This window comes from Nocardia sp. NPDC003999, from assembly GCF_053604885.1.
Genome location: NZ_JBSGIB010000030.1, coordinates 1 through 57015, shown reverse-complemented (window position 1 = coordinate 57015; position 57015 = coordinate 1). Strand labels below are relative to the sequence as shown.

Annotated in this window: 53 protein-coding genes; 18 read left to right on the top strand and 35 right to left on the bottom strand. The window is 68.9% G+C overall.

Translation table 11 applies throughout. From position 1 onward, the window contains the following. Positions 1-55 precede the first annotated feature (55 nt). The 9 genes from nirD to ACWESM_RS34030 all read left to right on the top strand — a co-directional run bounded on the left by nirD (position 56) and on the right by ACWESM_RS34030 (position 8089). On the top strand, positions 56-457 hold the full coding sequence (nirD, locus tag ACWESM_RS34070) for a nitrite reductase small subunit NirD (RefSeq protein WP_355079807.1): 402 nt from the start codon (positions 56-58) through the stop codon (positions 455-457). Between the two features lie 5 nt (positions 458-462). Next, the gene (locus ACWESM_RS34065; RefSeq protein WP_452495272.1) at positions 463-1704 is read left to right on the top strand and encodes a uroporphyrinogen-III synthase; all 1242 of its coding nucleotides are present in this window, start codon (positions 463-465) and stop codon (positions 1702-1704) included. Further along, positions 1701-2450: a sirohydrochlorin chelatase gene (locus tag ACWESM_RS34060; protein WP_364437637.1), complete on the top strand. Its 750-nt coding sequence runs from the start codon at positions 1701-1703 to the stop codon at positions 2448-2450. The genes ACWESM_RS34065 and ACWESM_RS34060 overlap by 4 nt, the downstream gene beginning before the upstream one ends. Positions 2451-3040: 590 nt before the next feature. Beyond that, positions 3041-3538, top strand: coding sequence for a pyridoxamine 5'-phosphate oxidase family protein (locus ACWESM_RS34055; RefSeq protein ID WP_452495270.1), 498 nt, complete (start codon positions 3041-3043; stop codon positions 3536-3538). A 45-nt stretch (positions 3539-3583) separates the two neighbouring features. After that, positions 3584-3991: a YciI family protein gene (locus tag ACWESM_RS34050; protein WP_355079800.1), complete on the top strand. Its 408-nt coding sequence runs from the start codon at positions 3584-3586 to the stop codon at positions 3989-3991. After that, positions 3988-5133, top strand: a complete 1146-nt coding sequence (locus ACWESM_RS34045) for an RNA polymerase sigma factor (RefSeq protein WP_364437630.1) — start codon at positions 3988-3990, stop codon at positions 5131-5133. The genes ACWESM_RS34050 and ACWESM_RS34045 overlap by 4 nt, the downstream gene beginning before the upstream one ends. Before the next feature lie 198 nt (positions 5134-5331). After that, positions 5332-7524 (top strand): MMPL family transporter, encoded by a 2193-nt coding sequence (locus tag ACWESM_RS34040; RefSeq protein ID WP_452495288.1) that lies wholly within the window; start codon positions 5332-5334, stop codon positions 7522-7524. A 16-nt stretch (positions 7525-7540) separates the two neighbouring features. Beyond that, positions 7541-7810, top strand: a complete 270-nt coding sequence (locus ACWESM_RS34035) for a metal-sensitive transcriptional regulator (RefSeq protein WP_355079796.1) — start codon at positions 7541-7543, stop codon at positions 7808-7810. A gap of 42 nt (positions 7811-7852) precedes the next feature. After that, complete coding sequence (locus ACWESM_RS34030; RefSeq protein ID WP_397077419.1) at positions 7853-8089, top strand: YgaP family membrane protein; 237 nt, start codon at positions 7853-7855, stop codon at positions 8087-8089. 171 nt (positions 8090-8260) lie between these two features. On the opposite strand, the gene ACWESM_RS34025 is transcribed toward ACWESM_RS34030, so the two are convergent. Continuing rightward, positions 8261-9037, bottom strand: a complete 777-nt coding sequence (locus ACWESM_RS34025; RefSeq protein WP_452495268.1) for an SDR family oxidoreductase — start codon at positions 9035-9037, stop codon at positions 8261-8263. 297 nt (positions 9038-9334) lie between these two features. Here ACWESM_RS34025 and ACWESM_RS34020 point away from each other — a divergent pair, with 297 nt between their 5' ends. Continuing rightward, positions 9335-12214 (top strand): hypothetical protein, encoded by a 2880-nt coding sequence (locus ACWESM_RS34020; RefSeq protein WP_452495267.1) that lies wholly within the window; start codon positions 9335-9337, stop codon positions 12212-12214. Positions 12215-12264: 50 nt separating this feature from the next. Here ACWESM_RS34020 and ACWESM_RS34015 read toward each other — a convergent pair whose 3' ends face one another. After that, positions 12265-13266: a GlxA family transcriptional regulator gene (locus ACWESM_RS34015; RefSeq protein WP_397276733.1), complete on the bottom strand. Its 1002-nt coding sequence runs from the start codon at positions 13264-13266 to the stop codon at positions 12265-12267. 141 nt (positions 13267-13407) lie between these two features. Here ACWESM_RS34015 and ACWESM_RS34010 point away from each other — a divergent pair, with 141 nt between their 5' ends. Beyond that, entirely contained in the window at positions 13408-14325 is a 918-nt protein-coding gene (locus tag ACWESM_RS34010) for an NAD-dependent epimerase/dehydratase family protein (protein ID WP_364437614.1), read from the top strand. Between the two features lie 88 nt (positions 14326-14413). On the opposite strand, the gene ACWESM_RS34005 is transcribed toward ACWESM_RS34010, so the two are convergent. Next, positions 14414-15031, bottom strand: coding sequence for a chloramphenicol phosphotransferase CPT family protein (locus ACWESM_RS34005; RefSeq protein WP_452495264.1), 618 nt, complete (start codon positions 15029-15031; stop codon positions 14414-14416). Between the two features lie 37 nt (positions 15032-15068). After that, entirely contained in the window at positions 15069-17294 is a 2226-nt protein-coding gene (locus ACWESM_RS34000; protein WP_364437608.1) for a hypothetical protein, read from the bottom strand. A 456-nt stretch (positions 17295-17750) separates the two neighbouring features. On the opposite strand from ACWESM_RS34000, the gene ACWESM_RS33995 reads away from it, so the two are divergent. Further along, positions 17751-18083, top strand: a complete 333-nt coding sequence (locus ACWESM_RS33995) for a TfoX/Sxy family protein (RefSeq protein ID WP_355079783.1) — start codon at positions 17751-17753, stop codon at positions 18081-18083. Positions 18084-18089: 6 nt separating this feature from the next. Here the strand turns inward: ACWESM_RS33995 and ACWESM_RS33990 are convergent, their stop codons facing one another. Together ACWESM_RS33990 and ACWESM_RS33985 are read right to left on the bottom strand one after the other, a co-directional pair. Beyond that, entirely contained in the window at positions 18090-19793 is a 1704-nt protein-coding gene (locus ACWESM_RS33990; RefSeq protein WP_355079781.1) for a metallophosphoesterase, read from the bottom strand. 226 nt (positions 19794-20019) lie between these two features. After that, a complete protein-coding gene (locus ACWESM_RS33985) occupies positions 20020-20715 on the bottom strand; it encodes a TetR family transcriptional regulator (protein WP_355079780.1) in 696 nt (231 codons plus the stop codon). Between the two features lie 100 nt (positions 20716-20815). On the opposite strand from ACWESM_RS33985, the gene ACWESM_RS33980 reads away from it, so the two are divergent. Further along, positions 20816-21262, top strand: a complete 447-nt coding sequence (locus ACWESM_RS33980) for a cupin domain-containing protein (protein ID WP_355079778.1) — start codon at positions 20816-20818, stop codon at positions 21260-21262. A 139-nt stretch (positions 21263-21401) separates the two neighbouring features. Here ACWESM_RS33980 and ACWESM_RS33975 read toward each other — a convergent pair whose 3' ends face one another. The 5 genes from ACWESM_RS33975 to ACWESM_RS33955 form a co-directional block, all read right to left on the bottom strand. After that, the gene (locus tag ACWESM_RS33975) at positions 21402-21800 is read right to left on the bottom strand and encodes a hypothetical protein (protein ID WP_452495261.1); all 399 of its coding nucleotides are present in this window, start codon (positions 21798-21800) and stop codon (positions 21402-21404) included. A gap of 68 nt (positions 21801-21868) precedes the next feature. Next, positions 21869-22378: a DUF1109 domain-containing protein gene (locus ACWESM_RS33970; protein ID WP_452495286.1), complete on the bottom strand. Its 510-nt coding sequence runs from the start codon at positions 22376-22378 to the stop codon at positions 21869-21871. 716 nt (positions 22379-23094) lie between these two features. Beyond that, the gene (locus tag ACWESM_RS33965) at positions 23095-23817 is read right to left on the bottom strand and encodes a TVP38/TMEM64 family protein (protein WP_452495260.1); all 723 of its coding nucleotides are present in this window, start codon (positions 23815-23817) and stop codon (positions 23095-23097) included. 271 nt (positions 23818-24088) lie between these two features. Further along, a complete protein-coding gene (locus tag ACWESM_RS33960) occupies positions 24089-24298 on the bottom strand; it encodes a hypothetical protein (protein ID WP_195046694.1) in 210 nt (69 codons plus the stop codon). Beyond that, positions 24295-24537, bottom strand: coding sequence for a hypothetical protein (locus ACWESM_RS33955; RefSeq protein ID WP_364437589.1), 243 nt, complete (start codon positions 24535-24537; stop codon positions 24295-24297). The genes ACWESM_RS33960 and ACWESM_RS33955 overlap by 4 nt, the downstream gene beginning before the upstream one ends. A 600-nt stretch (positions 24538-25137) precedes the next feature. Between ACWESM_RS33955 and ACWESM_RS33950 the strand changes: the two genes are divergently transcribed. After that, on the top strand, positions 25138-26148 hold the full coding sequence (locus ACWESM_RS33950; RefSeq protein ID WP_364437586.1) for a helix-turn-helix domain-containing protein: 1011 nt from the start codon (positions 25138-25140) through the stop codon (positions 26146-26148). Next, complete coding sequence (locus ACWESM_RS33945; protein ID WP_364437583.1) at positions 26138-26344, top strand: DUF397 domain-containing protein; 207 nt, start codon at positions 26138-26140, stop codon at positions 26342-26344. Before ACWESM_RS33950 ends, ACWESM_RS33945 begins: the two co-directional genes overlap by 11 nt. A 110-nt stretch (positions 26345-26454) precedes the next feature. Here the strand turns inward: ACWESM_RS33945 and ACWESM_RS33940 are convergent, their stop codons facing one another. The 10 genes from ACWESM_RS33940 to ACWESM_RS33895 are packed head-to-tail and all read right to left on the bottom strand — an operon-like array spanning position 26455 to position 31758. After that, complete coding sequence (locus tag ACWESM_RS33940) at positions 26455-26754, bottom strand: gas vesicle protein K (protein WP_355079762.1); 300 nt, start codon at positions 26752-26754, stop codon at positions 26455-26457. Beyond that, positions 26747-26962 (bottom strand): gas vesicle protein, encoded by a 216-nt coding sequence (locus tag ACWESM_RS33935; protein ID WP_355079760.1) that lies wholly within the window; start codon positions 26960-26962, stop codon positions 26747-26749. Before ACWESM_RS33935 ends, ACWESM_RS33940 begins: the two co-directional genes overlap by 8 nt. After that, positions 26959-27744, bottom strand: a complete 786-nt coding sequence (locus ACWESM_RS33930) for a GvpL/GvpF family gas vesicle protein (RefSeq protein WP_397276751.1) — start codon at positions 27742-27744, stop codon at positions 26959-26961. Before ACWESM_RS33930 ends, ACWESM_RS33935 begins: the two co-directional genes overlap by 4 nt. Then, positions 27741-28124, bottom strand: a complete 384-nt coding sequence (locus ACWESM_RS33925; protein WP_356960757.1) for a gas vesicle protein — start codon at positions 28122-28124, stop codon at positions 27741-27743. Before ACWESM_RS33925 ends, ACWESM_RS33930 begins: the two co-directional genes overlap by 4 nt. Next, entirely contained in the window at positions 28121-28450 is a 330-nt protein-coding gene (gvpO, locus tag ACWESM_RS33920) for a gas vesicle protein GvpO (RefSeq protein ID WP_452495258.1), read from the bottom strand. Before gvpO ends, ACWESM_RS33925 begins: the two co-directional genes overlap by 4 nt. 22 nt (positions 28451-28472) lie before the next feature. Further along, the gene (locus ACWESM_RS33915; protein ID WP_356960761.1) at positions 28473-28706 is read right to left on the bottom strand and encodes a gas vesicle protein GvpG; all 234 of its coding nucleotides are present in this window, start codon (positions 28704-28706) and stop codon (positions 28473-28475) included. 3 nt (positions 28707-28709) lie between these two features. After that, the gene (locus ACWESM_RS33910; RefSeq protein WP_452495255.1) at positions 28710-29471 is read right to left on the bottom strand and encodes a GvpL/GvpF family gas vesicle protein; all 762 of its coding nucleotides are present in this window, start codon (positions 29469-29471) and stop codon (positions 28710-28712) included. Further along, on the bottom strand, positions 29471-29878 hold the full coding sequence (gvpJ, locus tag ACWESM_RS33905; RefSeq protein ID WP_355079748.1) for a gas vesicle protein GvpJ: 408 nt from the start codon (positions 29876-29878) through the stop codon (positions 29471-29473). Before gvpJ ends, ACWESM_RS33910 begins: the two co-directional genes overlap by 1 nt. Further along, the gene (locus tag ACWESM_RS33900; RefSeq protein ID WP_355079744.1) at positions 29875-31077 is read right to left on the bottom strand and encodes an SRPBCC family protein; all 1203 of its coding nucleotides are present in this window, start codon (positions 31075-31077) and stop codon (positions 29875-29877) included. The genes gvpJ and ACWESM_RS33900 overlap by 4 nt, the downstream gene beginning before the upstream one ends. A 6-nt stretch (positions 31078-31083) precedes the next feature. Beyond that, positions 31084-31758, bottom strand: coding sequence for a hypothetical protein (locus ACWESM_RS33895; protein WP_452495253.1), 675 nt, complete (start codon positions 31756-31758; stop codon positions 31084-31086). A gap of 409 nt (positions 31759-32167) precedes the next feature. Here ACWESM_RS33895 and ACWESM_RS33890 point away from each other — a divergent pair, with 409 nt between their 5' ends. Further along, positions 32168-32623, top strand: coding sequence for a VOC family protein (locus ACWESM_RS33890; protein ID WP_452495251.1), 456 nt, complete (start codon positions 32168-32170; stop codon positions 32621-32623). A gap of 71 nt (positions 32624-32694) precedes the next feature. On the opposite strand, the gene narI is transcribed toward ACWESM_RS33890, so the two are convergent. The 13 genes from narI to ACWESM_RS33825 form a co-directional block, all read right to left on the bottom strand. Beyond that, positions 32695-33453 carry a respiratory nitrate reductase subunit gamma gene (gene narI / locus ACWESM_RS33885; RefSeq protein ID WP_355079740.1) on the bottom strand — a complete coding sequence of 253 codons (759 nt, stop codon included), beginning with the start codon at positions 33451-33453 and terminating at the stop codon, positions 32695-32697. Then, complete coding sequence (gene narJ / locus ACWESM_RS33880) at positions 33450-34130, bottom strand: nitrate reductase molybdenum cofactor assembly chaperone (RefSeq protein WP_452495249.1); 681 nt, start codon at positions 34128-34130, stop codon at positions 33450-33452. Before narJ ends, narI begins: the two co-directional genes overlap by 4 nt. Then, positions 34127-35887 (bottom strand): nitrate reductase subunit beta, encoded by a 1761-nt coding sequence (narH, locus tag ACWESM_RS33875; protein WP_356962401.1) that lies wholly within the window; start codon positions 35885-35887, stop codon positions 34127-34129. The genes narJ and narH overlap by 4 nt, the downstream gene beginning before the upstream one ends. Before the next feature lie 65 nt (positions 35888-35952). Then, positions 35953-39663 (bottom strand): nitrate reductase subunit alpha, encoded by a 3711-nt coding sequence (locus ACWESM_RS33870; protein WP_355079736.1) that lies wholly within the window; start codon positions 39661-39663, stop codon positions 35953-35955. A gap of 690 nt (positions 39664-40353) precedes the next feature. Beyond that, a complete protein-coding gene (gene mtnC / locus ACWESM_RS33865) occupies positions 40354-41046 on the bottom strand; it encodes an acireductone synthase (protein ID WP_452495247.1) in 693 nt (230 codons plus the stop codon). Next, positions 41043-41618, bottom strand: a complete 576-nt coding sequence (locus ACWESM_RS33860) for a 1,2-dihydroxy-3-keto-5-methylthiopentene dioxygenase (protein ID WP_452495245.1) — start codon at positions 41616-41618, stop codon at positions 41043-41045. The genes mtnC and ACWESM_RS33860 overlap by 4 nt, the downstream gene beginning before the upstream one ends. Further along, on the bottom strand, positions 41615-43261 hold the full coding sequence (gene mtnA / locus ACWESM_RS33855; protein WP_452495243.1) for an S-methyl-5-thioribose-1-phosphate isomerase: 1647 nt from the start codon (positions 43259-43261) through the stop codon (positions 41615-41617). Before mtnA ends, ACWESM_RS33860 begins: the two co-directional genes overlap by 4 nt. 76 nt (positions 43262-43337) lie before the next feature. Further along, positions 43338-43679 carry a DUF1330 domain-containing protein gene (locus ACWESM_RS33850; RefSeq protein WP_356960774.1) on the bottom strand — a complete coding sequence of 114 codons (342 nt, stop codon included), beginning with the start codon at positions 43677-43679 and terminating at the stop codon, positions 43338-43340. A gap of 169 nt (positions 43680-43848) precedes the next feature. Then, positions 43849-44019: a hypothetical protein gene (locus tag ACWESM_RS33845; protein WP_356960775.1), complete on the bottom strand. Its 171-nt coding sequence runs from the start codon at positions 44017-44019 to the stop codon at positions 43849-43851. A 472-nt stretch (positions 44020-44491) separates the two neighbouring features. After that, positions 44492-46231, bottom strand: coding sequence for an NTP transferase domain-containing protein (locus tag ACWESM_RS33840; protein ID WP_452495240.1), 1740 nt, complete (start codon positions 46229-46231; stop codon positions 44492-44494). A gap of 82 nt (positions 46232-46313) precedes the next feature. Further along, positions 46314-47069 (bottom strand): VOC family protein, encoded by a 756-nt coding sequence (locus tag ACWESM_RS33835; RefSeq protein WP_452495238.1) that lies wholly within the window; start codon positions 47067-47069, stop codon positions 46314-46316. A 54-nt stretch (positions 47070-47123) separates the two neighbouring features. Continuing rightward, positions 47124-47435 carry an MGMT family protein gene (locus tag ACWESM_RS33830; protein WP_355079720.1) on the bottom strand — a complete coding sequence of 104 codons (312 nt, stop codon included), beginning with the start codon at positions 47433-47435 and terminating at the stop codon, positions 47124-47126. Positions 47436-47439: 4 nt separating this feature from the next. Next, positions 47440-48216, bottom strand: coding sequence for an alpha/beta hydrolase (locus tag ACWESM_RS33825; protein ID WP_355079718.1), 777 nt, complete (start codon positions 48214-48216; stop codon positions 47440-47442). A gap of 72 nt (positions 48217-48288) precedes the next feature. Between ACWESM_RS33825 and ACWESM_RS33820 the strand changes: the two genes are divergently transcribed. Together ACWESM_RS33820 and ACWESM_RS33815 are read left to right on the top strand one after the other, a co-directional pair. Then, positions 48289-51720 carry an ATP-dependent helicase gene (locus tag ACWESM_RS33820; RefSeq protein WP_452495235.1) on the top strand — a complete coding sequence of 1144 codons (3432 nt, stop codon included), beginning with the start codon at positions 48289-48291 and terminating at the stop codon, positions 51718-51720. A gap of 43 nt (positions 51721-51763) precedes the next feature. Further along, the gene (locus ACWESM_RS33815) at positions 51764-56044 is read left to right on the top strand and encodes an ATP-dependent helicase (RefSeq protein ID WP_452495233.1); all 4281 of its coding nucleotides are present in this window, start codon (positions 51764-51766) and stop codon (positions 56042-56044) included. On the opposite strand, the gene ACWESM_RS33810 is transcribed toward ACWESM_RS33815, so the two are convergent. After that, entirely contained in the window at positions 56001-56414 is a 414-nt protein-coding gene (locus ACWESM_RS33810) for a DoxX family protein (protein WP_355079710.1), read from the bottom strand. The two genes, ACWESM_RS33815 and ACWESM_RS33810, sit on opposite strands and share 44 nt — an antisense overlap. Positions 56415-57015 lie beyond the last annotated feature (601 nt).

Here is a 57015-nt window from a genome sequence, read left to right as displayed (position 1 = left end):
CGCATGGAAACAGAACGTCGGTACCAATGAGTAAGGCGTTTGGAGGATGACACCGATGACCGTGATCGATACCCCCGGCATCGCCGCAGCTACCACCACTGGGTGGACGCAGGCCTGCCGACTCGACTACCTGATTCCCGGCCGCGGCGTTGCGGTGTTGCTCAAAGGTGGCCGACAGGCCGCCCTTTTCCTGCTGGAGAACGGCATGCTGTATGCCGTCGGCAATATCGATCCGATCGGCCGGGCGGCGGTCATGTCGCGCGGGATCGTCGGCGACCGCGGCGGGGCGCCCGTCGTGGCCTCGCCGCTGCTGAAGCAGGCCTTCTCCCTGGTCGACGGGCGTTGCCTGGACGACGAATCGGCGATGCTGCCGGTGTACGCGGTGCGCGTGGACGACGGCATCGTCTCGATTTCCAACGAGCCGGTGGCCACCGCGCTCGCGTCCTCGGATGGATGAACCCAATGACAACAGTTGACGCGGGCGCGAGCCTGGCCGGATTCACGGTGGGCATCACGGCGGCCCGTCGGGCGGAGGAATTCGCCACACTGCTGGAACGCCGGGGCGCGAACATCGTTTCCGCACCGGCAATCCGCATCATCCCGCTCGCCGACGACAACGAGCTGGAGCGGGTGACCCGGCAGTTGGTCGCCGCTCCACCGCAGATCACCGTGGCCACCACGGGAATCGGCTTCCGTGGGTGGATGGAGGCCGCCGAGGGTTGGGGTCTCGCCGAGGACCTGCGCGCGACGCTGGGGACCACTCGGATGCTCGCCCGCGGCCCGAAGGCCAAGGGCGCTATCCGCGCCGCGGAACTGCGCGAAGAGTGGTCGCCGGCCTCCGAGTCGTCCGCCGAAGTGCTCGATCACCTGCTCGCCGAGGGCGTGGAAGGTGTTCGGATCGCCGTGCAGTTGCACGGGGCCACCACCGAGTGGGAGCCGGTGCCCGACTTCTGCGAGGTATTGCGTTGCGCGGGAGCGGATGTCGTTCCGGTGCCGGTGTACCGCTGGGTGCCGCCGGACGATCAGGGGCCGATGGACCACCTGATCGAGGCCATCGTCACTTCGGGCATGGACTGTGTCACCTTCACCAGCGCCCCCGCCGTGGCGTCGATGTTGATGCGCGCCAAGGAGACCGGGCTGCTGGAAGGGCTGCTGTACGCGCTGCGCGGCCGGGTGCTGCCCGCCTGCGTCGGCCCCATCACGGCCGCGCCGCTGGAGGAACTCGGGGTGCCCACCTCGATGCCGGGCCGAGCCAGGCTGGGAGCGCTGGCCCGCCACGTCGCCGAGGAACTGCCCAGGCGGGCCAACCGGATTCACGCCGCAGGCCACATCATCAGCGTGCGCGGCGCGTGCGTAGTGGTCGACGGTGAGGTGCGTCAGCTGGCGCCCGCGCCGATGGCACTGATGCGCTCGCTGGCCCGCCAGCCCGGCCGGGTCGTCTCGCGCGAGGACCTGTTGGCCGCGCTGCCCGGCGGCGGGGACGACACGCACGCGGTGGAGACCGCTATCGCCCGGCTGCGCGCCGGACTCGGCACGCCGAAAGCGATCCAGACCGTGGTCAAACGTGGGTATCGGCTCGCGCTGGACCCGGCGGAATGTATCGACAACAACCCACGGCCCACCGCGACAGGAGGACCACAGGTGCCCGGTGTCGGAATTCCGACCCGGGCACCTCGGTACATCCAGACTGCGGGGAGCTGGTGACCGCGCCCGCCCTGGTGCTCGTGGCCCACGGGACCCGCAGCACCAAGGGCGTGCAGATGATCGCGGCGCTCGCCGAGGCCGTGACGAAGGAGCTCGGTGCCGGGATTTCGGGGCCCGGCACCGAGACGCCCTGGGTGCGTACGGCATTCGTGGACGTCCTCGGTCCTTCGCCTTCGGAAGTGCTGCGCGATCTGGTGACCCCGGCCGGGGAATCCGTACCCGCCGTGGTGGTTCCGGCGTTCCTGGCCTCGGGTTATCACGTCTACCAGGACGTGCCGCGCGAGGTCGCCGAGAGCGACCATCCCGCGGTGACGGTCACGCCCGCCATGGGACCGGATCCGGCGCTCGCGCGGATCATGGCGATGCGTCTGCGTGCCGCGGGTTGGCGTGAGGGTGACGCGGTGGTCTTCGCCGCCGCGGGCTCCTCGGACGCCCGGGCCCGCCAGGATGTCCGGCGCGCGGCCGCGCTGCTGGCCGAACACCTCGGCGTTCCGGTCCGTATCGGCTACGTCGCGACCGGTGCGCCGCGGGTGCCGGAGGTCGTCGCGGAACTGCGCGCGGCGGGGACGGACCGGGTGTTCGTCGCCTCCTATCTGCTCGCGCACGGTCTGTTCCAGCAGCGTCTGCACGAGGCGGGCGCGGACGGCGTCGCGGAACCCATCGGCGTGCACCCGGCGGTGGTCCGCTTGATCGCCGAGCGCTATCGGGTCGCAGCGGGCGAGTTGGTGCGGGCGCGGGTTCGCTGAGCATCGGCCGTCCACCGCGGAATCGGTGGCGCGAGGACGCGAGCCGGCGCGATCGATGCCGTTCGATCGATTCGAGTACCGGTAGTTGCCGCGCCGAAAAAAGCAATGTTCGGCCTATCTCCTGGTAGCGGGCGATTCGTTGGGTCGGGCCAGCTGGAGTTCGCGGAACTGGACGTTTCCTGCTGGCGCGGGCGGTTCGCCGACGTTTCTGTTCCGGCTGGCGTGTGAGTATCCGAGCGTGGCGCGGGTGATCCGGCCGAGACCGGAGACGGCGGTGCGCCAGGTCGCACACCCATGCCCAGCAGGAACCCGTGACCGTCGGCGCACAAGGTCACGCCGAAGCAATGCGGCGAGCTGAACGCGCTGCCAACCGCTCTTCGCCACGATGGGCCGCCGCGTGAACCGGCAGTTGCCGCTACTCTCCTCCACCGATCCGCAGATCCGGGACGAGTGGATCGGCAGCCTGTTCCGCGGCGAGCGCATAGGGTGGGCGCGGCTCCGGATGTCGAGAACGTCCGGTCGGCTCCGTCCCAGGGATACGAGCGGCTACGGACATGTCGCTCGACCACCCCGACGTAGGAGCGATCACCATGCGAGCGACCGAGATCACCGAGATCCTGAACCGTCCGATCAGCCAGGAGCTGCTGGCCCGCGACCTGACCCGGCTGGCCTATGTCGCCACGGATGGCACACCGCGCAGCATCCCGATCGGCTTCACCTGGAACGGCTCGGAGATCGTGCTGTGCACCACGAAGAACGCCCCCAAGTTGTTCGCACTGCGCAAGAACCCGATGGTTGCCCTGACCATCGACACCGAGGTCCACCCGCCCAAGCTGCTGCTCATCCGCGGGCGCGCTGAGCTTGACGTCGTCGACGGCATCCCGGACGAGTATCTCCAGATGAACGGCAGCTACGAGATGAGACCCGAGCAGCGCGTCGAGTGGGAGGCCGAGGTCCGCTCGCTCTACGACGGCATGGTCCGGATCGTCGTCACCCCGACTTGGGCGAAACTCATCGACTTCGAGACAACACTGCCCAGCCCGGTAGAGGAGTTGATTCGGCAACGGGCCGAACGTCAGCATGCCTGAGAGCGACGCGGCAAGAATGGGCCCTACCGATCCAAGGAGAAGATGATGGCCAAGTATCTGCTGCTCAAGCACTACCGAGGCGCACCGGCATCGGTCAACGACGTGCGGATGGACCAGTGGACCCCGGAAGAACTCGCGGCCCACGTCCAGTACATGCAGGACTTCGCCGCGCGGCTCGAGGCCACCGGCGAGTTCGTCGACAGTCAAGCGCTCTCCCCGCAGGGCACGTTCGTCCGCTCGGACGGCGAGGGCCGCCCGCCGGTCACCGATGGACCGTTCGCCGAGACGAAGGACCTGATCGCCGGCTGGATGGTGATCGACGTCGAGACCTACGAGCGCGCCATCGAGCTGGCCGCGGAGCTGTCCGCCGCACCCGGTGCGGGCGGGAAGCCGGTCCAGGAGTGGCTCGAGGTGCGGCCGTTCCTCACCGCGCTGCCCACGGTCACCGAGTGAACGAGTCGCAGCTGCGGGAACTCGTGCCCGCGGTGATCGGTGTCCTCGTCCGGCGCGGAGCCGACTTCGCGTCGGCCGAGGACGCCGTGCAGGAGGCGCTGATCCGCGCGCTGCGAAGCTGGCCCGACGATCCACCGCGCGATGCGAAAGCCTGGCTCGTCGCGGCCGCCTGGCACAAGTTCCTCGATGTCGCCCGGACCGAAACGTCGCGGCGCGGGCGGGAACTCGCCGTGGAGGTCGAGCCGCCGACCGGTCCGGTGCCGGGCACGGACGACTCACTGTGGCTCTACTTCCTGTGCGCGCACCCGTCGCTGTCGCCCGGCTCGGCCGTCGCGTTGACGCTGCGCGCGGTCGGCGGCCTGACGACGCGGCAGATCGCGACGGCCTACCTGGTGCCCGAAGCGACCATGGCACAACGGATCAGCCGGGCCAAGCGGCGTCTCGCTGGGCTGCCGCTCGATCGACCCGGCGACCTGGCGACGGTGCTGCGCGTCCTCTACCTCGTCTTCAACGAGGGTTACGGCGGGGACGTCGATCTGGCAGCCGAAGCGATCCGCCTCACCCGTCAGCTGGCGGGCTCCACCGACGAGCCCGAGGTCGCGGGCCTGTTGGCGCTCATGCTGCTGCACCATGCCCGCCGCGCGTCTCGCCTCGGCCCTGGCGGTCGCCTGGTGCCGCTCGGTGCACAGGACCGATCACGTTGGGACACCGGCCTGATCGCCGAAGGAGTGACGATTCTGCAAGCCGCGCTGGCTCGCGACCGCTTGGGCGAATACCAAGCGCAGGCCGCGATCGCCGCCCTGCACGCGGATGCGCCGAGCGCCGCCGAGACGGACTGGGTGCAGATCGTGGAGTGGTACGACGAACTACTGCACCTCACGGGTAGCCCGGTGGTGCGACTCAACCGCGCGGTCGCCGTCGGCGAGGCCGACGGACCGCAAGCCGGCTTGGCAGAGCTGAGCGAGGTGGATTCCGATCTGCCCCGGTACACCGCCGTTCGCGCCTATCTCCTCGAACGCGCCGGCGACCTCGAGCAGGCCGCCGAGCTGTACGCCGAGGCATCCCGAGCAGCCACCAGCGCGCCGGAACGCGACCACCTCACCCGTGAGGCGGCGCGGGTGAGGCAGTCACTGCGTTCGTGAGCACGGGTTGCTCACCCACACGGAGTCTGCTCCCCTCGCTGCTGTCATCGGGAGTCTCCGAACCTGTGGGGTATGCCACTACATCTCATATACCCCCATGGGTATAGTCGGTTATGCCCCCAGGGGTATGCCAGAGCAGGTTGAGTGCTGCGATTCGTACAGCAGGGAAAGGGAGCGCCGATGCGGCCGACGACACTCATGGGGCAGGACCGGGTCGACGCCGGCAAGTCGGTGCGGCCCGGCGGCCTGCTGGCGCGATGGGGCGCGATGATGGCAGGGCGGGCCCGGATCGTGTTCGCGGTGTGGCTGTTGTCGCTGGTGGCGCTCGGGGCGGCGGCGCCCGGCGTGTTCACTTCGTTGGCCGGAGCCGGATGGCAGGCCGATGGTTCGGAGTCGGTGCGGGTCCGTGAGCTGGCCCAGCAACACTTCGGCGGGAATTCGTCGGCGGCGGTGCAGGTAGTGGTGCATTCCGACACCGAGACCGTCGCCGATCCGACGATGCGGCAGACATTGGGCCGGATCTCGGCGATCTTCGCGGACGATTCCCGCTTCGGCGCCGTCGTCCCGCCGCAGCCGGGCATGACGATCAGCCCGGACGGCCACACCGGCATCCTGATCGCGGGTGCGAACGCCTCCACCGACGACATGGTCAAGGCCGTCGACGAGCACAAGGCGGCGCTGACCGCGCTGTCCGGGGACGGAGTCGAGGTCTATCCCACCGGTGCGTCGGCGTTGTGGAGCGATTTCAACAAGGCCAACCACGAGGCGATGCTCGAGGCCGAGCTGTTCTCCTGGCCGGTCACGCTGGCGATCATGGTGCTGGCCTTCGGCTCGCTGGTCGCTGCCGGGCTTCCGCTGCTGCTGACGGTGGCCGGGCTGGTCGCCTCGGCCGGTGGTCTGGTGCTGCTCAACCACCTCACGCCGATCTCGGTGTGGGCGATGAACTTCGCCATGATGTTCGCTCTCGCGTTGGGCATCGACTACGCGCTGTTCTTGGTCGCCCGCTTCCGTGACGCGCTCACCAAGTCCGCCGATTCCCGTTCGGCGGTGGCCGAGACCATGGCCACCGCGGGCAAGGCTGTCGTGCTCTCCGGGTTGACCGTGCTGGTCAGCCTGTCGGCGGTGCTGCTCGTTCCGGCGCCCGCGGTGCGCACCATGGCCGTGGGAATCATGCTCGCGGTGGTGTTCGTGCTCGCCGCCACGCTGACGTTGCTGCCTGCGGCGCTGGGCGCGCTGGGTGGCCGGATCAACGCCGCGGCACTGCCGTACGCGACCCGTCAGCAGCATCGCTCGCCGCGGTTCGCCCGCTGGGGGCAGCTACTGCACGATCATCCGTGGCCGTTCGCGCTCGCAGGGCTCGGTGTGCTGGCGGCGCTGGCGTTGCCTGCCACCGGATTGCAGGTCGCGATGCCCTCGATCCAGGTCGTGCCCGCCGACGCGCCCGTGCGCCAGGGCTACGAACTGGTCCAGCGTCAACTCGGCGAGGGCGCGCCAGGCGCATTGCAGATCGTCGTCCCCGAGGCCGAAGCCGCCCGCACCGCCGAGTCGGCAGCCACGACCGACGGCATCGCTACAGTCACGCCGCCCGCGCCCGCCGCGGATGATTCCGGCCTGGTCATGATGCAGGCGCTGCCCGCCGTCGATCCTTCCGACGACCGGCTGGGCGGCATCCTCGACAACCTGCGTGAGCGACTGCCTGCCGATGCCCTCGTCGGCGGCGCACCGGCGGAAAACCTCGACTTGCAACAGGCGCTCGACGACTATCTGCCGATCGTCGTCGGGGTGATCCTCGTCCTGGGCTTCGTCCTGCTGTTGGTGGCGTTGCAAGCGCCGCTCATCGCCGCGCTGGGCACCTTGGTCAGCCTTTTGTCGACCGCGGCCGCGTTCGGTGTGGCGAAGCTGATCTTCCAGGACGGTCACGGCGCGGGCCTGCTCGGCTTCGGTCCGCAGGGATTCCTCGACGGTTGGGGACCGGTGTTCTTCTTCGCGATGATCTTCGCCATCGCCATGGACTACACCGTGTTCCTGTTGGCCACGGCCAAGGAGCACTACGAGCGCTCGCGAGATCCCCGGACGGCGGGCATCGACGGGCTGGCCCACTCCGGCCGGGTCATCTTCGCCGCAGCGGCGGTCATGGTCGCGGTGTTCTTCACCTTCGCGCTGGCCGATCCGCTTCCGCCGAAAGAGATGGGCATCATCCTCGGCGTCGCGGTGCTGCTGGACGCGGTGGTGGTGCGCTTGGTGTTGCTGCCGGTCGCGCTGCGCTTGACCGGTAGGGCCGCGTGGTGGTCCCCGGCTTGGCTGCGCCGGATTCTGCCCACCGTCAGTTTCGCCCACGAGCGGACAGAGTCGGCGGATAATACCCTAAGGGGTATTGTGAAGACTAAGTGAGAGAAGGAGAAACATCATGGTCGGCGACGAAGACGCCATCGCCTCGGTACTCAATCGGCTGCGCCGCGCGCACGGCCAGCTCGCCGGAGTGATCGCGATGATCGAGCAGGGCCGGGACTGCAAAGACGTGGTCACCCAGCTCGCCGCGGTCTCCAAGGCACTGGACCGAGCGGGTTTCAAGATCGTCGCCACCGGGCTGCGGGAATGCCTCGCGAACCCCGACGCCGAGACCGCCGATCCGATGACGGTGGATCAACTGGAGAAACTGTTCCTTGCCCTCGCGTGACGCACGCGTTCCGCGAGGGCGTGATCTGGAGAAGGATGACCGATGATCGAATCCAGCTGGCCAGGTGAATGGACCATCGCACGCCTGGTTCCGCTGCTGGCCGGAACGTTCGTGCTGCTCGGCACCGTACTCGCCGCGACGATCTCGGCGTGGTGGCTGCTGCTTCCCGCCCTGGTCGGGGCCAATCTGCTGCTCTACAGCGCCGTGGGCTGGTGCCCGGCCACCCTGCTCATGCGCCGCGCCGGCATTCCCGCGGGCGCCAGCCCGAATTCGCGCTGACCGACATCGACGCGCTCGGCGGCCGTCGAATCGGCGGCGGCCGACAGAGCCTGAGCGGCGCTTAACCGGCCGCGGTTCGCGGGCGGGCCGGGCGTCGGATCGCGTGCGCCCGGACGATTGGGCCCGCCCCGTTCGCGTCGGCAATGAGTCGGTGCGGTCGAAGTCTCGCGGTCAGGAAGGCTTCTTCCGACCGGTGTAGGGATTCGCCGGATTCGACGCGACGAACTGTGACCAGGTCTGCGTGCCGTCGGGATGATCCGGGCATGTGTTCAGCCCGGCCCGGAACGTGCTCCCGACTCGTCCCGGAACGGGGAGCGGGACGATACGCCGGGGCCGATGCCGGACACCCTGCCAACCCCGCGCCAACTGTGCCATCGTCAGCACCTCCGGACCGCCGAAGTCGGGTGCCCGGCCGAGCGGCTCGCCCACGGCCAACTCGGCCACCCGCCGCGCCACGTCGGCGGCGGCGACCGGCTGGAAACGAAAGGTCGTGGGCAACGGCGCCACCGGCCATTTCTCGACGGTCCGCAACAGCGCAGCGATCAGCTCGTGAAACTGCGTCGCCCGCAGGATCGTGTGCGGGACGCCGCTGTCGACGACGGCTTGCTCGCAGGCCAGCTTGTTGCGGTAGTACCGGAACGGGATCCGGTCGATTCCGACGATCGACACGTAGAGCAGGTGCCGAACCTCCCGTGCATGCCGCAGCAGGTTCTCGGTTTGCTCGAGGTCCGCGCCACCCGCGCGACGAAAATCCGAAGCCGCGTGCACGATCACTTCGGTTCCCGCCACCGCCTCCGCTACGCCGACACCGGTTCGCAGGTCGCCGACGTGCGTGCCCGCGCCAGGGCGACGGGACAGTACCCGTACGTCATGGCCCGCTTCACGCAACCGATCGACCACTTGTCTGCCCAGCGCGCCGGTTCCGCCCGTGACGAGAATCTTGGTCATGGACCACTTCTACCGCCGAAGTCCGCGGGAACGTGCGAGGCCGTCGTCACACGGTGCGTCGCCCAGGACATTCGCGGCATGACGTGGTGACCGAACGCCGAATCGCCTGTCCTCGTCTCATATCGGCGAAAATGATTGCAGGACTGATCTTCTGGTATCGAGCTCCGAACGCTGACGCGGTGGTTGAATCGATGTCGAGGCGAGTGCAGGAGCCTCTACGATCGGGAGAGGGGACCTGATGCCGGTGGGAGGCGTGGCTCGTGGTGGCGCGAACGCGGTAGGACGCGAGGAGCGGTTGTGCGTGCGGGGCTGAGGCGCCGCACCACCCGTGCGGACACCGGATACGGCGCGTTCCTGTCCTACAGCGGCGAGCGGGACCGTGCGGTGCTTCCGCTGGTCCAGAACGCGATCGAGAAGCTGCCACGACCCTGGTACCGCTTCCCGCGAACGCGCATCTTCCTCGACTACAGCGGTGTCCCGATCGGTGCCGAACTGTGGGGCAAGATCGTCGCGGGCCTGTCGCGTTCCGAGTGGCTCGTCGTGGTGGCTTCACCCGAGGCCGCAGGCTCCAAATGGGTGGACCGCGAAATCGAGTGGTGGCTGGCGAATCGGTCTCCCGAGACGATATTGCTGGTCCTCAGTGCCGGGTCCCTGTTCTGGGACGAAGAAGCCGGGGATTGGGACCGGGCGCGCTCGACCGCCCTACCGCCACGCCTGTTCGGTGTTTTCGCGTCCGAACCCGTATACAAAACGCTCAAATGGCGTGCGGACGCGAACGGAGTCCCGCGTCCGGACATCGACGCCATCGCGGTCGGGATCGCCGCGGTGATTCGCGGCGTCTCCGAGGCCGACGTCAAATCCGAGGGTTACCAGCAGACCAAGCGGAACTTGCGCTGGGCGAGAACCGCCATCGGCGCGTTGGTCATCTTGCTCGTCGTGGCACTGATCGCGGCGGTCGTGGCTCGGGTGCAGAGCAATCGCGCCGAGGAGCAGGCCAAGATCGCCACGGCGCGGCTCATGGCCTCCGTCGCCGACACCAAGATGGCCACGGATGTCCGCGCGGCCCTGCTGCTGGCCGTGGCGGCGTACCGTCTCGACCCGAGTCCACGTCACCAAGCCGCCCTGCTGCGCGCGAATCTGGCCAGTCCGAAAGTCGCTCGTTACGTGGCGGCACCTGCGGAGGTCACGGCCTTGCAGAGCAGTGCCGACGGTCGAACCGTCGTTGCCGGGCTCGCCGATGGACAAGTCGTGACATGGGCGCCGGGAGGCTCGGTGACGACCTCGGTCGCGCGTTTGCCCGGCGAGATCCGCTCGCTGGCCGTCGCCGCGGACGGCCGGACGGTTCTCGCCACGGATGGCGCCTCGATCACACTGTGGGGCAGCAACTCCGGTCGGCCGGACTTCGGCGTGCCCGGCGCGAGCGAAGTCGATGTCGTCGCCGTATCCGCGTCCGGGAAGTTCGGTGCGGTCCATCGCAGGCAGACCAAGGCGGTGGAAGGCACCCCGGGGACGGTCGACATCATCGACAATGCCGCTGGACGGGTTCTCTCGTCACATCCGATCGACCGAGCGGTGACGAGCATGGTGTTCACCGACGACACGGCGTTGCGTCTGCTCGAAACCGGCGGCAAGGTGCGGCAGATCTCGCTTCGCGGCGGCGCCGACCGAGATCTTTCACCTTTCGACACCGACAACGCCTGCGGCGACGGCCAAGGCGTCGGGGAATTGTCGCCCGACGGGTCCTCGTTCGCCTGCGCCGTCTTGCCCGGTATTCCGGCGCCGGTTTTCCGGCTGCGTCCGACTCCGAGCGCTGTGCGCCCAGAGCCCGGATATGTGGGCGTCGCGATGCCGAGGCGATCGGCTCCCGCCGTGCTCAGCCGCTCGGCGCGGATAGCGGCGGTGCCCAGTGCCGACGCCGGGTTCTATGTCGGGCCCGTCACCGGCGAGCCGAGGCCTCCGGAACCGCCACCGCTGATCACCGGTACCGCCGTCGATTTCGACCGGAAGCTACTGCGTTTCCTCGGGACCTCCGAAACGCAGCTGGTTTCGGCGTCCGGGCGACTGATCACCCTGTGGGATCTCGCGCAGCGCGACCGGCTGGCGAAATCTTTAGCGGTGCCGATCGTCAAAGGATGCAATTCTTGTGAACCAAGCTTGTCGCTGTCCCCGGACGGGCGCACCGCAGTGATCACCGGTCAGGACAAAGATCCGGGAGAATCGGCGCTCAACAGTGACGTGGTGATCATCCAACAGCTCGGGCCGAACCCCTCCCGGCAGCTCTCCATACCGGGACTATCCGGGAAACTCGCCTGGCGCGCGGATGGCACGATGCTGGCAATCGCCGCGAATCCGGCATCCGGCTACGAGCGACGTGTATTCCCGCCCAAACCCCACGTGGAGACTCCGTTCGAGGTGACGGTCCTGTCCTCGCCACCACCGCAGATCAGCGTCGAGGCGGCCGGTGTGTCGTCCGTATCACCCACCGCTGTTTCTCTCGACAGCAGGGGGCGGGCGTATCTGCATGATCTGGCCACCGGCGGCATCAACTCGGAATTCATCCCGCTGGGCGGCGCGGTCGACACAGACCATGTCGTCGAAGCGGGAATCGACGCGGCCGGAGAGTTCCTGGTCATGCGCGATGCCGAGCACATATCGGTCTATGACTTGGCGCGAGAGCAAAACGCGCACGACATCGACGGCAAGGACGCGCAGTCGGTGTTGTTCGCCGGACGGCATCTGCTGATCCGCCGGAAAGACAGCATAGAGATCTGGGATCGGACCGGCTCGCATCGAGAGCGGACGATCCCCTTCCGCAGTACTCGGAACTCGGCCGCGCAGCTCGCCGCCGCTGCGGACGCGAACGTGGTCGTCGCGAAAGACGAGGCAGGCTATCTGACTGTCTTCGCCGCCGACGGCACGAATCTGGGCGAACTCGAGCCTGATTCCGTTTGGCACGTCCCATCCGCCGTCGCCTTGTCCGCTGATGGACGGTATCTCGTGACGGTGAATCCCGGTCCCGCGTTCTCCGGCGGCGTCGATGGGACGCTGATCGAACGGGACATCTCACCGGACGGCCTGATCCGGGCCGCTTGTGCGCATGCTGGTCCGGATCTCACCGGCGCCGAATGGAACGCCTTGATGGGAGTCGCGCGTCCCGCTCAAGCCCGCTGCCCGTAGGGCGCGTTCGACTGCCGCCGGCGTTTCGCTCAGTCGGCGTGACGGCTCCTTCATGGGCTGGTCGGTCTTCCGGCGCCGACCGCCCTGTCCGCGAAATCCGGATGTGCCGGCGACCGGGTGAACGACGCCCGATAGCTGCTCGGTGGCACTCCGACGTGCCGGATCATGTGCTGGCGCAGCGACTCCGCCGAGCCGATGCCGCTGTGCCTGGCCACCTGGTCCATCGGCAGCGTCGTGGATTCCAGTAGCTCCCTGGCGCGTTGCAGGCGCTGGTGCAGCAGCCATTTCTGCGGGCTGAGGCCGGTCTCCTCGTGGAAGCGGCGGGTGAGCGTGCGCACGCTGGTGCGGGCGTGGGCGGCCAGATCGTCCAGCGACAACGGTAGGTCCAGCCGTCGCAGCGCCCAGGCGCGGGTGTCGGCGAGCGTCACGCCGTTCTCGGCGGGCAAGGGCGCGTCCACGAACTGGGCTTGGCCGCCGGGCCGCACCGGGGTGACGACGGCCGTGCGCGCGGCCGCGTTCGCGACGGTCGCGCCGTAGTCGGCGCGAATCAGATGCAGGCACAGGTCGATTCCGGCCGCCGCGCCCGCGGCCGTGGTGATCGGGCCGTCTTCGATGAACAGCGCGTCACTGCGGACCGACACGTCCGGGTGGTTCGCCGCCAGTTCGTCGGCGAGAGCCCAGTGGGTGGTGGCGGTGCGGCCGGACAGCAGGCCGGCCTGCGCCAGCACGAAGGCGCCGCTGCAAATCGAGGTGACGCGCTTGCCCGCGGCCACCGCGCGACGCAGGGCGGTCAGCGTGGCGGCGTCCGCGTCGGCGCGGCTTCCGGTGCTCGGCACGATGACGATGTCCGCCTCCTCGATCGCCGCCAAGCCCCGGGAGACGACCACGTCGAATCCACCCAGCCCTGCGGGCAGCACGCCGGGCACGGCGGTGCACACCACGATGCGGTAGCCGGGCTCGCCGTCGACCATCGCCGCGCCCAGCACCGTTTCCGGCATGGCCAGGTCGAAAGCTTTCACCGGAGGAACCGCGACGACGGCGACAGTCTGCATGGCCTGATCCTTGGGATAGTTGGCAATCCAGCCAGTAGCTTACCCGTCGCCGCACCGGCAGGCTGAGTAGCGCACGACCGGCGAACGGCACCCCGAATGCCGCAGGTCGTGTGGAAACACTTGTCGCAGAGAGGAATACGCATGCATTCGCATGTCATCGTCGGACGTGGCGCCACCGCTTCGGCCACCGCGGCGCTACTGGCCGGGTCCGGCGACCGGGTACGCATGGTCAGCCGCAGCGGCGCGGGGCCCGAGCACCCGAACATCGAACGAATCGCCCTCGACGCCTCGGACGCGGACGCGCTGACCGCTGTTGCCGAAGGCGCCGAAACCCTGTTCAACATGGCCATGCCCGCGTATCACACCTGGCCGGAGACCATCCCGCCGCTGTTCGGGTCCATTCGCTCCGCCGCCGAGCGGTCCGGTGCGAATTACGTGATGCTCGGCAACCTGTACGGCTATGGTCCCGCCGACGGGCCGGTCACCGAGCAGGCACCGCTGGCGGCCACCGGGCCGAAAGGGCGGGTTCGCGCCCGCATGTGGCGGGAAGCGGAAGAGGCGCACCGGGCGGGCCGAGTGCGCGTCACCGAGGTCAGGGCGTCCCAATTCATCGGTCCCGGCGCGATCTCGGTGTTCTCGCTCCTCGCACAGCCGAAGATCTCGGCGGGGCAGTTGGCGCTGCTGCCGCAGGAACTCGACCTGCCGCACGCATACACCGCGGTCGGCGACGCGGCGGCGGCAGCGGTCGCCGTCGCCCGCGACGAGCGCGCGTGGGGCAGGCCGTGGCATGCGCCGAGCATCACCGCGACCGCGCGGGAGCTGGCCGGACGATTCGCCGCGGCGGCCGGGGCGCCCGAGCCGCGGCTGGCGGTCATGAGCGATCGCGAACTGACGCTGCTCGGCCTCACCGACCCGTTCTGGCCGGAGTTGTTCGAGACCTACCACATGTCGCACGCGGCCTTCACGGTCGACGACTCGGCCATTCGCGACACCTTCGGCCTGAAGGCATCCGACCCGGACGAGGTGTTCGCGCAGGTCGTGCACGCGGCTCGAGCGTGATCCGGACCGCACAGCGTGGCGTCGCGGTGAGGTCGAGATCTTCGCCTAAAGGTGAGCACCCGCTGGCGGACGCTCGCGCGGACATCGGTCAGGAAGACGTCGCCTTCCCCGCGAACTGCTGTCGTCGCAGGACAGTTCTGGCCAGTTCGGCGGGGGTGCCCGTGCTGGTGTCAACGGTCGTGTCGTAAGTGGCGCCGTGTTCGTGCACCAGGTGGAAATGGCCGCGCGCCAAGCCTTTTTCGACGTCGCGTCCGCGCGCCTGTTCACGCCGCTCCGCCACGGCCAGCGGGCAGGTGACGCGCACCAGCTGCACGTCCAGCCCGGCCAGCGCGGCCATCCAGATCGGCAGTAGATCCGCGCTCAGCAACATCTCGTCGATCACCAGGTGGTCCCCGCCGTGGGCGAAGGCGGCGGCCGCGGCGCAGGCGGAACGCAGCATCCGCCGCCCGACCTCGCCGTAGCGGATGACCACCATCGGGCTGCCGTCCGCGTCCCGGCCGCGGTCGTACCAGAATCCCTCTCGGCTGAGCGGACTGTCACGTCCTCCGCCCCAGTTCGGCGGTATGAGCTGGAACAACGTGTCGATGCCCCAGTAGACGAAGGGGATGTCGCTCTCGTCCTGGATGGCTCGCGCCAAGGTCGTCTTACCCGAGCTCGACGTTCCGTTGAGGAAGATGACGCGGCTGGGCGGTTCGACGCTGCGCATCCCGCCACGCTACCGGGCCATCGTCCAGCCCGGCTCGCTACGGATTCCAGGGGTCGAGGCCACCGTCGGGATCCAGGTGATCGAGGTTGGCGACGCGCCTGGCCGATCGCATGAGGGCTTCGCGGTTGATGTCGTTCGGGTTCGCGTAGTACTCCCTGGCCGCTTCCTGGTGCATGGTCGCGACTCGGTGGCCGATCGCCCAACGGGTGTCACGGCCCGCGCCGTCCCACTCGTCCGGGGTGATCGCCGCGCGCAGCGCCCGGTCCGAATGCCAATTCTGCTCGACCCGCTGCACGAACGCCTGATCGATGTTCGCGTTGGGGGCGGGCGCGTTGCTGTGCCGGACGAAGCTGTCCGCGGCGATCACCGCCTGGGCGGCGAAGGCATCGTGCGCTTCGTGGTCGACGTGGTTGTCCACCGCCCACGCCGCCGCGATCGCCTTCTGCAACGGCGCGAAGCTGTACGGGTTCTGCGATGCCGTCGACTCCTGGACGGAGTATGCCGTCAGCGCATTGGTGACCCGCTCGTGGCTCGCGCCGGAGGAGAGCAGGACAGCATGGATGCGCGAATCGGGAACCTTGTTGTCGCGCAATACTTTCAAGGCCCGCGACACGCCTATTTGGGTGTGTATGCCGCCGACCTGCTCGGCCGCGTCGACCGCCACACCACGCCAGTTGGTGCGGGACAGCTGATGCTCGACGTACCCCGCTTCGCGGCTGGCCAGGATCCTTCTGGTGGAGCGTTCGATCGTCCGTCGGGTGCTGGAGAGCGGATTGAACGGATTGACCCGCCCGCCCGCCAGCCAGGCCGTCACCGGCGAGGAGTTGATGGTGTTGAGCGTGGAGAGTGGGGTCACCCATCCCATACCGGGCGCGGACTTCCCACCGCCGCCGCCGCCCATGCCGAGGGCGGTGCCGCCGCTGCTCCCGGACTTGCTCCCGCTGCCCTGCATCGCGAGCGCGAATCGGTTGGCGATCCAGTCGTTGCCCCGGCTGAAACCGCTGCTGAGGCGTTTGAGCTGGAGGACTGCGACGATCTCGACGGTGCCCGCGATGATGATCACCGCCATGACCTGTCCGCGCGCCTGCGCGAACAGATTGCCCATGAACAAGACGTAGACCCCGAGGAATATGGTGTACGCCGTCATTCGTGCCGCCGCGACGAAACTGTCGACGACATTGCGCACCAGGAACGTCTGCGTCGGGCCGTATACGAATCCGCCCGCCGCGAAGCCGAATATCGACATGAACCCGTGATAGATCGTGTCCAGCGCGGCCTTGATGACCTTCATGCCGAGGTACATCGCGAAGGCCAGCAGGATGCCGCCGCAGACCAGCAGCATCAGACCCGTGGCGACCTGCCCCATGGAGGGATTCTCGGCCTTCGCGCGCGCGGCGCTGTCTCCACAGGACTTCAGGCCGCTGATCACCCGGGAGTCGTCACCCGCCGCCACCCCCGACGACCACGCCGATCGGCAGGCGGGCCGCTGGTCCACCGTGTGCCCGAAATTCCACACCTGTAGCGGCTTCCGGGCGAAATTGTCGGCCAGGTCGCTCTGCATCGTCGCCACCAACTGGGTCGGATTCGGGTCGGCGTTCCCGTTCAGACCGGCGGCCACCGAGATCCCGAGATCGCGGCCCTGGGCCAGCAACCCGTGCGAGGACAGCACATCCGCGAGAGGCTCGGCGAGGAACAACGGGCCCAGCAGCGCGACGCCCACCATCGTCACCACCTGCATGGTGGCCTTCGCGTGGTAGCCGCGCGCGATGAACCACGCCACGCAGACCGCGCCGATGGTCGCCGCGGTGACCAGCATGATCGGGGTCGCGATCTGACCGGTGAGCGTGTCGGCCACGCCGTGCAACGCCGCACTGAACATGTCCAGCCACCGGAAGCTCAACGCGTAACCGATCAACCAGATCGCCGTCGTCACGATGGCGATGTAGCCGATGAACTCCAAGCCCAGCACGGCCCACAGAATGGTGGCGCGCGGCTTGAACAGGCTCTCGTCGCCGGTCGCGAATCGGTAGTCCGACAGCGGGATGCCCGACGAGTCGTGGATGTTCATCCAGCTGAGCCCGTCGATGCCGGAGGTTCCGGAAGTGCTGCCCGCCGCGTCTTGGGCGACGGCCAGCGCACCGAGGAAGCCCGGGAACACGAAGAGCGCGAAGAGAGTGAGGGTGGTCCAGATCGCCCGCCGCCGCCAAACGCCCGGCCGAGAACCCGGCCACCAGTTCGGCGCACCGGCGAGCAACGCGGTCACGGCTGTGGGAAACTCGCGGGGGACTCCGATCGAATGCCGCTCGGTCGAACTGAGGCGGACAGTGCGTGATCGCACCGCCTGGGGGCAGATGTGCACGAAAGAGTCCTTCGTCCCGTCTCTGGGGGCGCAGTCGACTGCGAATTCCGAAACGGGTTGCACGCGAACGTCAATGGCGTCTCGCCCCCGTCTCACGTCCTGTATTACAGACAGGGACGGAAACATCCGCCTGAACGTCCAATGACATCCAGGCGGCTCGGGAGTGTACGTACGCACCTCGGCCGTCTACTTGCGAAGTGCGTCAAATCAACTGGTGTACAAGGCGTTTCAGCGCAACCAGCCGCCTTCGACGCAGGCCACGTCATCGGTGTACGCGATATTCGCCCCGGACGGCGACCAGGGGAGGACACGCGGTCGTCGATCGCCCGACTTGTCGTACACCAGGTGAACAATGCCGTCATGGCATACGACGAGGAGCTGGCCGAGCGAATCCGGGAACTGATCGCACCCGGCCCCGAACTCACCGAGCGGAAGATGTTCGGCGGCCTGGCCTTCTTGATCGGCGGCAATATGGCGGTGGCCGCCAGCAGGCAGGGCGGTCTGCTGGTGCGGGTCGATCCCGACGAGGGCGAGCGGCTCCTCGGTGACACGGTGGAGCCAATGGTCATGGGCGGGCGCGAAATGGTCGGCTGGCTGCGGGTCACCGCCGTCGACGACGACGAAGTACTGCGGGAATGGGTCGAGCGCGGCGTCGCCTACGCCCGGACCCTCCCACCCAAAACGAAGAAGTAGCTCCGCTCAGGCCCTGACCTGCCGCCGGAACAGCACACGGTCGAATTCGCGTCCGTACTCGTCGACCGCGACCACGTCCATCTCGCTGGCGAACACGCCCGGCCGGACGTCGACGCGCAGGAACGAGTAATTCCGGAAGCGGACCCGCGACCACGGCGCGGCTTCGTCCTGCTTACCGCCGCCCGGGGTCCACACGTAACTGTTCGGCACCGAGGTGTCGGCCAGCTCGCTGCCGCGGAAGGTTTCCCGCGACCCGGGCTGGAATTCGTAGCGCGGGCGTCCGCCGCCGCCCACGGTGTAGTAGACGGTGCCGTCGGTCTCCGGGTAGACGATCGAGTTGTCGCCCGCGACCTTTGTCGCCTGCCCACCACGCAGCGGATCGGTGCGCTCGTAGACGTGATTGTGACCCTGCAATACCAGGTCGACCTGGTAGCGGTCGAAAAGCCCGACCCACGCGTCACGCACACCGCCGTCGCTGGCGTGCGATTCGGTGGTCGAATACGCGCAGTGGTGGAAGAAGCAGACGATGAAATCGATGTCGGGGTCGGCGCGGTGGGCGGCCAGGGTGCGTTCCACCCAACTCGTCTGTGCCCCGCCGGAGTAGCCGCTGTTCGCCCGGATCTCGTAGGAGACGTCGTTGGCGTCCAGCGAGAGCACCGCGACATTGCCGTAGGTGAACGTATACGCCGACGGGCAGCCCGCCGGACCGTTGCCGGGGAAGTCCAGGCGCGCCAGATGCCCGCCGTAGCCGTGGTCGCCGTAGGTCGCCTCCATGTCGTGGTTGCCGGTGGCGAACATCCACGGTGTCTGGGCGGCGCTGGGCTCGATGGCGTTGAAGTAGACGTCCCAGACGTAGGGGTTGTACTTGTCGAAACCGCTCGCCTGCTGCGCTCCGTGCGCCGCGAACTGCCCCGGCTTGCCCGCGCCGGACGGGTCGGCGTAGGCGATGTCGCCTGCGAGGATGTGGAAGTCCGGCCGGGCGGCGGCGATCTGGCGCAGCACGTTGCTCGCGTGCGGCGCGGCCGGATCGTTGTCGGCCTTGTAGTACTTGTCGTCGTAGTCGCCGGGAGCGACGCCCTCCGGCAGCGCGGGCGTTTCGTCGGTGCCCTGATCGCCCATCATGGTGAACCGGAACGGAAGGACCGCGGGGCGTGCGCTGGGCATCGCGGGTGCGGCGGCGCGGATGTCGCCGACGAATCCGTCGGAGGTCCGCCAGCGATAGAAGTGCGGCACCCGTCCGGGCAGGCCGTCCACCGGGGCGTGGACGTAGAACTGTTCGGCCGCGAGCACGCCGCCGTCGGCGGTGGGCAGCTGGGTGAGCAGGTTGCGCACCTCGGCTTGGACCGTCGCGCCCAACGCCGGTGTCGGTCCGTGGTCGAGATACACCGTGGCGCCCGCCGGACGCCGCGAGAGTTGCGCCGCGAAACGCAACTGGCTGGCCGCGTCCGGCCCGAAGGCGACGCGCCGTCCACCCACCGCGAGCTGGGCCTCGTCGGCGTAGGCGCGCCTGCCGAACGGCGTCGTGCCGACGGCGGCCACCGCTGCCGCCGCGGCGGCGCCGCGCAGCACGTTGCGCCGCGACACAGGGCGACGGCGCAGGTAGGCGCGGTGCCATTCGTGCTGCTCGGGCATGGTCATGTGGGCAGCGAGATGGCCGGGAATTCCGGTGTCCGGAATGTCGCCTGCTGGATTCAGCGGTGTGGACGGCATACCGCAGATGCTGTACCGGCACGGCGCACGGAGCAACTCGACATCGCACCGCACGCGGGAATACCTCGTGAACAGACGGTTTCGCCGTTCGGGTTTGTTCCATTTGTCGGAAATGTGTGAAATATGTAATGCCCGAACGTATTTCACCGGCGACCCGCCTGGGTTTCGAGTCGGATGGTCGACGGCCAACGGGCCGTGCTTCTCGGCAGGGTTGCGGCCGACGCGTCTACGCCGACGGCCGATCCGTCGCGTCCGACGACTGTTCTGTATCCGTGGAAGTGCCGGGGGAGAACGGGAAGACCAGCGAAGCGCTCCACGGGAACCCCGGCGCACCCGGCCGCGTGGACCCGGCGGCGGCCGCCAGCGGTTCGTTGTTGCCGGTCAGCCTGCGGACTGTGCGCTCCATCGCGGGCAGGATCTCGGCGATATCGAGATCGGCGTTCGCGAAACGGCCGATCAGCGCGTAGATCATGTTGGTCAGCACGAGCGCGATGTCGGCGGTGTAGTCGGGATCGACATCGGCCAGCAGGGCGCTCGCGGCGGGCAGCACGGCGTCGAAGCCTTGCGCGTCGAGTCGTCGGCCGCCGGGGCCGGACCGCGCGCGATAGTAGGCCTCGAGCATCCGGGGATTCCGTTCCCACGGCTCGAACACGTAACGCATCAACCGCACCAGGCCGTCGGCCAGCGTCTCGTCCTCGACGGACGGGGCAGGGGCGGCGTAGGTGTTGGTCGCCATCCATTGCTCGACGGCGGCGAGCATCAGATCGTCGCGGGTGGGGTACCGCTTGTAGACCGTGGCCAGCGAGACGTGCGCGTTGCGGGCGACCGCACGCAGTTGGACCGCGTCGTAGCCGTGCGATTCGAGCATCGACACGACGGCGTCGAGGATCTTCGCCGTCGAATCTTCGTCTGTCCGGGCCACGTACGTACGGTAATCCAGGATCCGAGCGCGGGTGCTCGTCACCGCGGCGGCATTGAGCGAACGCGTGTTCCGATACCGCCGCCGTGGCTAAGCTGCCAGGATGACGCTCTTTCTCCGCGTCGCCGCAGTGCCGGTTGCGCTCGCCGGCGCGCTGGTGAGTGCGGCGCCCGCCGAGGCAACGCCCGGTAGCGACATCACCGCCGTCACCCTCGGCCAGGCGCAGATTCCCGCCGGGCTGGTGCCGTTCGTCGCGGGCACCGATCTGGTCGTTCGCGAGATCACCATCGGCCCCGGCGGCTCCACCGGTTGGCACTACCATCTCGGTCCGGTCTTCGGTTTCGTCCGCTCGGGCACGCTCACCCACCCCGGACCCGACTGCGACGCTCCGGTCTTCCGGACCGGCGAGTTCATCTACGAGCCCGCGGGTGAATGGAACGTGCACATCGGCCGGAACCTCGGCGCGGAGCCGCTCGTCCTCGACGTCGTCTACGCCCCGCCCACGGGCGAACCGCTGTTCGTCGACGCACCCGCCCCGGCCTGCGCGTAGGACCGTTCGGTCGCATGGGCGGTGGTTGCCGAGCCCGATGGCGTCCGGATGTCGGCGGTCGCGGTCGGGCGATCCGGCGGCGCGGTCACCGTAACGGTATCGGCATCATGCAGGAATTCGACCGGTGTCGGTCCTAGGGTCACCGACCGGCGGCACGGGCCGGTGCCCCGAGTAGCCAGCGCCAACGTGGCAGTTCGGTGATTGCCGTGACGGCCGTCAACGTGGTGACGACGACGGCCGCCCAGGCCGGCCATATGGCCCAGGACGCGAGTACGGCGGCGGCGAGTTGGAGGACGACGAGACCGATGGTGACTATGCCGGGGACCGGGATGAGGACCTGTCTTTTGTCGCCAGGGGTGGCGAAGAGGGTCGGCAGCCCGATGAGCAGGACCAATGTCGCGACCGCGAGCGCGACCGAGTGATCGGCCAGTGCCCATGGGGTGGCGATCCAGGCAATCAGTTCGGTGGTGAATCGCAGAATCGAGGCAATACGTCCCTGGCCGGTGAGGTTCGGCGAGGTGATGGGCCGAGTGGACATGACGGACAGCGTGTCATACCAGCTGGTCTGGAACGCTCGATGCTCCCAGTGGTGAGCAGGCGGCGGCGTCAGCTACGCCACACAGCAGTGAACTCATACCACGGGCCAGCGAGGTGAGTTGCGGTGAAGTCGTCGAATCCAACCGGTGTGCCATGAGGTGAGTATGCCCACCCACTGCTCACCGTGAGCCCGAGCCCGCCACCCTCGATGAAGTAGACGGTTCCGTCCGGGTCCTTCCTTACATAGCTGATGTCGAACCGGCCGATTTCGAAATGGGAGCGTGAAGATTCCGAACTCGCCTGTAGGTCAAGGGCCACCTGCTCGAACTGCGGACGGGTGTCTTCGAACGACGGGCGGGGCAGGAGCGCAACTGTGCCTGCAACAGTGAGAATCATCGCGGGGGCACCCGCGATCCACCATGACCATGTCCGGTCCCTACCTACGACATGCAGCGTTCGGACCGCCCATACCGCACCGCAGATGAGGAGCACGAGTACGGCCGCAGCGCCGGACAACAGCGGATCAACCCAGGCGAAGGAGCCGTAGCGCGACGGCCACCAGTCGTAGTAGACGCACACCAACACAACGACTGGAAGGAAGGTGAATGCCAGGTGAATCGGCCCCGGAGCCCTGTTCGGCTTGATCCTGGTCGATCAATGCCCGGACAAGTGGCTCCCGGTTGCTCACCGGACCAAAAGTACCGCGCCGCGGAGGTCTCGAACACCAGCACAGGGACGATCGGGGATTCTCGAACGTGCCCTAGTTGTGGCTCGAGATCGGGATCGGCGGCTGTGTGCCGACGGTATTCCGGGCTCGGCGCGACCGGAGCCAACAGGCGAGGACAGCGATCACCACCGCGAGATAGACCGCCGGCGGAACACCGCAGACGACAGCCCGGCACCACTGCGGCATTCGTTCCACTGCGGCGTTCATGGCCGGGACGTAACTCGGTGCGCCGGTGAGGTCGAGTCGTTCGATCTCGGCGAAAACGACGGTGGTGAACCAGTCCTGTCACGACCAACCCGAGCAGTTCCTGGCGCAGTCGGTGGGCCGCCCACGCGGCGGCGAAACCGATTGCCGCCGTGATCGATACGCACAGCAGCCATATCCAGGTCGACCGCTTCGCAGTAGCACGCGCTTCGAGTCGTCGGGGTCGCGTATCCGGAAGCGGCGCTTGCCGTCTCGCGTCAGCGATTGGGGCAGGCGGTGATGGACGTAACGCGGTGTCCGAGCCGGGTTCGACCAGTACGGCCACATCTAGATCGCACAGTCGGCGCAGGTAGATCTACTTGTCCTAGTCCCCGCAGCGATCCGGCGCAGCTTCTGGCTCGCGGTTCGCGCCGCTACGCCAGCTGCGGTATCCGCGGTGCGCGGCGAAAGTTCCGATGATCGCGGTGGCGCACCAGACCGCGATGGCGGTGTAGGCGAGCGGGGCCGACAGGTCGCCGATCGATGCGCCGAGAGCGGTGTAGACGAATGCCCGTGGAGCCGAGCCGATGAACGCGCCCACGGCCATCTGCCACAGCGGGACTCCGAACGCGCCGAATACGTACGACGCCAGTGCATCCGAGATGCCAGGGACGAAGCGCTGGCCGACGACGGCCCACAAGCCGCGCCGCTCGATCTGGGCGTCGATGCGCTCGGCACGCTGCGCGCCGAGCAACCCGCGCGCGCTTTCGCGGCCTGCCCGCCGCCCGAGGAAACTGGTGATGGTCGCCGTGCCCACCGCCGAACCCAGCGTCACGAACGTCCCGACCAGCGGCCCGAACAGCAGGCCGCTCCCGGCGGCCAGCATCGGGCCGGGCACGAAGATCGCGCCGAGCACCGCCGACGCCACCAGGTAGGCGAACGGGGCCGCGGGTCCGGTCGTGGCGATCGCGTCGCGCACGCGTTCGACGTCGATCACTCCCGCGACGGCGACCAGATAGAACATCCCGAACAGGAACACGACGAACAGCGCCAGCCGCGCGATGTGCCGCCGCCGTCCGGTGCGAAAGAAGCCGTCGTTGTCCGTCATGCTGACCGCAATCCTGCCTCGAGCTGGCCGGACGTCCACGTCGAGGGTGCACAGTGCCCGGGGCCGGAGCACGGGACACAATCACGAAGCGGGGCTCTACGGTTTGAGCTATCGGCGGTGGCCGACCGGGGTGTGAATCCCGAATCTCCGCGCTTCTGTGGAAACCCGGTCGCGAACCGGCGGGGTTTGTACCCGGCTCCCTGTGCCTTGTCAGGTGCGCACCGTTCAGCTGTTGGGCGTGCGACTGGTGATCGAAGGAGCCGCCGTCGATTCAGGGTTCTAGGTACAGGCGCTCGTTCGGTAGGCGGCGTAGGCCGCTGGTGTCGGTGATCGCTACGGTTACCGCATCGGTGTAGCGGCGGGTCTGGTGTTCCTGGACGAACAGCAGGGCGGCGGTGAGGCAGGCGACGAAGTCGAAACGCATGCCGTGCAGGAATATCGACAGGCGGACGTCGGGTTCATCGGGCCGTGGGGATGTCACGGCCGCTCCGGTTCGCGGTCGCGGAAGTAGCGGAAGTCGTCACGGCTCACGATCACGGCGGTGACGAAGGTCGAGCAGGTGAGGTAGTCGCAGTCGCGATGCAGGTCTAGGGCTCGAAGTGCGTTCTTGCGGCTGGATACCGGCCAGTGTGGGTTGTCGTGGGCGAATCGGGTCCGCAGTGAATGCGGTCGGCCGTTGGCGTCGTTAGGGAAGAGCCACACGAGACCGTCATCGGGCACGGGACACCACCCGGAATCCCCGTTGGCGGTTCGGCATCTGATCCGCCCACGCTCGAATGGCCTCCAGCACAACGCGCCCCGACGGCCGATATGGTCCGCGCGGCGGCACTATCCACTGGCGGATCGCGCCGGAAGAGGCGGTGGGCGAGGGGAGTGCGATCGTCGCTCCGGACCGGGCCACGCTCACGTCCAGCCGGAACAACTCCGCAAACAGCCGGTCGTCGTCCGGGAGGTCCGCCCCGACGAGGAACGTCCAGCGGTCCGAACATGGATGTGCGACAACGGGTCCGAGGAATTCACCCCGGCTCTGCATATGGGCTTTCGTTGCTTGTCCCAAACGCGTGGGCATCGTCACCCCGCACACGTACCCGGCACGCAGGATGATCCGCCCCAACTCGGGCGGGTCGATCACAGCGGGTAGATCGCACTCGCGCCGGTAGTAGTAGCACCTGGATCGCGGTGTGTCCCCGAACGATTGCATCGCTATCTGCGCTCCCCTCAGATCTGTTGCTGGTCATGCGCCCAGGTCGGGAGAGCCCCTCCTCGGCGGGGAGGAAGAACTCTCTGCAAGACGCGCGGCAAGCAGACAAGATGCGCCCAGTGCTGGGCAAAGGAGTGTGGGAAGTCAAGAAAGACAGTTCATTTCCCAGCAAGTTGCCCGTCGATGGTGTCACCATTTCCCGGACAGGGAACTCGGACGACCTCGGGAGGGAAGGCTTGTCAGAGGACGAGACCGGCAGCACGCTGCCGCGTCGCCAACTCGGCCGCCATCTGCGTGACGCGCGAGAAGCGCTCGGCATGACGTTGATCGAATCCGCGAAGCTCATGGAGTGGGGCAAGAGCACGCTGCAACGGCTGGAGAAGGGGCAGACGGAGAAGATCAGGACGCACGACATCCGACTGCTGTGCGAGCAGTACCAGCTGGGCGACGAGCGAACTGCGGACCTGCTGTCGCTGGCCGAACAGATACCGGTTAAGTCGTGGTGGCACGACTATGGATCGTTGATCACACCAGCGTTCGATGTGTACATGGGACTGGAGTCCTCGGCAGTTGAACTCACCCAGTTTCAACCGTCGGTCGTTCCTGGCCTGCTGGAAACTGCGGACTACGCTCGTGCTCTTGATATCTTGTATTTCCCGAATGATTCCCCGGAGGAGATCGACCGCCGCGTCGAGCTTCGTCTACGGCGCCAGGGCCTGGTTGCTCGGAGGCGTCGTCCGGCAACGTTCAACGCAGTCTTGCACGAGTCCGTGCTGCGAACGGTGATCGGCTCACCGAAGGTGATGTCTGCCCAATCGCGCCACCTTGCGGATCTCAGCACACTTCCGAATGTGGATATCCGGGTGTTGCCATTCCGGGCTGGGTTGCCGGTGGGAATGTCTACCGGCCCGTTCCTGATCTTGGACTTCGATGTGGACAAGAAGGGTCAGCCTGAGGAACCTAGCGTCGTCTACGTGGAAAGCTTCACGGGAGGACTCTTTCTGGAGCGGGTCAGTGATATAGACCGGTACCGTGACGCATATGGGGTGATCCAACGAGCCGCGCTCGATGTTCAACCCAGCCGGGATCTGTTGCGTGAGTTGGCAAAGGAGTATGGACGTGGGCATTGACCTATCCGGAGAGAAGTGGTTCAAAAGCAGCCACAGCAGCGGCGGCCAGGATTGCGTGGAGGTCGCCCATCTGGCAGGCGGAATGGTCGGCGTCCGAGACTCCAAGAACCCGACCGGCCCGGCGTTGGTCTTCACGCCCGGCGAATGGGACGCCTTCACCGCTGGCGTCATGGGCGGCACCTTCACCCACCCATAGGCCCGAGAAGTCGCGCGGCATCATTCCGGTGTCATCGGACAAGATCAACGGCACATGGCTGTGGCGTTTGCCGAGAAGACCTCGCGCTCATGTGCCGTTGATCTTGATGTTCAGGGTGGGTCGCGGGGGAGGAGGGTGCCGAGGGGGCCCAGGTCGATGTTGAGGTCTTCGGGGGTGAGGCCGAAGTGGTCGCGGAGTTCTTCCATGCGTTGCTCGAGGAGCATGAGGGTGGTGCCGATGCGTTCTATCTGGGTGTCGGTGAGGTCACCCGCGTCTACGCGGCGGAGTGCTTGGCGTTCCATGAGCTGGCGGAGGAGCTCGACCAAAGTGAGGACGAGGCTGACCAGGCCGCGCTCGACGGATTCCGGGTCGGTGTCGATACGCGGTGGGATGCCGCCGAATTCAGTCATCGCCGGGTGCCTCCAGCGCGTGCAGCGGTCCGGAGAGGGTGCTGATCGAGGAGATCAGCGCCCGCAGCGAGATCTGGACCAGGTCGACGTCCGCGATGGCGAGCTTGATGTCGCCGGAGATCACCACGCCGCCGGCCAGCACCCGATCCAGCAGATCAACCAACGAGACCCGGCGCTCGTCGTCGACCTCGCGTGTGGCGCGGCTCATGCCGGTTCTCGTTCCACGCCCGCGAACGAATACGGCGGCCACGGGCCGGTGAGTTCGAGGCGGATGCCAGGGAATTGGTCGCCGAGCGCTGTGACGATGGTGGCGAAGTCGTCGGTGCGGTCGTCGTCCACGAGGTAGGTCCCGTTGAGCACCAACCAATCACGACGGCCACTCAGTGCCGGGTCGGTCAGCGCCTGACGTCGCCCCGCCGCCGCGTGCTGGAGCAGGCGGCTGTGGATCTCCTCGGCGCGCTGGGCCGCGTCGCGTTCGATGGTTTCCTGCGCGGACAGTTGCGCCCGGCGCCGGGCCAGATACGCGGCTCCCGCGCCCTTGCCTTCGCTCGCGGTGCGGGACTCGGCCACGGCGGCGGTCAGGGCGGCGCGGTCGCCGTAGGCCTTCACGCCCCACTCGGTGCGGCCGCTCACCAGCTCCAGCGCAGCGGCGAAATCCGCTCGCCGCTCGGTCAGCAGGTCGCGCACCCGGTTGTCGTCGAGGAAGACGGTGGCCAGCCGCAGCGGGACGGTCGGGCCTCGTCGCACCAGGGTCGATACGACCGCGTCGTGCGCACGGGCCGTCCCTTCCAGCCAATCGAGGTCCTCCAGATGCGCCCGCAGCGGCTGCTCCCCGAACACCTCGAGCGGCACCGAGCCGACGATCGCCGTCAACCCGTCCACGACCACCGTTCGCACCGGCTCGCCCGCGACTCCGGTCAGCTCGCCCAGCTCCTCGCCGCCGCAGCCGGGCGTCACCGCGTACAGCCAGACCCCGAGGCCCTCCGTCACGACCGCTCTTCCCTCGGTTGGCGGCGACGCTCGATGCGTTGCGGTTGTTCCTTCGCGCTCTCCAGTTCCGCGATCCGGTCGCGGAGCTTCTGATTCTCGAGTTCGAGATCGTGATCCTGCCGCTCCAGCGTGCGGGCCTTGCTGTTGAGCCACGGATCGGTCTCCCACCAATCGATGCCCACCGACTTGGCGGTCTCCAAGGACGCGATCACCAGCCGCAGCTTGATCGTGAGCAGCTCGATGTCGAGCAGGTTCACCTGGATGTCGCCAGCGATCACCAGGCCCTTGTCGAGCACTCGCTCGAGTATGTCGGCGAGGTTCGTCGACGAATGTCCGCTGTACGGCTGCGGTGCGGACGATCCGCCGGGCACCACCGTCATGACCGAGCCCTTCCGATGTCGGTGCTGCCGCGCCCGTAGCGCCTTGTTCTGCGGTAGGCCAGGAGGTTCCCGTCGAGATCGATCTCGACCTCGTAGAGCGCGAGGATGTCCGCCGACGACGGGATCCGGCGGTCCTCGAGCACCTCGATCTCCACCTGCCAGCCGTCCTCCGTCGGTTCCATCGAGGTGACGCCCTGCACCTCTTTCGACGTCAGTTCGACGAGGTTTTCCACCGCCATGGCGGCGGCCTGCGCCGGGGTGCTGGGAGGTGGTTCGTCGGCGGCCGGGTCGACGTCCTCGGAAGTTGTCTTGCGGGCCACGCGCATCACTCCTTCCGGTCGACCGCGGTCACGCCCGACGGCCGGTCATGCGATCCAGGACCGCCTGCTGCGCTTGTTTGCGTTCCTCCTCGGACAGCTGACCAGCTGCCGCGGCCGCATCGATCTCCTCGAGTTCCCGCCGCATGACGGCGGGATCTCGCATCTTCTGGTCCACCTGGTCCTGGATCAGTTCGCCCAGCCAGATCACGCCGCGGACCGGGGCGACGGGCAACGTCAGGATTGATGTGAGCACACCGAACATGCCTTACCCCTCGGGTGCGCGCTTCATGACGAAGTCGTAGGCCGCCATCGGACCGAGCAGGTTCAACTCCACTCGGCCGTCCCAGTCCTCGCCGAGCCGGCGCAGCGTCTCCTCCAGGTCTTTCTGCCGGTCCAGTTCGACCAGAACCGCGATGTGGACGGCCTCCTCCTCATGGGTGGGGTCGCGCTGGTTGACGAGTGGTTCGAACTGCTCCAGCTCGGCGACCACTTTGCGCGTGTCCTCGGCCCGCTTGGACTCGATGGCCTGATTGATCATCTCGCCGAGCGCGATTCGCTCGTTACGGGTGGCGTCCTCCGGTTTGTCACGGATCTCCCCGGCCAGCCGGGCGGCCTCGGCGTTCTCGTCGAGCAGCTCCCGGAGGATGGTGTTCTCGACGTAACGGCCTCGGACCACGAACTGCGCCCGGCCCTCGAGCTGCTCCAGAGCGGAGCGGAATTCGTCTTCGTTCGCTCCGAGTAGTTCGTTCTCCACCGCCTCGGTGTCGGTCATGACCGCGCCGAAGCGCAGCGGCAGCACCGGAGCGACGGCGGCCGATCCGTCCAGCAGTTCGGCGTGCGCGGTGAGGTCGTCGGGCGTGCCCAGCGGCCGATCCGACTCGAGCATGCTGACCAGCGCGGCGATCTCGCCGTGCCGTATCACCGATACCTCACCCGGTGGGTCGCCGACGCCGCTGGCGTGCGGCTCGGGCTCCACGTCGGCGGGCACGATGCCGTAGACGTAGACAGATGTCGCAGCGGTAGTCATCAGCCCTCCTTACGTTTGGGCCTGTTCGCCGTCTGGCGCTTGTCCTGCACGTCGCCGATGAAGTCCATGACCTTCTCGCCCGCCGCCTCGAGAGCGCCCTGCGTCTTGTGCTTCGCCAGGCCCTGGGTGCCCTCGCCGACGAGGTCGGTCAGTCCCTTCGGCTGGGTGGAGATCTCCAGCCGGTTGACGGCCTCGGCGAAACGCAGATAGGTGTCCACACTGGCCACCACGACGCGGGCGTCGATGGTCACCAGCTCGATGCCGACCAGCGACACGCGCGCGAACGCGTCGATGACCAGGCCTTTGTCCAAAATCGTATCGATCACGTCGGCCAGGCTGGAGGAGTTCGGGCGCGCCATCGTGCCCGCTCCGCCACCCCCGCCGCCGCCTGCGGGTTCGATGGTCATGCGTTTGCTCCTCGCTTCTCACGCGACCGGCGAGGCGCCGCGCTGCGGCGGCGGGCGGCGGGTCGACGGCGAGGACGCCGATCTTCGTCTTGCTCGTCCTCGTCTCGCTCGTCCGTCTCTTGTTCGTCGGTCTCTTGTTCTTCCTCGTCCGGCTCCTGCTCGTCCGGCTCTCGTTCCGTCTCCTCTTCTCCCTGATCTTCTTCGGACTTCTCCTCTTCCTCGCGGCGCGCGGTCTCGTCGTCCTTGACGACCTTGCTGTCGTGGATTTCGCCGTGCCAGCCGACGATGTCGTCGGGATGCAGTACGGACTCGGTCATCACGTGCCGCTCGAAGTGCTTCAGTTCCAGGCGGCAGCGGCGGCCGGCCGCGCGCCAGATGTTGGCGGTCTTCTCGAAGACTCCCTTGGGGTGGTACTCCAGCACCACGAGGATGCGGGTGTACTGCGGCGTTATCTCGTGGAAGGTGACCGCGCCGTCGATGTAGCCCTTGTGCCCCTTGGAACGCCAGACGATCCGCTCGAACGGCACCTGCTCGAGAATCGTGGATTCCCAGGTACGCCGCGACCAGAACACTTTGCCGGTCCAGCTGAGCTTCTCGTCGGAGACCTGTTCCACTTGCTCGAGCTTCTTGGTGTACTTCGGGAAATCCGCGAACTGGGTCCACTGGTCGTAGGCCAGGTGGATCGGGACGCCGACGTCGATGTGCTCGACGATGTTCGTCAGCTTGATCTTCTTGCTGCCGCCCTTGCCCTTGCCACCGGTGAGCGATTCCTTCACGTTCTCGAACTGCTCGCGCAGTGAGTGACCGAGCTTGGTTTTGCCCATGCTCATGGCCGTGCTCAACGGCGAAGAGCCACCGGCGAGCTTCTGCACGCCGGTCAGCGCCGCCAGCAGGTTCCCCCCGCCGCCGCCCTCGGCGTACTCGTTCAATCGGCCCGCGGTCTTCGACACCTGGTTCGTGAGTCCGGTCACCGCGCGTTCGGTCAGCGCTCCGGTGAGGTTCTGCAACGACTGCTGCAAAATGCCGGTCGGCGTGGGCGGCGGCGCGTTCTTCTTGGCGGAAGATCCGGCCTTCTTGGCGGAGGCTCCCGCCTTCTTCGCGGATGATCCCGCCCCGGTCGCGGCTTTGGCAGCCCGGCCCGCCGTATCGGCGGCTACCTTGCCGACTCCTTCCGTCGCGTCACGCAAAATCTTCGCCATCGCCGGTCACCTCCTCGTGCGGCGCACGGGGGCCTGGCCGGCCTCGGCGCGAGTACGGCGGCGGCCGGAAGTCCCGGACGGCTTACGATCCGCGGAGTCGGACGAACGGTCGGCGGTCCGCGAGCTCGCTCCGCGCTTGGCGGTGGTGCTCGAACGGCGAGTGCGCGTCCGCGCGGCAGGCCGCTCGGTGTCGTCCTCTTCCTCGCCCCGCTCGGAATCGTCCTCGTCCTCGGGCTCTTGTTCTTCCTCTTCGTGCTCGTCCTCGGGCGTTCGATCTTCGTCCTCGTCCTCGTCCTCGTCCTGGTCCTCGTACTCGTCCTCGGGCTCTTGCTCCTGGTCCTCGTACTCGTCCTCGGGCTCTTGCTCCTGGTCCTCGTACTCGCCCTCTTGCTCTTCGTCCTCGTACTCGTCCTCAGGCTGTTGCTCTTGCTCTTCGTCCTCCTCATCCGCCTCCTGTGAGCCGCGTTGTTCTTCGCCCGCCAGGAGCGTCGTCCCCTGCTGTAACCGGTTGCTGAGCGCGTCCATGCGGTTGCTCGCCGCGGTGACCGCGGCCGAACGCACCGCGCCGAGCAACTCGTCGCGCACGGTGTCGGTGATCTTGGTCAGCTCCGGCGTCGATTTGAGCAGCTCCGTGCCGCGCTCGAGCAGTTCGGCGGGTGTTCCCGCGGATCGTCTCGCCATCGCGGCTCCCGCCAGCGTCATCGCGAAGCGCATTTTCTTCGTGCGGCCGAGCAGGTACCCGAGGCCCACCCCTAACGCGATTCTTGCTCCACCTTTCATTGCTCACTCCTTGCTCGTCTCCGCCGCCACGGCTTTGCTGAGCCGGGGCGGCGAGACTTTGACGTCCCCAGAAGTGGGATAGACCACATGGCAGCGGCCAAACTTCAGCGTATGCCTGGTTACCCGATGGGTCGATGGGTTCTGCCTGCGGAAAGCTGGGAACTCGCAGGCTGGCGAACCTGTTTCAGCGATCACTCGGCGGTAGAGGTCGAAAAAAAATTTCGAGAAACTTCGCGAACTGTGTCGAAGGCGAGCGAGCGGCCCCGACCAGTGGGTGACAGCAAGTCACGCCACAACACAGGAGCACATCATGTCCGTCAACACGTTCCTCTGGTTCGACAACGCCGCCGAGGAAGCCGCCGCCCTGTACGCCGCGGTGATCCCGAACTCGCGCGTGGCCGAGGTCTCCCGCAACTCCGACGGCTCGGCGTTCATCGTCTCGCTGGACCTGGACGGTCAGGCGGTCACGCTGATGAACGGCGGACCGGACCACCCGCACACCGATGCCGCATCGCTGCAAGTGGTCGTGGACACCCAGGACGAGGTCGACCGCCTGTGGGACGCGCTCACCGCGGACGGCGGCGAGCCCGGCCCGTGCGGCTGGCTGAAGGACCGCTACGGCCTGTCCTGGCAGGTGGTGCCCTCGGCGCTGCCGAAATTGATGAGCGGTGACGATCCCGCGAAGACCATCGCCGTCGGCACCGCCTTGCGGTCGATGTCCAAGCTCGATGTCGAGGCTCTCCAGAACGCCTACGACAACGCCTGATCAGGCGCCGGGAACGCCGAAGACCCCGCCGGGACGCCGTTGTCCGGGCGGGGTCTCGCGCGACGGCGTCGTCAGCGCCAGCGTTCGGGGGTCACGGGCGCGTCCCACGCGCGGGCGTAGCGGCGCTTGTCGGGGGCGTCGTATTCCTTGCTGCGGTAGACCACGTACGGCCGCACCAGGTAGCCGACCGGCGCACTGAACATGTGCACGAGCCGGGTGTAGGGCCACAGCCCGATCAGGGCGAGCACGACCAGCCCGTGCAATTGGAAGGTCCACGGGGTGTCCACCATGAGCTCGGGTTGCGGGGTGAGCGTGAACAGGCTGCGGAACCAGGGCGAGACAGTCTCGCGATAGTTGTAGGTGCCCCACAGCAGGTTGCTGCCCCAGGTGTTGAGCAGGCCGGTGACCAGTGCGGCGGTCAGCAGCCCGTACATCAGCTTGTCGTTGCCCGTGGTCGCCTTGCGGACGGCGGGAACGGTGAATCGCCGGTAGAGCAGGATGCCGACACCGGCCAGCACGGCCAGCCCGGCCAGCGACCCCGCCGCGACGGCGACCACGTGATACACGTGCTCGGAGATCCCGACCGCCGAGGTCCACGACTCCGGGATGAGCACGCCGAGCACGTGCCCGCCGAACACCCCGAGCATGCCGAAGTGGAACAGCGGACTGCCCAGCCGCAGCAGGCGGCTCTCGTAGATCTGCGAGGAACGGGTGGTCCAGCCGAACTGGTCGTTGCGGTAGCGCCACAGGTGCCCGAGCACGAAGGAGGTGAACGCGACGTACGGCAGGATCAGCCACAGCGCGACCGGCAGATGCGGGGATGCGTTCATCGTCGGCCTTCCGATCCGTCGAACAGGGAGGGGTCCATCGTGAAGGGCTCCAGCCCGACTTCCTCCTCGGGCGGGCCCTGGGCGGCGAGTTCGGCGATGCGCCTGCGGTCGGCGGTGGTGGGCGGCGGCAGCGTCGCCCCGATCGCCCCGAGCACTCCCGCGTAGGGGGAGTTGTTGTCCGACAGCGAAAGTCGCAGCAGCTCCAGCACCGGAACGTGCTCGCCGAGCAGCCGTTCGCCGCCGATCGGGTCGACGGTGGCGGCGAACTCCAGCAGCACCGGCAGATGGTCGGGCAGTTCCTCGTCCCCGAGTTCGACACCCGCGTGCCGGTAGGCGTGCTTGAAACGCAGCAACGCCATTCCGCGCTTGCGCGTGTCGCCGTAGGCGTAGAAGGTCAGGTGCAGGCTGGCGCGGCGGCGCATGTCGAAGGTCGCGACGTAGGCGGCCGCGAGTTCCAGCGGCGGGGTGGTCCGCAGGTAGTCGAGGCATCCGCTCAGGTGTGTGCGCACCTCGTCGGGTAGATCGGCTGCGGCGCTGGTCAATTGGTCGATCATGGCCAGTGTTTGCTCGGTGGGGTAGTCCAGCAGCAATGCGGCGATTCGCCACACCAGCTGGCGGTCGCGCTGGGCGAGTTCGACCACCGCTTCCGGGCGGCGGCGCAACTTCAGCAGGCTCATCGCCCCGCTCCGCTCGGCGCGGAGGCCGGATCACCCGCGACGCTGCCCGAGCCGTCGCCGTTGCCCGCGCCGTGCCCGTTGCCTGCGAGCCCGTCGCCTGCGCCGTTCGCGTGGCCGTTACCCGAGTGCCCGTTGCTCGTGCCGTCGGCGTGCCCGTTGCCGTTCGCGGCGCCATTGCTCGGCACCAGGCCCTCGGTGCTCTTGCCATCCCAGTTCAGCAGGTTGATCCGGGACGACTTCTGCTCCGGCGCGGCGTCGTTGGCGTCGGTGAGATGGAACTTCTCCACCATCTGATCGAACGCCGTCATGCCCGGACCGCCGTCGGTGTCCAGGCTGCACCCGGTGGCGAGCGAATCCAGTTCGTGCGCACGGGCTCCCGCGCCGCTCGGGATGACATAGCGGTGCTCGTACTTGGCGATGGCCAGCAGCCGGTACATCGCCTCGATCTCCTCGGGCTCCAGCCGCACCGACGGCGCGATCGAGGGATCGGGCTCCTCACCGAGGTTCACCGACCGCATGAACGAGCGCATCGCCGCGAGGCGCTGCAACGAAGCGCGCACCGGCCCGACCTCGCCCGCGGTGAACAGCTCGGCCAGGTACTCCACCGGAATGCGCAGCGCGTCGATCGCGCCGAACAGGTTGGACACGTTCTCGCCGTCGTGGCCGGTCTCGCTGAGCACGTCGACCACGGGCGACAGCGGCGGCACGTACCAGACCATCGGCATGGTGCGGTACTCCGGATGCAGCGGCAGCGCGATCTGATAGTCCACGATCAGCTTGTAGACCGGCGAATCCTGGGCGGCCTGAATCCATTCCGGCGAGATCCCGGCCCGCTCCGCCTCCGCGATCACCCGCGGGTCATGGGGATTGAGGAACACCCCGAGCTGCGACGGGTAGAGATCCTTGTCGTCGGTTACCGACGCGGCCTCGAGCACCGCGTCGGCGTCGTAGAGCATGACGCCGATGTAGCGCAGCCGCCCGACGCAGGTCTCCGAGCACACCGTCGGAATACCGACCTCCACGCGCGGGTAGCAGAAGGTGCACTTCTCCGCCTTGCCCGTCTTGTGGTTGAAGTAGATCTTCTTGTACGGGCAGCCCGACACGCACTGCCGCCAGCCGCGGCACTTGTCCTGATCCACCAGCACGATGCCGTCCTCCGCGCGCTTGTAGATCGCGCCGGAGGGGCAGGACGCCGCGCAGGAGGGGTTCAGGCAGTGCTCGCAGATGCGCGGCAGGTAGAACATGAAGGTCTCTTCGAACTCCAGTTTCACCTGCTCCGACAGCTTCGCCAGCAGCGGGTCCTTGCCGACCTGCTCGGGGCCGGAGCCGAGGTCGTCGTCCCAGTTGGCGCCCCAGGTGACCTGCGTGTCCTGGCCGGTGATCAGTGATTTGGGCCGCGCGACCGGCGTCGTGTCGACCGGCGGGGAGGACAGCAGGTTGTCGTAGTCGTAGCTCCACGGCTCGTAGTAGTCCTCGACCGTGGGCAGATCCGGGTTGGCGAAGATGTTCAGCAGCCGCTTCAGCCGGGAGCCGGACTTCAGGGTGAGCTTGCCGCGCTTGTTCAGCGTCCAGCCGCCCTTCCACTTCTCCTGATCCTGGTACTGCCGCGGATAGCCTTGCCCGGGGCGGGTTTCCACGTTGTTGAACCAGACGTACTCGGTGCCGCCGCGGTTGGTCCACGCCTGCTTGCAGGTGACCGAGCAGGTGTGGCAGCCGATGCATTTGTCCAGGTTCATCACCATGGCCAGCTGTGCCATGACGCGCATGTCAGTACCGCTTTCTCGCGTCGGTGGATGGTGTCCGCGTGCCGCGCTCGCCCATGTCAGTACTCCACTTCCTGCGAGCGCCTGCGAATCGTGGTCACCTCGTCGCGTTGATTTCCGGTGGGGCCGTGGTAGTTCAGCGCGAAGGACTGCTGCGCGTAGCCGCCGATGAGATGCGAGGGCTTGATCATGATGCGGGTGAGCGCGTTGTGGATGCCGCCGCGCTTGCCCCGGCCCTTGGTGTCCTCGCCGATGCCCTCGATACGCGGCACGTCCACCGCGCGGTCCTGGGCGTGGTACATGAACACCGTGCCCTCCGGCATCCGGTGGCTGACGATGGCGCGAGCCACCACGATGCCGTTGCGGTTGATCGCCTCGATCCAGTCGTTGTCGGCCACGCCGATCTTCGCCGCGTCGCGATCGGACATCCAGATCGTCTGACCGCCGCGCGAGAGCGTGAGCATGTGCAGGTTGTCCTGGTAGGCGGAGTGGATCGACCATTTCGAGTGCGGCGTCAGGTAACGCACCGTGACGCCCCGCTCGCCGACCTCGCCGATCGAGGGCTCGCGGAACAGCGCGGTCATGTCCAGCGGCGGACGGAAGATCGGCAGCTGCTCGCCGAGCTCGATCATCCAGTCGTGATCGAGGTAGAAGTGCTGCCGCCCGGTGAGCGTGTGCCAGGGCTTGAGCCGCTCGGTGTTGATGGTGAACGGCGAGTACCGGCGTCCGCCGGTCTCGCTGCCCGACCACTCCGGCGAGGTGATCACCGGCACCGGGCGCGCCTGGGTGTCGGCGAAGGTGATCCGCTTGCCCTCGTGCTCGGCGGCCAGGTCGGCCAGTTTCGTTCCGGTGCGGCGTTCCAGCGCGTGGAAGCCCTCCACCGCGAGCCTGCCGTTGGTGGTGCCCGACAGCGCGAGGATCGCCTCGGCCGCGTGCGTGTCCTTGGCCAGCGACGGGCGGCCCTGCGCGACACCGGACACGACCGTGCCGTTCACCCCGGCCAGGTACTCCACCTCTTGGTCGGGATAGGTGGTGACGCCCTTGGTGGTGACGCCGAGCGTGTCGACCAGCGGCCCGAGCGCGGCCATCTTCTCCGCGATCTTCGGGTAATCGCGTTCGACCACGACCAGCTTCGGCATGGTCTTGCCCGGAATCGGCTCGCACTCACCGGCTTTCCAGTCCAGCACGCGGCCGCCCGCCTGCGCCGTCGCGTCCGGCGAGTCGTGCTGCAACGGAACGGCGACGATGTCCTTGCGCTTGCCCAAGTGCTTCTCGGCCATCCAGGAGAAGCCGCGCGCGATCCGGTGGAAGGCGTCGAAGTCGGTCTTGGCCTCCCAGGGCGGCGAGATGGCCGGGGAGAACGCGTGCACGAACGGGTGCATGTCGGTGGAGGACAGGTCGTGCTTCTCGTACCAGGTGGCGGCGGGCAGCACGATGTCGGAGAACAGCGTGGTGCTGGTCATCCGGAAGTCCAGCGACAGCAGCAGGTCCAGCTTGCCGGTGGCGGCGGTCTCCCGCCAGTTCAGCTCCTGCGGCCGCACGCCGGTGGCTTCGGCGCCCTGCAGGTTGGAGTCGGCGCCGAGCAGGTGGCGCTGGAAGTACTCGTTGCCCTTGCCGGAGGAACCGAGCAGGTTCGCCCGCCACACGGTCAGGCAGCGTGGGAAGTTCTCCGGCGCGTCCGGGTCCTCGCAGGCGAATTTCAGGTCGCCGGACTTCAACCCGTCCACCACGTGCTCCGGCGCGGTCTTGCCCGCGGCCTCGGCCTCGTCGACCAGGTCGAGCGGGTTGCGGTCGAAGGTGGGGTAGCTCGGCATCCAGCCCAGCCGGCTGGCCAGCGCGATGTTGTCGGCGGCCGTGCGCCCGGCGAACTTGCCCGTGCCGAGCGGAGAGGCGAACGACTCGGCGGTGAACGGGTCGTAGCGCCACTGGTCGTTGGTCAGGTACCAGAACACGGTGCCCTGCATCTGCCGCGGCGGGCGCTGCCAGTCCAGGCCGAAGGCCAGGGTGGACCAGCCGGTGACCGGGCGGCACTTCTCCTGCCCGACGTAATGCGCCCAGCCGCCGCCGTTCACGCCCTGGCAGCCGGTCAGCAGGGTAAGGGTGAAGAACGCGCGGTAGATCTGATCGGAGTGGAACCAATGGTTGGTGCCCGCGCCCATCAGGATCATCGAGCGGCCGCCGGACCGGTCGGCGTTGTCGGCGAACTCCCGCGCGATGCGCTGGGCCTGCACGGCGGGCACGCCGGTGATGGCTTCCTGCCAGGCCGGGGTGTAGGGCTCGGTCGCGTCGTCGTAGCCGCTCGGCCACGTGCCGGGCAGTCCGTCGCGACCGACGCCGTACTGGGCGAGCAGCAGATCGAAGACCGTGGTGACACGTTTGCCCGCGACGGTCGTGGTCGGCACGCCGCGCACGAGCACGCCGGGAACGTCGCTGTCGAAGCGGGGAATCTGTACAGCCGCAGCATCGTCGGTGCGGCCGTACAGACTCAGAAGGGGATCGACGTCCCCGAGATCGAGGTTCCAGCGGCCGGTTCCCGCTTCGCCGAACCGATGACCGAGCGACCCGTTCGGCACCACCGGCTGCGCCTGCGCGTCCAGCAGCACCGTCTGGAACTCGACGCCCTCGCCGGTGCGGCCCAGGTCGGCGGCGGTGAGGAACTTGCCGGGCAGGTAGGCCCCGTCGCGCTCGTCCAGCGTGATCAGGTACGGCAGATCGGTGTAGCGCTTGATGTAGTCGAGGAATCGCGGCGTCGACTTCTCGACGAAGAACTCCTTCAGCACCACGTGGCCCATCGCCATGGCCAGCGCGGCATCGGTGCCGGGACGCGCGGGCACCCACTCGTCGGCGAACTTGGTGTTGTCGGCGTAGTCGGGGGAGACCACGACCACCTTCTGGCCCCGGTAGCGGGCCTCGGTCATGTAGTGCGCGTCCGGCGTCCGGGTGACCGGCACGTTCGAGCCCCACATGATGAGATAGCCCGCGTCGAACCAGTCCGCGGACTCCGGCACGTCGGTCTGGTCGCCGAACACCTGCGGCGATGCCACCGGCAAGTCGGCGTACCAGTCGTAGAACGACAGCATGGAGCCGCCGAGCAGCGAGATGAAGCGGGCGCCGACGGCGTGGCTGACCATCGACATGGCGGGGATCGGCGAGAACCCGGCCACCCGGTCCGGGCCGTACTGCTTGATCGTGTAAACGTGTGCGGCAGCGGCGATCTCGGCCGCCTCCCACCACTCGGCGCGGACGAATCCGCCCTTGCCCCTCGCGGCCTTGTAGCTGCGCGCCTTCTCGGGGTCTTCGACGATCTCGCCCCAGGCCAGCACCGGATCCTTGAGCCGGGACTTGGCTTCCCGGTACAGCTCCAGCAACGTGCCGCGCACGTACGGGTAGCGCACCCGGGCGGGCGAATAGGTGTACCAGGAGAACGACGCGCCGCGCGGGCAGCCGCGCGGCTCGTACTCCGGCTTGTCCGAGCCCACGGAGGGGTAGTCGGTCTGCTGTGACTCCCAGGTGATCACACCGTCTTTGACGTAGATCTTCCACGAACAGGACCCGGTGCAGTTCACGCCGTGCGTGGAGCGCACCACCTTGTCGTGCGACCAGCGATCCCGGTAGAACTCGTCGGCGCTGCGACCGCCGACCTTGTGCAGCGTCCGCTGATCGGACGATATCTCGCCCCGGTGGAAATATTTCCCCAGCCGCAGGAGCGCGTCCCCGGCGTCGGTGGCCGGGGCGGAGGGTGTATGACCCTGGGTACGCGAATTAACCACGACGTCCCCTTCGAGCTGTGCGATCGGGTTGATGTTCCGACTGTAAAGAGGCGCGCACGGCTGACCAAACGTCTTTCTCACAGCCCATTCGGAAGGGTGGTGAGTTGTGAGACCGGCGCAACCTCACGGTCACGGTAGCGCGGTGCTATCGGGCGGCATCCGCTGGGCCGACCAGGGGCAAACGGCTCTGAACTGGACAAAATCGGATCCGAGGAGTCCGCCCGCACGCATGTCGGTGATGCTTTGGAAACGGCGGGTTCTCCAGTGCTTTACATTTGTTAACACATTGGATCGATCTTCAGTGGGGCATTTTTCCAGTGTTCCGGCGAGTTTCGCTCGCGGCTCGGTGGCAACGTATTGTAAGCGTAATCACAATTCGCTGTGAATTCGCTCGACGTCGATCAATTGCACTGTGCTCCAGGCTCCGCCCGATCCGCCGTCGCCTCGATCGGGTCCGGGTGGCGTCGCCAGTCTGGCTACCACCCGCCGGGTGACACTGTCGCTCATGACAACCGGCGGTGGACGACGGATCGGCCGTGCGGTGGTGGAACGGCTGCCGACTCGCGGTAACGCCGTCCTCTCGCAACACGGCCCCACGGTGGACGGAAACGACATCGGCATATGGACCGACGCGCGGCTCGGTCGATCCGGCCGAAAGTGGTCGCGGTTCCGAGGAGGTTATCTGCGCGATCAGACCTGGTCGGCGGGGTTGATGTCGGCGAACGTGTCGACCCAGTGGTGTGGCGGCCGAGGTGGATTGGGTTCGCCGGGTCGGGCCAGCCCGACCACTCGCCACCCAGCGGCGACGGCGGCGTCGAGTTCGTCCGGGTGATCGGACAGGAACAGGATGCGCTCGGCGGGTGCGCCGATGGCGCCCGCGATCTTGTCGTAGGAGGACGCCTCGCGTTTTCCGCCCGCCGTCGACAGATCGAAGTACCCGCTGATCAGGCCGGACAGACTGCCTCCATGCGCGAAGGCGAACCAATCCTGCTGATTGCGAATCGATCCCGAGGAGTAGACGTACAGCGCGAGACCCGCGGCGTGCCACGCGGCCAGGGCCGGTGGCACGTCGGGGAAGAACTCGCCGTGCAGTGCGCCGCTGCGGAAACCCTCCGCGCAGATCAGACCCTGCGCGGTCTTCAAAGGCTCGGCCTTCACGTCGGTGTCGAGCCACCCGCGCAGGATCGCGGCGACTTCGGCCGGGTCCGCGTCCGGCCGCCCGGCCAGCTGCCTGGTCGCGGCCAGCACGGGCGCCGCGGCCGCGGAGCTGTTCTCGGCCAGCCACTCCGGAAGCCGTTCGCGGGTGTAGCCGTACAGGTCTTCGCGAACCGCGGCGGTGGGACTGGTGGTGCCCTCGATGTCGACGACGACGGCGTCGATCACGGCGCGGTGAGCAGCTCGTCGAGGGTGGGGAAGCCCGCGCTGATCTTGTCGCCGGTGAAGTCGCCGACCCAGCCGTCCTCCTCCTCGAAGAAGCGGATGGCGATGAAGTCGGGGCGTTCGCCCATGTCGAACCAGTGCAGCGTGCCCGCCGGAACCGAGAGCAGATCGCCGCCCTCGCAGACCACCGCGAGAACTTCCTCGCCCAGGTGCAGGTAGAAGCAACCGCGCCCGGCGGCGAAGAAGCGCACCTCGTCTTCGGCGTGGCGGTGCTCGTCGAGGAACTTCCCTCGGGCGCCCTTGGCGATCTCCGGCCACTGCGGGTCGGCGTCGTCGGGGTGGATGCGGGCGATGTCGACGTGCTTGTAGCGCCCGGTCTCGTTCAGTTCGGCGACGTTCGTCTCGTAGTGCGCGAGCAACTCCTCCGACGGCACCGACGCGGCGTTCTCCACCACCGGCCAGCGGCCGAACGTGATGCCGTGCCTGGCGAGTTCGGTGCCGATCATCTCGTCGTCGCTGGTGCGTACGCGCACGTCGGCCGCGTTGTCGGCGGCCATCACCTGCAGCAGGGTCATGTCAGTCCAATCTCGAGAAAATCGTCGCGCGGGCCGAACGCCGCCGGACTACCGGTGCGGCACACCAGCTCACACAATGCTTCCAGGCATTCGGCGCGATCGCGCGCCTGGGCGAGATCATCGCCCCACGCTGTGATCCCGTGCCCGGCGATGATCAGGACAGGAAGCGCGTCGGGGTGGTCGAGGAGATAGCGCTCGATGTCGGCCCCGATGCGCGGCACCTCGGGCCAGTTCGGGAAGACCGGGATGTCCGCGACGGCCGGATCGCCGCCACCGAGTCCCTTGATCAACTCGTAGTCGGTGATCCGCAGCGTGCCGAGCATTCCCGGCGTCGCCGAGCGGGTGGCCAGTGCCGTGGCGAACGGCGGATGGATGTGCACGACCGCTTGCGCCGGACGGGCCCGGTAGACGGCGGTGTGGATCGTCGTCTCCGCGGAGGGTTTGCGCCCCTGATCGGTCACGGGCGCGGAGTCCGCGACGCGCACGGTGACCATGTCGCGCTCGGTGAGCTCCCCTTTGGACAGCCCGCTCCCGGTGACCACGGCGGTCGCGCCGGTGCGCACGGAGATATTGCCCGCCGTACCCGGCATCCAGCCGCGCCGGTACAGCTCGCGGGCGAGGTCCGTGATTTCCGCGCCGGGCGACCGATCGGACCGGTGCACCACACCCTCTTCGGTGACCACCGCGGTCACCAAATCGGCGGGCGTGACGTCGAAGGCCGGGTTGAAGACCTCGGTGTGCGCGGGAGCCGTTGCCACACCGCCGAATCCGGTCACCTCGGCCGCCGCGCGTTCCTCCACGACGATCTCCCGGCCGGTGGCCATCGAGAGGTCGCGGGTCGACTCCGGGGCCACCACGACGAACGGGATGCCGTGGTGGCGGGCGGCGAGCGCGAGACCGTAGGTGCCGATCTTGTTGGCGACGTCGCCGTTGGCGGTGACCCGGTCGGCGCCGACCAGCACGCAGTCGACCTGTCCGGTCGCCATCGCCCAGGCGGCGGCGGAATCGATGGTCAGCCGGTGCGGGATGCCCGCCTCGGCCAGTTCCCACGTGGTCAGGCGGGCGCCTTGCAGCAGCGGGCGGGTCTCGTCCACCAGCACCTGCTCGATCGCGCCGCGCTCGGACAGCACCCGCAGCGTGCCGATGGCGGTGCCGAACGCGCTGGTCGCGAGTCGTCCGGTGTTGCAATGGGTGAGCACGCGCAGCGGCCGGTCCGGACACAGGCGCTGCACCAGGTCGGCGGCGTTGGTGGCGGCGGCCCGGTTGACCCGGCCGTCTTCGGCCAGCATGTCGAGGGTCTCGGCGAGGACCGCATCGGCGCCCCTGCCCACCTTCGCCCGGACCCGCCGCACCGCCCAGGCCAGATTGACCGCCGTCGGCCGGGCCGCCGCGATCCGGTCCGCTTCGGCCTGCGCCGCGGTCTCGTCCACCACGCCGCCTACGGTGTGCGCGGCGGTGGCGATGACGACGCCGAACGCGCCCGCGATGCCGATGGCGGGCGCGCCGCGAACGGCCAGCGTCTCGATCGCGTCGATGACCTGGTCGACGGTGCTCAGCCGCAGCTCACGCACCTCGTGCGGCAGTCCGCGCTGGTCGATGGTGACGAGCGTGCCGTCGTCCCAGACCAGTGAGCTGTCGTCCATCAGGCGCATCCTTCGCGTCGAACCGGGTCGTGCCTGGTCAACGGTATCGGACGCCGGACGGCGAGCCGAAATCGCGTCAGGCCGCCCCGGCGCGCAGTTTGGCGGCGCGTTCGCGCGGGTCGTAGTCGGGGCCGACGCCCTCGATGAGCAGCAGGTCGCCGTCGATGTGATCGGCGCGCAGCGGCAGGATCTCCTGATAAGCGGGCGAGTGATACCACTCCCGCGCCTCGGTCATCCCGGGGAACTCGATCAGCACCATGCTGCCGGGCCAGTCGCCTTCCACGACCTCGGCAGGGGAGCCGTGGATGACGAAGCGGCCGCCGAACGGGTCCAAGGTGGCCTGGATGCGCTCCAGGTATTCGAGGATGTCGGGATGCGGCCTGCGACTGCGGAGATGGGCGAAGCCATAGGCGGACATGGCGTGTGGTTCCTTCGTTCGACGACGCCGGAGATGGCGTCGAACCGACGGTAGGTCCGCCTCGCGCGGGGTGGCAATTACCTCCGGGGTAAGCACGAGGGCCCCGAAACGACCGCGGCCGCCGGTCCCGGGAGGAGGTGGGGCCGGCGGCGCGGGTGGCGCAGATCAGCTAGCGGCGGCGCTCCTGCTCGCCGCGCCGGTCGGGCATCTCGGACCGGTTGCCCCGACGGCCTTCCATGTCAGCGCCCTCGCGGATGTCCTGCTCTTGGCGCTGTTGCTGCTGCTGCCTCGGCATCTGCTTCGGCATTTTCTTAGGCGTTTTCTTCGACTTTTCAGTCATCTCCACTCGGTCCTTTCCGGGGGATTGATATTCGCCTAACGAACACACGATAGCGAGCGGGAATGGCCTGTGGAAGAGGAAATGAAAAATATGGCTCCGAGCGGCTCGGTTGTTGTGTTCGCGCTGGTAAGAGCGCTTTTGAACCCTGTATTCAGTAATGAATCCAGTTCAGTTCGACTTTTTCTTCCGACCAGGTCGAGGCGGGTTGGACCGGATGAAAACGGCGGTCAGGCGTTCGTTTTATTTGCCTCGCGGATCGCTTCGCCGACGTATATCGCGTTCGACTCCGCTGCCGCGAAGGAGTGCGCGTGCACGTTCCCGTGACAACGAAACCCGCTGCACCGCAGCGACTTCGGATCGACGTCGGCCGAGCATCGGCGCACCCCCGTATTCCGCGCCCACTCGATCCCGCTGAAGCCAAGGCCCGCAACCAGTTTCGTTCGGTCCACGACGCACCCGCGGGCCGAAGGGTTCAGCGCAGCGGCAGGAATTCGACGATCGCGCCGTCCCCGGCATCGGGCGGGACGACCACCAGGCCGTCGCGGTCGATCAGGCCGCCCAGATGGGCCGTCCGGACAACCGGGTCGCCGATCCATCCGCCTTCCTCGGCGGCGCGAGCCGGAACGATGCGCGTCACCTGTCCGGCGATCTCGGCGGCGTTGTGCAGCGGTCCGCGCAGCGGGCGGGCGGGGAGCGCGCCGGTGCGGCCCTCGACGATCGCGGGTGCCAGCGCCATGAGCGTCGCGACGGCGGCGAACGGGTTGCCCGGCAGGCCGAGCACCGTGGTGCCGGAGGTGAGCCGGGCGACGACGGTGGAACCGCCCGGCCGCAGCCGCAGCCGCGGCACCACGATCTCGGCTCCGGCGCGGGTCAGGGCGGCACGGAGCTGGTCGGCCGCCCCGCCGCCCGTCGCGCCGACGATCACCAGCAGGTCGCGATCCGGCGCGACGGTCAGGACCTCGTCGAATCCGTGCGGAGTGTCGCGCAGGTGCACCCGATCGGTGGTGCGAATGCCATACCTGGCCAGCAGTTCCGGCAGGACCGGGCCGATCGAATCGCGGGTCTGCCCCGCCTGCAGTGGACCTTCGCTGCGGATCTCGTCACCGGTCATGACGACGTGCGCGCGGACCGGGCCGCGCACCGGCGCGGCGGTGACCTCGACGCTCGCGGCCGCGGAGACCAGCGCCGCGGTGACCGGTGCACCCTCCGGCGCGACCGGATCACCGGCCGCCCGGTCCTCGCCGCGGCGGCGGATGTCGTCGCGCAGCGGGGTGTCCGGCAGGCGGTACAGCGTTTCGTCGGCGACGTGCGCGAACTCGTCGCGCAGCACGCCCGTGGTGCCATCGGGGACGTGCGCGCCCGTGGCGATGCGCACCGCCTCGCCCGGCAGCAGCCCCACCGGACGCCGTCCGCCCGCGAAGCCGACGTCGCGGCGCAGGCGCCACGGCCCGTCGCCCGCCACGGCGTAACCGTCCATCGCCGAGACGTCGAAGCGAGGCAGCGGCCCGGCGGCCGTCAATGGGCCCGCGAGCGCGGCCCCGATCACCGATGACAGGTCGGCTTCGTACGCGGTAAGCCGGGAAAGTTCGGTACGCAGCAGGTTTCGCGCCTCGCCGAGCTCGAGCGGTGGTTGCTGGCGTGGCGCGTCCACCGCCGCTCTGGCCTGTCGCACCTCCTCTTCGGTGTCGCAGTCGCCGACGCCGGAGAGCGGGATGATCCCGGCGGCTGCGGGCACCAGCGCCTTCATCGGCTGATTGATCAGCGCGTCGAGCTCGTCCAGCGCGGCCGCAAGCGCGGAACGCCGCCACACCCCGATCAGGTATTGCGGCCGACCCGACTCGTCGGCCGCGAACACCGCGTCCGCTCCCGATTCGGTGGCGTGCCGGATGAGTTCGGCGATCGCCGACGGGGACAGGAACGGAAGGTCGGCGGCAAGGACCACGACCAGCGGGGCGGCGGAGCCGAGGGCCCGCAGCCCCGTGTCGATCGCCGCCACCGGACCCGATCCGGGCGGCACCTCGCGAACCTGCGTGATCTCCGGCGCCAACTCGGGACGGTGCGGTCCGACCACCACCGTCCGCGCGCACGAGGCGACGGCGGCGAGCGCCACTTCGAGCATGGAACGGCCGCCGATGACGATGGCCGGTTTGTCCACGCCGCCCATCCGGCTGGCCCGGCCGCCCGCGAGCACGATCGCGTCGGCGGCCGTCACACGCCACGACCCGGAGTCAGGTACACCATGGCGGCCATGCTAATTCGTCACCATGGGGAAGCCGGGGAGCGGACGGCGTCGATCAGGCGTTCGACCAGAAGCGGGCCGGTGGCAGCAGCCGGAACTCGTTGAGTTCCGGGTCGGCGAGCACGAGGTCGGTTTCCCGGTCGGGGGCCGGGGCGCCACGGTCGATGGAGGTGGCGCCCGCCGCGTGCAGCCGGGCCACCTCGGCGGCCCGGTCGTCGGCCGGGAACGACGTGAGATCCAGGCGCATTCTGGTCCGGCCCGACCCCGCGTCGGGCGTGCGCACGAACTCCAGCCAGGAGCCGAGTCCGGTCGGTGCGCGTAATCCGGCCAGCCGCTCGCCGCGCCGCATGGACGGCCAGCCGGTGGCGGTCGACCAGAATTCGGCCAGGCGTTGCGGATCGCGCGTGTCGACCACGACCGCCGCGACGGCCCCGGTGTCCACGTACTCCTCCCTCGGTTCGAGCACGCAGAACTCGTTGCCCTCCGGATCGGCGAGCACCGCCCACGGCACCGCGCCCTGCCCGATGTTGATCGAGCGCGCGCCCAAGGCCAGCGCCCGGTCCACCTGGGTGCGCTGGTGGTCCAGCGAGCGGGTGGCCAGATCGAGGTGCAGGCGATTCTTGCCGACCTTGGCCCGCATCGCGGGCAGGAAGGTGAGCGCCAAGTCGCCGCCGTCGGCGTCGGGAGCCGCCACGTTCACCTCGTCGGGGCGGTCGAGGGTGACACTCCAGCCCAGCAGTTCGGCCCAGAAATCCGCGACCGAACGCGGCCGGTCGGCGTCGAACACGACACATGCCAGGCGGGTGGGCATGGATCAACGGTACTGGCCGCCATTCCGGCACGGAGGAATTTCGGAAAGCGGCGCTCAGTCGCCGGGGAGATCGGGCAGCGGGAAGCGTGCGGCGCGCAGGTCGACGCGTCCGTCCCGGATCGGCACGCCCTCTTCGGCCAGCAGGCGCAGCTGGCGATGAGCCAGATGGGCGGCGGGACGGCCGCTCGCGCCGAGCACCCGATGCCAGGGCAGATCGGCCGAGTCGGTGCGCATGATCCAGCCCACTGTGCGCGGCGTCGACAAACCGGCGGCCGCCGCGATGTCGCCGTAGGTGACCACCCGGCCGGGCGGAACCGCCGCCACCAGCGCGCGCACCTGCTCGATCTGGGCGTCGGTGGTCGGCATCGGCTCAGAGCACCGAGCGCACGAGTTCGCCGGTCTGGGCCGGATACGCCTGGGCGACCATGTGATCGCAGTTCCATTCGAGCACGGTCAGGCCCGCGCCCATGTGCTCGGTGAGCGCCGCGCGGAATTCCGGCGTGACGAACGGCGGGTGCACCTTCATCGCCTGCACCAGCACGGTCGGCAGGTCGGCGGGCGGAAGCACCCAGTGGCGGGCCAGCTGGCCCCAGTAGGAGTTGATCGCGGGCAGGCTCATTCGCCAGCCGAAGCGCCCGTCGGCGGTGGGCATCAGGTGTTCGTCGAGTTCGGCTTCCAGCAATCGCGGCTCCACATCGCCCCAGCCGGTGTCGAGTTTGTCCTGGCGCGCGTGGTCGACGCTGTCGTAGTCGGCCGAGACCAGGGTGGACAGCGCGATCTCGTTGAGCCATTCCGGCTCCAGCGCGATCGCCGGATCGAGCAGCACCAGTTTGCGCACCAGTTCGGGATGCCGATGGGCCAGGTGCAGCGCGCACGCGCCGCCGAAGGAGTGCGCGACAACCACCACCGGGCCGTCCGCCTCGGCGGTGACCAACTCGACCAGGTCCTCGACGATGGTCTCGAAGTTCCACGGCGGCAGCGAGGTCGAGCGGCCGTGCCCGCGCAGATCCGGTGCGAGCACCCGTACGTCGGGCAGATGCCGGGTCGCCAGATCTTCCCAGCGTTTGCCGTGACCGGTCACACCGTGCAGGGCGAGCACCACCGGTCCCGTCGTCGGACCGAACCGGTGGACATTCAGAACAGACACCGGTCCATTCTGACCTGCGCCGTGATCGGCCGCAGCGCCGGTCGGGCGGAGGCGTGTACCGGCGTGTCGGTCGTGTCTGTTGCAATAGCCCGCGTGGTGCGATCGGATGGCGCGGTGCGACTGGTTCGCCGGAACGTGGTGGCGCCCCGGCCGCGAGACTGGGGCGCCGACGTCCGCGCGCTGCTGGACGCCGCGGCCGAGGCCGGTCCAGCGCGCCCGGGATGGCGGCCCTGGCAGGTGCTCGGCGGCCCGGGCACGGGTAAGACCGCCCTGCTGGTCGACCTCGCCGCCGGGCGCATCGCGGCCGGAGCCGACCCGGAATCGGTGCTGGTACTGACCCATTCGAAACAAGCCGCGGGCGCTGTACGAGACGCCATCACCACGCGGCTGAGCGGCCCGGGCCCCGGCGCGGAGGGCGGTGTGCCCGGCGCCACACGAGAACCCTTGGTGCGCACCCTGCACTCGTACGCCTTCTCTGTGCTGCGCAGGCACGCGATGGCGCACGGCAACCCGCCGCCGCGTCTGCTGACCGGAGCCGAACAGGACGCCGTGGTGCGCGAGATGCTGCGCGGCGATCTGGCGGACATGGCCGAGGGCGCGCACGGATTGTGGCCGGAGCGACTGCGGCCCGCCCTCGCGCTCGGCGGGTTCGCCGAACAGTTGCGCGATCTCATGCTCCGGGCCACCGAACGCGGCATCGGGCCGGAGGACCTGGTGCGCCTCGGCCGCGAGCACGCCAAGCCCGAATGGGTGGCGGCGGGCAGGTTCGCCCTCCGCTACGAGCAGACGATGCTGCTGCGCTGGTCGGTGGGCGTCGATGCGCCGGAGGCGACCGCGCCCGCGCTGGACGCCGCCGAACTCGTCGGCGCGGCGCTGGACGCCCTGGCCGCCGACCCGAATCTGCTTGCCGCCGAACGCGCCAGGATCCGATACCTGCTGGTCGACGACGCGCAGCACCTGGACCCGCAGGCGGCGATCCTGGTGCGAGCGATCGGGCACAGCGCCAGGACCACGGTGGTCGCGGGCGATCCCGACCAAGCCGTGTTCGCCTTCCGCGGCGCCGACGCGCGATTCGTCGCCGAACTCGACGTGCCACCCGAGCGGCGAGTCGTGTTGCGCGACAACCATCGGTTCAGCGGTCAGGTGGAGCTGGCGGTCGCCCGGATCGCGGCACGCCTGCCGGGTAGTGCGCCGCAGCGCATCCCCGTGCCGGAAGACACCGGCCCGCGGGAGGACGGCACCGAGGTGCGCGTGCGCGTGCTGGCCACGCCGGCGAAAGAGGCCGCGCTCATCGCCGACCACTTGCGCCGCGCGCATCTCACCGGCGGGCTGCCATGGTCGCGGATGGCGGTGATCGTCCGTTCGGTACCGCTGTCGCTGGCGCCGCTGCGCCGCGCCCTCCTCGCCGCGGGCGTGCCGGTGCGGCAGCCCGCGCTGGACACGCCGCTGGCGCGCAGGCGCGGCGCGGCTTGGATGCTGCTCTCGCTGCGCGCGGTCCTGGCGGGGGAGCAGGCGCAACGGGGCGCGGAACCGGCGTTCGAGCCGGAGGACGCCCTCGATCTGCTGTCCGGGCCGCTGGGCGGCGCGGACCAGATCGCTTTGCGCCGGTTGCGCCGCGGCATCCGGCGCGCGGTGCTGGAATCGGTGCGCGCCGGGGCGAAAACATCGGACGCGGGCGACGATTCGCCGACCGACCGCGACTCGGACATCGACCGCCCCTCCGCACTGATGTTGCGCGATCTGCTGATCGGGACCGGCGATCCGGCCATCATGGACCGGCTCACCGAGGTCGAGGCCGCGCCGCTGCGCCGGGTGCTGGACGCGCTGCGCCGGGCGCGCAAGGTGCGCGGGCGCGGCGCGGGCCTGGAGGACGTGCTGTGGGCGCTGTGGACCGGTTCTCGGCTGGAACGGCGCTGGGTGGCGCAGTCCGAGCGCGGCGGCGCGGTCGGCATGCAGGCCGATCGCGATCTGGACGCCGCGGTCGCGTTGTTCGACGCGGCCGCCGCCTATGTCGACCGGTTGCCGCGCGCGAGCATCGAAGGGTTCGTCGAATACCTGACGCAGCAGGAGATTCCGCAGGACGCGGCGCCTCGTACACTGCCGGGCGAAGCGGTGGCGCTGCTGAGCGCGCACGCCGCCGCGGGGCGGGAATGGGATGTGGTCGCCGTCGCCGCCGTCCAGGAAGGGATCTGGCCCGATCCGCGCACCCGCGGCACCCTCTTGCACACCGAAGATCTGGTCGATCTCACCGCCGGGGTGTCCGATGCCGGGGAGCGGGTGAGCCGTGCGGCGCCGATCCTCGCCGAGGAGCGCAGGTTGCTGCTCGTCGCGTGCAGCCGGGCCCGGCGGTCGCTGCTGGTCACCGCCGTGGAATCGGTCGCGGGCGAACGCGATCTGGTGCCGTCGCGCTTTCTCGCCGAACTGCTCGGACACGACGACGACGGCGAGCCCGGTGCGCTCCCGGTGGCCGACCCCGGCCGCGCCCTGGTGATGCACTCGCTGGTCGCCGAATTGCGCGGCGTGGTCTGCGATCCGGAGGCCGACCCGGAACACAGGCGCCGCGCCGCGCACCAGCTCGCGCGGCTGGCCGACGCGGGCGTCCGGGGTACCCACCCCGACGACTGGTACGGCACCACCGAACTCAGCTCGCGGCGACCGCTGTGGACCGAGGACGACGGCGCGGTCGCGCTGTCGCCCTCCACCGTCGAATTGCTGCGCACCTGCCCGCTGCGCTGGGCGCTGGAACGCAACGGCGGTACCGACGGCGACAACCCGCACGCCGTCAAGGGCAATCTGGTGCACACGCTCGTGCAGGCGCTGGCGGGCAAAGTGCCCGAGGAACAGGTGCGCGCCGCGTTGGATCGCGCCTGGCGGGCGGTGGATCCGGGGACCGGCTGGCATTCCCGGCAGGAATTGCGCCGCACCGAGGCGATGCTGGAGACCTTCTCGGCCTGGGTGCGCAACACGCGCGGCGAACTCACCCAGGCCGGAGTCGAGGTGCCGGTGGACTGCGTGCTGCCCGCGCGCACGGAAGACGAACGCGCCGTACGGATCCGGGGCCGCGTCGACCGGCTGGAGCGAGACGCGCAAGGCCGTTTCGTCATCGTCGACGTGAAGACCGGCAAGTCGCCGGTCACCAAGCAGGCCGCCGTCGATCACGCGCAGCTGGCGACTTACCAGGTAGCGGCCGCCGCAGGCGCTCTCGACGCACCGGAGGTATCCGGTTCGGCCGAGCCGGAACCCGCGATCGGCTCGGCGGGCGAACCCGGCGGGGCGCGATTGGTGTACGTCGCCAAGCCGAGCAAGGCGGAGGGCGCCACTCAGCGCATGCAGCCTCCGCTGGACGCCGAGGCGCTCGAGCACTGGCGTGACACGATCCACCAGGCCGCGTCGTCCACTCAGGGCCCTAGCTACCTCGCCATGCGCAACGACGGATGCCGCCACTGCGCGGTCGCGGGCAGCTGCCCCGTGCAGGACAGCGGGAGGCAGGTGACCGACGAGTGAGCGCGCTCTCGGTCCCGCCGCGGCCGGTCGCCGGGGCGCCGCCGTGACGGGCGGGGTGACGCCGCACCAGCTGGCGCAGGCGCTCGGCCTGCCGCCGCCGACCGACGAACAGGCCGCCGTGATCGCGGCGCCGCCGGGCCCCACCCTCGTGGTCGCCGGCGCGGGCGCGGGCAAGACCGAGACGATGGCCGCCCGGGTGGTGTGGATGGTCGCCAACGGGCTCGTGCTGCCGGACGAAGTGCTCGGGCTGACCTTCACACGCAAAGCCGCCCAACAGCTGACCGCCAGGATCCGGACCAGGCTGGCCCGGCTCGCCGGTGCGCCGCTGCTGCGCGAACTGGACCCGAGCGGCCGCCTGCGCGCCCAGCTGACCGGCGCGGAACCGGAGATCAGCACCTACCACTCGTACGCGGGCAGGTTGCTCACCGAACACGGCCTGCTGCTGCCGGTGGAACCGTCGGCGACCCTGCTGACCGCGACCCAGCTCTGGCAGCTCGCCCACCAGGTGGTGCACACCTGGGACGGCGATCTGGAGACCGATCGCACCCCGGTGTCGGTCACCGAGGCGGTGCTCGCGCTGTCCGGGCAGCTGGCCGAGCACCTGGTCGAGCCGGAGGAACTGGCCGAGGCGCACACCGAACTGGCGAAGCTGGTGTACACGCTGCCCCCGGGCCCGCGGCAGCGGGGCGGCCCGAGCCAGACCCTGCTGAACATCGTGCAAGTGCAGCGGGAACGGGTAGCGCTGCTACCGCTGGTGCACGAGCTCGCCGAGGCATTGCGCCGACGGGGCGCACTGGACTTCGGCGCGCAGATGTCCCTCGCCGCACGGTTGGCGGCCGAGCACCCCGAGGTCGCCGCCGCCGAACGCGCCCGTTTCCGCTTGGTCCTGCTCGACGAGTACCAGGACACCGGCCACGCCCAGCGGGTCCTGCTCGCCGCCTTGTTCGGCGGCGCGCCGGAGGAGCAGACATCGCAGCCGGCGACTCCGCCCGACATTCCTCCGGGCGATCGTGGCGGCGACGATGCTTCGTCACCGGCGGGCGTTCACACAGTCGCACAGAGGGCGGCGCTGCCCGGTGTGCGGGAGAGCGTCGTGGCAAGTTCGGACACACTGCCGGAAACCGGGTCCGGGTCGTCATCGACCACCGACGCGCTTCCTGCTCACCCCGCGCAGAGCACGCGGTCGCCGGGCGTCGACGCGAACGACGTCGAAGGACAACCGCGGTTCGCCGGCGCACACGACCCGCGCGCCGTGGCGAGGCGTGCGGACCAACGTTCGCGCCGGCACGAAACGCAGCGCCTAGCCGTGACCGCCGTCGGCGACCCGATGCAATCCATCTACGGCTGGCGTGGCGCTTCGGCTGCGAACCTGCCCCGGTTCGCCACCGACTTCCCCAGCGCGCCGGGCTTGCCCGCCCCGACGTTGTCCTTGCTGACCAGCTGGCGCAATCCGCCGGAAGCGCTGGCACTGGCGAATCTGGTCGCGGAACCGTTGCGGCGCAAGGCGTCCGAGAGCGGCGGGGTGACGGTCGATGCCTTGCGCGCCAAGCCCGGCGCCGGGCCGGGTGTGGTGGCGCTGGCGCTGACCGACACCGTCGCCGACGAACGGGAGTGGGTGGCCGGGCGAATCGCCGCGGAGTGGGTTGCCCGGCACGCGGCCCAACAGCAGCCGCCCACGTCCGCCGTACTGGTGCGCCGCAATGCCGATGCCGCGCCGCTCGCGGAAGCGCTTCGCGCACAAGGTCTTCCCGTGGAGATCGTTGGACTCGGCGGCTTGCTCGCCACACCGGAGGTCGCCGACGTCGTCGCCACCCTGCGGCTGATCGCCGAACCGGGTGCGGGCAGCGCCGCCATGCGTGTGCTGACCGGCGCGCGCTGGCGCGTCGGGGTCGCCGACATCGCCGCGCTCGCCCGCCGCGCCAGGGACCTGTCCATCCGGCGTCCCGGATCGGAGGGACATACCGAGATCGCCGACGGCGCCGCGCTGGACGAGGCGCTGCGCGAAGTGGCGCCGGAACCCGCCGAACAGGCCGGGCTGGCCGACGCGATCGCCGATCCCGGTCCGCCCGAGCGGTATTCACCCGCCGGGTTCGCCCGCATCGAGGCGCTGGGACGGGAACTGGCCGCGTTGCGCGAACGCAGCGGTCAGCCGTTGGCGGAACTGGTCGCCGATGTCGAGCGCACCATCGGCGTCGGTGTGGAGACCCAGACCCGGCGAGCCATGGCGGGCACCGGGGCCGGACGCGAGCATCTGGACGCGTTCGCCGATGTGGTGGCCGGGTACGCCGCGGACACCGGCGCCTCGCTCGGCGGACTGCTCGCGTTCCTCGCCGCCGCGGAAGAGGTCGAGAACGGGCTGGAGCCGGGCGAGGTCGAGGTCGCCAAGGACCGGGTGCAGGTGCTGACCGTGCACGCGGCGAAAGGCCTGGAATGGGAGATCGTCGCGGTCCCGCACGTGGTGGAGGGCGTGTTCCCGTCCAAAGCCGGTTCCGGCACGTGGCTGGGCGCGCTCGCCGAGTTGCCCACGTCGCTGCGGGGTGACCGCAGGCAGGACGACGCGGCCGAGGGCGTGCCGGTGCTCGAGCTCACCGACTTGTACGACCGCGCGGACCTCGACCGCGCGATCAAGGCGCACAAGGAGGCGCTGGAGCGCCGCCGGATCGATGAGGAACGGCGCCTGTTCTACGTCGCGCTCACCAGAACCGAACGGGTGCTGCTGGTTTCGGCCCACTACTGGGCGGAGACCGGCAGCACTCCGAAAGGCCCCTCGGATTTCCTGCTGGAGTTGAAGCACGCGCACCAGGACCCCGGCAGCCCGGCGTGCGACGTCTTGGCGATCGACCGCTGGGACGACCCGCCCGCCGCCGACGCCGTCAACCCGTTCACCGACAACCCCGCCGCCGCCGAGTGGCCGCGCGACCCCCTCGGCGCCCGCCGCGAGCCCATCGAACAAGGCGCGGCACTGGTCCGCGCTGCCCTGGCGAATTTGCGCGCCCGTCCCGCCGCCGCCGGGCACCACGGCTCGAAGCCGCACGGCGCTGCTGGTTCGATCCGCAGAACCAGGTCTGCCCGTGCCGAGATGCCGTCCGCGCCGGACGTCGACGAGCCGGGTTTCGCGGACCGACCGGGCGACTACGGGCCGGGTGATGAGCCGAGTCTCACTGGCGATTCGGCTTCTGGCCTGCCCGGCGCTGAGCCGGAGTTCGAGCATGAGCCGGGCGACTACGGGCCGGGTGATGAGCCGAGTCTCACCGGCGAATCGGCTTACTATTCACCCCGCGATGAGTCGGATTCGCGGATGAATCGACCTACTCCCCGGCCCGCTGACAAGCCGGGGTTCGCGGATGAACCGGCCTACTATCCACCCGACGACGAATACCCGCCCGACGATTTCGCGGGGGACTTCGAGGTCGGGTCCATCGAATACGCCGATCCCTACGCGGATTTCGAGCCCTATTTCGGTTCGGCGCCGGACCCGGTGGAGGAGTATCTGTCCGCCGACGAACCGGCATTCGCCGCGACCGGCTTCGCTCCGCCCCCGCCGGAGGACATGTACCGCCCGCACGACGCCCGCCTTGCGCCGGATCCCGCCGATCCGGAAGGCTGGGCCGCCGACGTCGACGCCTTGCTCGCCGAACACCACGCGGCCGCGGCCGCCGACGAAGAGGTGGAACTACCTGGACAGATCGCGGCGACCGCTCTGGTCGAACTCCGGGCCGACCCGGCGAAGCTCGCCGCCCGCTTGCGTCGTCCGTTGCCCTACCCGCCGAATCCACTGGCCCGCCGGGGTACCGCGTTCCACGCCTGGGTGCAGCGGTGGTTCGGCTCCACCCGCCTGCTCGGTCTGGACGAACTGCCGGGCGCGGCCGACGGCGGCGCGGCCGACGCGGGCCTGGACGCCGAGCTGAGCGCGATGCAGGAGGCGTTCCTGAACTCGCGCTGGGCCGATCGCAGTCCGATCGAAGTCGAGATCCCGTTCGAAACCTCGATCGCGGGCACCGTGATCCGCGGCCGGATGGACGCGGTATTCGCCGAACCCGGCGGCGGCTGGATCGTGGTCGACTGGAAGACCGGCGCCGAGCCGAGCGCCGCCGAGGAACCGGCGGTCGCCATGCAGCTGGCCGTCTACCGCCTGGCCTGGGCGCGGTTGATGGCCGCCCGCGAGGGACGGCCCGAGCACGAGATGCTGCCCCGGATCGGCGCCGCATTCCACTACGTGCGCACCGGCCGCACCATCGCGCCCCCGAACCTGGCCGGTCCGGACGAACTGGCCGAGCTGATCAGGAACGCCGCGCCCGCCGGCTCACCGCCAGCGACTGAGTGACGAGCGGGATCTGCAGCGGCAGCCGCAGCGCCGAGCCGATCTTCACCAGCCGCGGCGCCTTCTCGCTGGCGAGCATGTCCGCGGCGAACTGCACGTTGGCCGGGAACACCGCGATGAACAGCAGCGCCGCCAGCCGTCCGCCGAAGCCGCGGGTGCGCGGGACCGCGAGGGCGGCGGCGACACCGATCTCGGCCGCGCCGGAGGCGTAGGTGTAGTCGCGGGCGCGTCCGGGCAGGAAGCGCGGCACGATCGAATCGAAGGGCTTCGGCCGGACGAAATGCAGCACCCCGGAGCCGAACAGCAGGGCGGCCAGGGCCAGCGCGGGCCGCCGCCCACCGTCGGACACGGACGTCAGCGTATTTTCTGCCATGCAGGCACCCTTACATCCGCGCCGCTCCGCGTCGACCCCGGGTCACTTGGATGCGGACCCGGCGGTCCGCACCTCCGAACCGCCGCCCCTGCCTCGGGCACGTCCTTCGCTCCTCACCAAGATCGAGCGAGAGTGATCAGCGCGGACGCCAGCCGAAGCGCCGCGACCCCACCGCGCGACTGCGGAGCCGACACAGCCTGGCTCGCACCGAGCGACCGCCAACGCCGCGCTTGCCTGCGGTGGTCCGCTCGACAGTCTGCCGCTGCGGCCCGTGAACCGAGCCGGGCTCGAATGAGCAGGTACCCGGGTCGGGTGAAACGACACCGATCGTGTTGGCGTCCGCGGCCGAGCTGGCGTCGGATGCGCCGCGACGAAGGAGACGGGGCGCTGTGTCCGCGAGGAAGGAGCAAGGGCAGCGATCCTGTAGCCGACCACTACGAACCGCGTACACCTGATAGCGAGCTTCGATGCCGACGTGCCCAGCGCACCCCCACCACGTCTTCCGAGCGAAGCGAGACCGAGCATCCGCCGTTCGCGGCCCGGCTCGCGTTTGCGCGGCCGCCGCGTACGCGACGAAGGAGCAAGCGGCGGCCGCGCAAAC

Coding starts and splice junctions, on each gene's coding strand:
- gvpJ (WP_355079748.1), bottom strand. CDS start 29,878: ATGACCATCGAACCCGCAGGCGGCGGCGGGGGTGGCGGAGCGGGCACG.
- ACWESM_RS33965 (WP_452495260.1), bottom strand. CDS start 23,817: ATGACGGACAACGACGGCTTCTTTCGCACCGGACGGCGGCGGCACATC.
- narI (WP_355079740.1), bottom strand. CDS start 33,453: ATGAACGCATCCCCGCATCTGCCGGTCGCGCTGTGGCTGATCCTGCCG.
- ACWESM_RS34010 (WP_364437614.1), top strand. CDS start 13,408: ATGCATTCGCATGTCATCGTCGGACGTGGCGCCACCGCTTCGGCCACC.
- ACWESM_RS33850 (WP_356960774.1), bottom strand. CDS start 43,679: ATGTCCGCCTATGGCTTCGCCCATCTCCGCAGTCGCAGGCCGCATCCC.
- mtnA (WP_452495243.1), bottom strand. CDS start 43,261: ATGGACGACAGCTCACTGGTCTGGGACGACGGCACGCTCGTCACCATC.
- nirD (WP_355079807.1), top strand. CDS start 56: ATGACCGTGATCGATACCCCCGGCATCGCCGCAGCTACCACCACTGGG.
- ACWESM_RS33995 (WP_355079783.1), top strand. CDS start 17,751: ATGGCATACGACGAGGAGCTGGCCGAGCGAATCCGGGAACTGATCGCA.
- ACWESM_RS33890 (WP_452495251.1), top strand. CDS start 32,168: ATGTCCGTCAACACGTTCCTCTGGTTCGACAACGCCGCCGAGGAAGCC.
- ACWESM_RS34050 (WP_355079800.1), top strand. CDS start 3,584: ATGGCCAAGTATCTGCTGCTCAAGCACTACCGAGGCGCACCGGCATCG.
- ACWESM_RS33990 (WP_355079781.1), bottom strand. CDS start 19,793: ATGCCGTCCACACCGCTGAATCCAGCAGGCGACATTCCGGACACCGGA.
- ACWESM_RS33915 (WP_356960761.1), bottom strand. CDS start 28,706: ATGTTCGGTGTGCTCACATCAATCCTGACGTTGCCCGTCGCCCCGGTC.
- ACWESM_RS33845 (WP_356960775.1), bottom strand. CDS start 44,019: ATGACTGAAAAGTCGAAGAAAACGCCTAAGAAAATGCCGAAGCAGATG.
- ACWESM_RS34065 (WP_452495272.1), top strand. CDS start 463: ATGACAACAGTTGACGCGGGCGCGAGCCTGGCCGGATTCACGGTGGGC.
- ACWESM_RS33895 (WP_452495253.1), bottom strand. CDS start 31,758: ATGGCGAGACGATCCGCGGGAACACCCGCCGAACTGCTCGAGCGCGGC.
- ACWESM_RS34005 (WP_452495264.1), bottom strand. CDS start 15,031: ATGCGCAGCGTCGAACCGCCCAGCCGCGTCATCTTCCTCAACGGAACG.
- ACWESM_RS34040 (WP_452495288.1), top strand. CDS start 5,332: ATGGGGCAGGACCGGGTCGACGCCGGCAAGTCGGTGCGGCCCGGCGGC.
- ACWESM_RS33910 (WP_452495255.1), bottom strand. CDS start 29,471: ATGACTACCGCTGCGACATCTGTCTACGTCTACGGCATCGTGCCCGCC.
- ACWESM_RS34035 (WP_355079796.1), top strand. CDS start 7,541: ATGGTCGGCGACGAAGACGCCATCGCCTCGGTACTCAATCGGCTGCGC.
- ACWESM_RS34025 (WP_452495268.1), bottom strand. CDS start 9,037: ATGACCAAGATTCTCGTCACGGGCGGAACCGGCGCGCTGGGCAGACAA.
- ACWESM_RS33935 (WP_355079760.1), bottom strand. CDS start 26,962: ATGAGCCGCGCCACACGCGAGGTCGACGACGAGCGCCGGGTCTCGTTG.
- ACWESM_RS33860 (WP_452495245.1), bottom strand. CDS start 41,618: ATGACCCTGCTGCAGGTGATGGCCGCCGACAACGCGGCCGACGTGCGC.
- ACWESM_RS33835 (WP_452495238.1), bottom strand. CDS start 47,069: ATGCCCACCCGCCTGGCATGTGTCGTGTTCGACGCCGACCGGCCGCGT.
- ACWESM_RS33975 (WP_452495261.1), bottom strand. CDS start 21,800: ATGTCCACTCGGCCCATCACCTCGCCGAACCTCACCGGCCAGGGACGT.
- narH (WP_356962401.1), bottom strand. CDS start 35,887: ATGGCACAGCTGGCCATGGTGATGAACCTGGACAAATGCATCGGCTGC.
- gvpO (WP_452495258.1), bottom strand. CDS start 28,450: ATGCGCGTGGCCCGCAAGACAACTTCCGAGGACGTCGACCCGGCCGCC.
- ACWESM_RS33810 (WP_355079710.1), bottom strand. CDS start 56,414: ATGGCAGAAAATACGCTGACGTCCGTGTCCGACGGTGGGCGGCGGCCC.
- narJ (WP_452495249.1), bottom strand. CDS start 34,130: ATGAGCCTGCTGAAGTTGCGCCGCCGCCCGGAAGCGGTGGTCGAACTC.
- ACWESM_RS33980 (WP_355079778.1), top strand. CDS start 20,816: ATGACGCTCTTTCTCCGCGTCGCCGCAGTGCCGGTTGCGCTCGCCGGC.
- ACWESM_RS33940 (WP_355079762.1), bottom strand. CDS start 26,754: ATGACTGAATTCGGCGGCATCCCACCGCGTATCGACACCGACCCGGAA.
- ACWESM_RS33925 (WP_356960757.1), bottom strand. CDS start 28,124: ATGACGGTGGTGCCCGGCGGATCGTCCGCACCGCAGCCGTACAGCGGA.
- ACWESM_RS34055 (WP_452495270.1), top strand. CDS start 3,041: ATGCGAGCGACCGAGATCACCGAGATCCTGAACCGTCCGATCAGCCAG.
- ACWESM_RS33900 (WP_355079744.1), bottom strand. CDS start 31,077: ATGGCGAAGATTTTGCGTGACGCGACGGAAGGAGTCGGCAAGGTAGCC.
- ACWESM_RS34015 (WP_397276733.1), bottom strand. CDS start 13,266: ATGCAGACTGTCGCCGTCGTCGCGGTTCCTCCGGTGAAAGCTTTCGAC.
- ACWESM_RS33830 (WP_355079720.1), bottom strand. CDS start 47,435: ATGCCGACCACCGACGCCCAGATCGAGCAGGTGCGCGCGCTGGTGGCG.
- ACWESM_RS34030 (WP_397077419.1), top strand. CDS start 7,853: ATGATCGAATCCAGCTGGCCAGGTGAATGGACCATCGCACGCCTGGTT.